The organism is Desulfosarcina sp. (genome assembly GCF_055467485.1).
The window spans coordinates 1-57,671 of the sequence record NZ_JBUOIV010000027.1 but is presented as its reverse complement, the minus strand read 5'-3'; the positions used below and the strand labels follow the sequence as shown (position 1 = coordinate 57,671).

Genomic DNA, 57,671 nt, shown 5'->3' with positions numbered 1-57,671 from the left:
GCTGTCCCGTTCGGTGAGCAGCCCTTCCTGAAAGAAGGCGGGAATGTCGTTGAACAGCTCATCGTCCCGGGCATTCCACACATTGTAGGAAACGTCCTTGCGGATACCCCGCACCAGCCGGCGCAGGTACTCCAGTTTGGCGTCAAGGCTGGGAAAGGTGGTGTGGAAGTCCCGATCGTGCATCTTGTTGTAGTTGCCGATGATCGTGTTGAGTTTGATGATGAACACCTGGATTTCGTTGATGAATTCCAGCACGCCCTCGGGGAGCACCAGCACGCCGTAGTTCTTGCCAACGGCGGCTCTTTCCATGATGGCGTCGCAGGTCACCCGGGAGAGGTGCCGCAGGGTCATGCCGTAGGCGGTGTAGTCGACCACCCCCTCTTTTTGGGCTTTCTCGAGTCGCGCGTAGTCTACGTAGTCGGCCAGATCTTCGCCGATCAGGGTCATGTTGGCGTGGGTCTGAAGGGCCACCTCCAGGGCCAAGTGGCTGGCCACACGGCCCATAACCTTGCACATGTGCCAGTACTTTACGTCCGAACTGGCGTCGGTGCACAGGTTGGCGATGGCTTGGGAGAAGGCGCGGGCTGCGGTGTGGAACCCGAAGGACATGGCGCACAGCACCTTGCCCTGGGCGTCACGGACCTGGATGTCGCCGTCGATGGTTTTGGGGACGCCGATTACCTGGACGCCGTCCTCGAACATATTCTGGGCGAGAAAGGCGGCGTTGGTGTTGGAGTCGTCGCCGCCCACGACCACCAGGGCGTCCAGACCCAGCTGCTTGCAGGTTCCCCGGGACAGGTCCATTTTCTTCCGGTCATCGATTTTGGTGCGCCCGGTCTTGATCATGGTGAACCCGCCCACATTCCTGTATCTGTCCACCTGTTCGCGGGTCAGTTCCATGTAGTCGCCGTCGATGATGCCGTCGGGCCCCATGAGAAAACCGAAGACCCGCGTCTGCGGGTTGATTTTCTTGGCGGCGTCGAACAGCCCGGCAATCACGTTGTGGCCGCCCGGTGAAGGTCCGCCGGAGAAGACGATGCCGATGTTGCGCGCCTTTCTATAATTCTCCTTGACCTCATCCGTGGCGTCGTCGCTGCCTTCAACTCTCTGGACGGTGTTGGCGATGATGTGCGCCAGTTGCCGGTGGGCTTCTTTGTCGATCTCGAATCGATACTGCGGGTCGGTCACCAGGGTGGTGAATTCGCTCTTGAACACATCGCACACGGGGGGCTGGTAGGCGATTCTGTCCTTCAGTTCCAGGTTTACATCGGCAATGGCGTCCATAACTGCCGGATGGTCGAGCAGCTTGTCGATTCGGATGGTGGATGATTCCGGCATTCAGCCCTCCTGAATAGGTGATTGATCGTGTTGGTTGATTGCGCTTCCCGCCGAGGGAACCGTCTGGCCCGCTGAGTCAAATCTATTATCCTCCGGCAGCGGTCCAAGTCAAGGCAATTGTCCCTTCCGGCGGGCATTCAGTCCGATATAACCCCTTGAGAGCAAAGCGTAAGCCCGTATCCCGGCCGATAACCGACAGGCCGACAGGTGCATCTTGACAACACCCTTGCGAGCCGGTACTGAGAGTTTTTCCGCTTAACCCTGTTTGCCAAAGGATCCCAATTGTCCAAAAAACCCATCCTAATCGTTAAGGCAGGGGGCACCTACCCGGACATGGCAGCCCGATACGGTGACTTCGAAGACTGGTTCATCGAACGTTTGGACCAGTCGACAGCCACCATCCAAACCGTCAGCCCGTTTACCGGAGAGGCGCTACCGCCAGTGGCACCGTTGGGCGGCATTATCATCACCGGGTCCCACGACATGGTTACCGATAAACCGTTTTGGAGCGAGAAGACTGCCGGCTGGATCAAAGCAGCCGTTGAAGCCGAGATACCGCTGTTGGGGGTCTGCTACGGCCATCAGCTTTTGGCTCACGCCATGGGCGGCGTAGTGGGGGACAACCCCAGGGGGAAGGAGTTCGGCACGGTGTCGATCCGGCTCAACCCGGAGGGGCGGCGGGATCGTTTGTTCGACGCGATCCCGGAGACCTTCGCCGCCCAGGCCTGTCACAGCCAGAGTGTATTGCAGTTGCCGGCCGGCGCCACCCTGCTGGCATCGTCGGAGATGGAGCCCCACCACGCCTTTAAGATCGGCAGTCGGGCCTGGGGTGTCCAGTTTCACCCTGAATTCAACGGGCAGATCCTCCGGCTTTACATCCAGCGGTTTAGCGATGACCTAACGACCCAGGGTCGTGATGTGGACCGGCTGCTCGGTGATATCAGGGAGACCCCGCAAAGTGAAACGCTGTTGCACCGGTTCCAGCGATTATGCATCTGAACCGTGCGGCGAATGCCTAACAGTTACCAATCAGGGCTTTACTTTGCTTGTATCTTATTATAAAAGTTAATTGTATTTTTGATACACTTTTTTTAATGAATAGCCTTTATCCCGATACCGCGTGATGCTTCGGGACACCCCAAGAGACGCTTTTTCTTCAGCTATGCTGTGTGGATCCAGCCGCAGGGTTGCGGCTTTGCTTTGTTCTAATCATCTAAGGAGGAGGAGCACGTATGAAAAGAGGTTTATTTACCACATTGGCGATTGTTGCCGCAGTGACTTTTTGCATGGGAACGGCCTTTGGCGCGGATATCGAGCTTGCCAAGAAATCCCACATCCAGAAGATCCTCGAGCGCGGCGAATTGCGCGTGGGTTTCGAGTCCGGCTACATGCCATTTGAGATGACCAACAAGAAAGGCGACTTCATCGGATTCGACATGGATTTCGGGCGGCATATGGCCAAGGCCATGGGCGTGAAGTTCGTTCCCGTCAACACTGCCTGGGACGGCATCATTCCCGCCCTTGTCACCGATAAGTTCGACATCATCATGGGCGGCATGACCATCACCCAGGAGAGAAACCTGAAAGTCGCTTTCGCGGATCCCTACATCGTCGTTGGCCAGGCCATTCTTCTCAACAAGAAAAACGAAGGAACCATCAAATCCTACAAAGATCTCAACGACCCCAAATATATCCTCACTTCCCGCATGGGCACCACCGGTGAACAGTCCATCAAACGAATGATCCCCAAGGCTACCTACAAAGGATTCGAGTCCGAAGCCGAAGCCGGCATGGAAGTGATCAACGGCAAGGCCGATGCGCTGGTCTACGATCTCCCCTTCATCGGCATTCTCTACTCCAGCCAGGGCAAGGACAAAACCGTGTTTCTGGACCAGCCGTTCACCTATGAGCCCCTGGCTTGGGCCATCAACCAGGGTGACCCGGACTTCCTGAATTTTCTGAACAACTTCCTCAGGCAGTGCAAGGGCGACGGGTTCTACGAAAGAACTTACAACAAATGGATCTTGAGTTCGGACTGGAAAAAAGAGCTCGAGTAACCGTTTTAACCGAAACAGATCGGTGATCATGATCCTTACACAGGCCGGCCGGACCTTTCTCGGCCGGCCTGTGTCATCATGGCGCCTGATCTTCCACCTTTTCCAGGACAATCCATTTGTCACGGATCGAGGGAAAAAGCCGTATGGCAATACGGCAGCGACCGCAAACCCGGTGCAAAGGTATTCTGCTGAAGAATAAGACCCATTGCCCCACGCTGTTACCTTAGCAGGAAGAAGATGCGATCATGAGCGATGAAAACAATCGACGGATAACCGGACGACCCGCCGGTTACAGCAAGTGGGTCATGATTTTCTGCCTGGGAGTACTGATATTTCTGGGCCTGTTCTACTACGCCACCCAGGCGATCAAATACAACTGGCGATGGAACCGCACGCCCATTTACTTTGCCTACCAGGACGACATCAACGTGACCACCAACATTGACGGCGAAGTGTCATCCATTCGTACCGAAGGGGACCAGGTTATCGTCACGGTAAAAGGCATCGATGAAACGGCAACCTACAAGGCACCCTCCAAGAGCCTGCGGGTGTCGGAAGGTGAATCCGTCTACTATGGCGACACCCTGGCCAGCTATAAAAAATGGAAAGCCGGCCTGTTGGTCATCGGTCTATGGATTACCCTCAAGGTCAGCGTGGTGTCCACGATTTTGGGAGTGATTATCGGGATCATCAGCGGGTTGATGCGCATTTCCGACAACCCGGCCCTGCGGTGGACCTCCATCGTCTATGTGGAACTGATCCGGGGCTCTCCCCTGATGGTCCAGATTCTGATCTGGTACTTCGTGCTGGGAACGCTGATCAACGACCTGCTCTACGCATACGGGTTCGGGCAGATACCGGCGTTCTGGTACGGCGTCGCTTCCCTGGCCTGCTTCGCCGGCGCCTACGTCTCGGAAATCGTCCGGGCCGGCATCCAGTCCATCCATCGCGGGCAGACCGAAGCGGCCCGCTCTTTAGGCATGACCTATGCCCAGTCCATGCGCTACATCATTCTTCCCCAGGCGCTTCGCCGGATCCTTCCCCCCCTGGCCGGGCAGTTCATCAGCCTGATCAAGGATTCTTCCCTGTTGGGGATCATTGCCATCCGCGAGTTGACCAAGGCAGCCCGGGAGGCGGTTACGGCAACGCTTCAGCCCTTCGAAGTCTACATTCTGCTGGGGCTGTTGTACCTGGTGCTTACCTTTTCCCTTTCCATGTATGTGCAACACCTTGAGAGGAGGATGGCGACATCGTGATACAGGCAAAAAATGTATACAAAACCTTTTATGCGCCCCATGAGATCCCGGCCCTGGTGGATGTGACGGCCGACATCAAGGCCGGCGAGGTGGTCGTCGTGATCGGCCCCTCGGGTTCAGGCAAGAGCACTTTTCTTAGATGCCTCAACCGCCTGGAACATGCCACCAGCGGACACATCTTTATCGACGGCACCGACATCCTGGCCGAGAAGACCGACATCAACAAAATCCGGGCCGAGGTAGGCATGGTCTTCCAGTCCTTCAACCTGTTTCCCCACAAGACGGTGCTGGAAAACGTGACCCTGGCCCAGAAAGTGGTGCGCAAGCGTTCGGGGGAAGACAGCCTGAAGAAAGCCATGGCCCTTCTGGAAAAGGTCGGCATCGTCGACAAGAAAAATGTCTATCCGGATCAACTCTCCGGCGGCCAGCAGCAGCGGGTGGCCATTGCCCGGGCCCTGGCCATGGACCCCAAAATCATGCTCTTCGACGAACCCACGTCGGCGCTGGATCCGGAGATGATCGGTGAAGTGCTCGACGTCATGAAGACCCTGGCCAAAGAGGGAATGACCATGGTGGTGGTCACCCACGAAATGGGCTTTGCCCGGGAAGTGGCCGACCGCGTGATCTTCATGGATGCCGGTGCCATCGTGGAAGAGGGCACCCCGGAACATTTCTTCGTCAACCCCACCCACGACCGTACCAAACTGTTCCTCAGCCAGATTCTCTGAGCATTTGCCACCGAAATGAAATTGAAACGGCCTGGATATATCGAAATCCAGGCCGTTTGTCGTTTTTTTGGAAGCAATCGGATCGGTTTTATTGCCGGTGGGGGATAGATAAAGCGAGCAAAGCCATTCTTAGCTTTGATATCTGCGGGATCATCGCTGGTATATGAAAAATATGCATACTGCAGGTTTGTTATGAAAAGCAAAATAAAGACATTGCTGTCCAGCCTTTCAGAAAAAACCATGCCTGTGTTGACACCTATTTTTCAGCGGCCTATAGTTTCGCTTCCAGCTAATCAAGGTTCGCTCGCTGTTTCCATCCACAAAGTAAAGGCGCGTAATATCCGAAATAGGCCTCAAGGGGAGAAACCGTATGCAAGACCCAATGCGCAGAGCCTCTTTTTTATGGATGGCGATTACCGCCATTTCGTTGGTTGCCGTCATCTGCGGCGGCTATTGGCTTTTTAAAGGCCATGGCAAGGAGGCGCTGCCGCCCGCGCCTGCCCCATCACTGCCCAAAATGGCTAACCTGCCGCGGAAGCAACCGGAGATAAAACCTCCGCCCAAACCCACCTATGCGCCGGATGCCCCGGTACTCGAGCAGGCCAGACAGGCCCTGCGTGAGGGAATCACACCGGCCGACGCCTTTGCCATGGCCGCAACCCTGCCTGAAAAACCCGAGCGGGCGGATGCGGCTTTTCTGCTTCTGGAATATGCCGCGGAGAGTGGAAATGCCGAGGCGGCAATGGCCGTGGGAGAGTACTATGACCCCAGCCTCGATCTACCCAGCGGCAGTATTCGCAAAAATCCTGCCTATGCTTTGGAATGGTACCAAATCGCCCTTGAGGGTGGCCATCCTGAATCCCGGAATCGGCTGACAAACCTTCGCCGATGGGTGGTCGCCAGTGCCGAAAACGGGGCTGCCGACGCGCAGGCACTTTTAAATACCTGGCCTTGAGGGAAACCGCCGATACCCTCAATAATACCTGGGCATGGATGCCCTTTTGACCTGCGAGGATAAACCATGGGAAAACGATTTTGGGGAGGTCCCCGTCCAAAGAGCGTATTTCGGAACGTCACCCCCATGTTGATTTTGTTCTATTTGGCCGCTATCGTGGCGGGTGATCATGAACCAGCCCGGGCAGATTCTCGGCGGGCGCTGTTAATGCCGGGGAAAAAAACACTCTACCAGCGGGTGATCACCCATCCTGGTGCCCGCCTCTATGCCGGGGCATCATCGGCTTCTGCCATTCACAAGGCGTGGGTGCGCCCCTTTACCGTCTACTATATTTTCGGCACGGCACAAACGGACGCAACCCAATGGCTCGAGGTGGGGCTGGCCTCCAGCGGCCCGCCCGATGGCTGGATCGAGGCCGGCAAAACGTCGCCCTGGCTTCAGGCCCTGACCCTGAAGTTTACCGAGCGAACCGGCCGCCAGCCGGTATTGTTTTTCAAGGAGATGGCGGATCTGGAAGCGGTGGCGGCCGACCGGGACCCCGCCGGCCGCTACCTTGACCTGATGACCCGGTTTTCCGATTTTCAATCCGGGGACGCCCAGGATGTGTCCGCGTTTCCCCTTATCGCCATGGAACCCAAGTGGGAGGCCGTGTCCAGGGATCAATTCTACCTCATGCCGATCTTTCAGTCAGCGGAGCTGTTCGAAGGTGTGAAATTTCTCCAGGTCGCCTCCATCGACCCGGGGTCGGGTGAACTGCCCTTGGACGTGGACCTCAAAACGGCCATCGCTTTCGTGATTGACACCACGATCTCGATGAAACCCTATATCGAGCGCACCCGCGAAGCCGTCCGCCGGATATATGCCACCATCGAGAAGCGGGGCCTGACCGACATGGTAGCCTTCGGGCTGGTTGGGTATCGCAACAGCATGGCCAATGCCCCCGAATTGGAATATGTCAGCCGGGTTTACTCGGATCTCCGGAAGGCAACCGACCGTGACGCTTTCGAACGTGCCCTGGCCTCCATGGAGGAGGCCAAGGTCTCCACCCATTCCTTCAATGAAGATGCTTTTGCCGGTCTCAAAACAGCCCTGGAGCGCCTGGACTGGGGTCCATATCACTCACGCCTGATATTTCTGATCACCGATGCCGGAGCCATCCGCAACGATGATCCGTATTCCTCGACCGGGATGAACGCCAATGCCATGGCGGACATGGCCGCCGCCGCCGGGGTCAAGATCTTCGCCCTGCACCTGAAAACGCCTCCGGGTGCCCAGGAAACACCGAACAACCACAACTATGCGCGCCAGCAGTACCAAACCCTGACGCGGCAATCCGATCCAACCATCGGCGACCTCTACGTGCCCATCGATGCCGAAGATGCCGCCGCCGGCGTACTCGGATTCGGCCAAGTGGTAGAGGATGTGGCCGGACAGATGGTCGCTCTGGTGCAGGCCACCGCCAGTGGCCAGCGGCTGGCGCTAGACGATGTGGATATGTCCAAACCGGGGGATGCGGCTGCCCAGGCGGCCAAGAAGGCGGCCATTTTGGGGTATGCGCTGCAATTGGATTTTCTCGGGCGCCAAGGGGCGGGCCGGGTCCCGCGGGTCGTGACGTCATGGGTGTCGGACATGGATATCACCAGGCCCGACATTCCGACCTTCGAAGTCGCCATCCTGCTTTCCAAGAACCAGCTCAGCGATCTTCACCATCGATTGAAGATCATCCTCGACAATGCCCAGCGGACCAAGCGCACCGGCGCCCGGGATTTTTTTCAGAGCATCCTTTCGGCGGCCGCCCAGACCTCCCGGGATCCCACCCGCTTCAGCCAACGCCCCAACCAGAACCTCGGGCAATTGGGTTTTCTGGCCGAGTTCCTGGATGACCTGCCGTATCGCAGCAATATCATGCGGCTCACCGAAGAGGACTGGTACCGGTTGAGTGTCGGTGAACAGCAGGCCATCGTGGATGACATCAAATCCAAGATTCGGCGCTACGAGGCTTACCACAACGATGTATCCAACTGGGTCAGCTTCGGCCCCGGCGAACCCGGCGAATCCGTGTACCGGGTTCCCTTGGGCATGATGCCCTGACGCATAGGATCGTAAACGCGTCAACGCCTAAACGCAAAGGCAGCGAATAACGATATGTCCAGCAACGCGAGCAACGGCCAGCGGTTGGTCGAAAAGATCAAAACCCCGGTATTTCGGCTTCGCGGAATCCGCAAGCATTGGACCGGTGCGCCGGGATTTTTTCTGGAGGTGCCCGATTTGACCATCCACAGGGGCGAAAAAGTGGCCTTGGTGGGTTATAGCGGTTGCGGCAAGAGCACACTTCTGGACATGCTGGCCATGATCCTGAAGCCTACCGAGGCCAGCTGTTTCGAGTTTTTTTGGGAACACGACGAAAAGGGTTCATCCCGGTCGGTGGACGTCATGGCCGCCTGGCAGGCCAACGACCTGAACGCCCTGTCCCGATTGCGCATGCGCCACATGGGCTATGTGCTGCAAACCGGGGGGCTTTTTCCCTTCCTCTCGGTGCGGGACAATATCGGCATCAGCCGCAAGGGATTGGGACTGCCAACCGGTCGGGCCGTCGAAAAAGTGGCGGCCAAACTGAACATCGACTCCCATCTGGATCGGCTCCCTGGCCAGCTGTCGGTGGGTGAACGCCAGCGGGTAGCCATTGCCCGGGCCATGGCCCATAAACCGGCGGTGGTGATTGCCGACGAGCCCACCGCGTCTTTGGATCCCATCAATGCCGCGAAGATCATGGCCCTGTTCAGCCGCTTGGCCGATGATTTTCAAGTCACCTTGGTGGTGGCGACTCACGATTGGGAACGAGTGGCCAAAAGCGGCTTCCGGCAAATCACCTTCGATTTGAAGCAGACGGAACCCAGCGGCGCGGTTCAGGTGACGGCATGCGCATGAAACGCCGCCAACCGCTGGCCGGGTTCAAGACCGTGATCCGCATGTCCTTGCGTGACTACCTCCATGAGCGGCTGCTGTCGGCCTGTGCCATCCTGGGCCTGGCCGCGGTTCTGGCCCCCCTGCTGGTGCTTTTCGGCGTTAAAAGCGGCATCATCAGCACCATGGCGGATCGTCTCATTGAGAACCCCAAGAACCGGGAAATTGCCCCCGTGGGCAGCGGGCGCTTTGACGATGCGTGGTTCCAGGCTGTTTCCGATCTTTCCACTGTGGCCTTCGTTATCCCCCAAACCCGTTCCATTGCGGCCAGCATGGTTTTGGTGAATCGGGAAGGGGCGGATCCCCGATCGGTAGGTGTGGATTTGATCCCAACCGGTAAGGGGGATCCACTACTGGGAAAATGGGCGATTGTTCCGGACAGCAGCCTGGCCATCGTGCTCTCCGCCCCGGCGGCTCGTAAGCTGGGGGTTTCCCAGGGGTCAACCGTCTCCGGCAGGATCGGTCGCTCTATGGCGGGGCGCAAGGAGCAGGTGATGGTCCAGCTTACGGTGGATGCGGTCCTTCCCCTGGCCGCCTATCAATTGGACGCGGCATTCGTAAGCCTCGACCTGTTGACCGCCACCGAAGATTACCGGGACGGCTTCGGGTCCCAATCCTTCGGTTGGCCCGGTAAGGTGAGGCCGGCCGGGGTCCGGAACTACCCCGGCTTCAGGCTTTATGCGCGCTCCATTTATGATGTGCCCGATCTTCGGGACCAGTTCGCCGATCAGGGGATGGAGGTCTACACCAAGGCCGAGGAAATCGAGGTGGTAAAGAGTCTGGACCGCGCATTTACCCTGATTTTCAGGCTTATCGCCGTGGTGGCGGTGCTGGGCTACTTCGCTTCCATGACCAGCAGCGTTCTGGCCAACGTCAACCGCAAGAGCCGTCACCTGGGCGTCATCCGGTTGATCGGATTTTCCACCGGCAGTATCATCTGGTTTCCGATTTTCCAGGCTCTGATGACTGCCGTTTTCGGCAACCTGACGGCCTTGGTCCTATACCAGGTGGTCGAAAAGAGCATCAACCGGCTCTTCGGCGCTTATCTTGCCACAGGGGAATATGTGTGTCGTCTCACCGTGCCCCACATGATCTTCTCCCTGCTTTTGACCGTGGGCATAGCCATGCTGGCCTCGGCCTATGCCGCCTATCGCACGGCCTCCATCGAGCCGTCCGAGGTGATCCGCGATGTCTGAGAAGAGGGCGCACCCGAAAACGCAGGTGTGGTCGACGGCGGCGATTCTGCTTGTCCTGCTGGCCACGCCAATAGCGGCGGTGGACTGCCCGGAACCCCAACGCACTTTGCAGCGGCTGACACCGACACTGGCCCGGGCTGTCAATCCCAATCCCGATGAAATGGATATTACCTTGCCGATGCCCTGCGGGGCGAGGCTGGTGCTGCGGCATGTCTGTGTGGCGGCGCAAGGGTTTTTCGGGGATCTGCAATTAGACCTGGGATGCAGCGATTGTGGCCGGGAAGGCCTCGGTTTTATGGAGGGGCGGCGAAAGGCCTCGGTATCCGGCCCCTTCACCATCGAGGATCTGCCGGAACAGTGGCAGCTTGGGCTCTATAAAGCGGCGCGCGATGGCGATGGCACCTGTCCCGATCCCATTCAAGCGGAGCAGACCGGGTTTTACTATTTCATCGCCAAGTACGAGATCTCCAACCTCCAATGGGATGTGGTCATGGATGCGGCGTGTCCCGATACGACTGCAGGACTGACCGCCGCGGATCCCCGCCCCAAGACCGATATCTCCTGGTTCGATGCCGTGACGTTCACCAGGAGGTATACCGAGTGGTTGTTGGAAAATGCCCCGGCAGCCTTGCCCCATTTTGCCGGTGGCCGCTTCGGATATATCCGTCTGCCCACCGAGGCGGAGTGGGAGTATGCCGCCCGTGGTGGCCACAGGGTCACCTTGCAGCAGCTCAACCGCGAGGAGTTTTTCCCCCTGGGAAACCGTTCCTTCAGTGATTTCGCCGTTTTTACGGATCCCATGGCGGCCAAACAAACGGAAAAACTGGCCTGGATTGGAAGCCGATGTGCCAACCCGCTGGGATTGTACGATACGGCTGGAAACGCCGCCGAAATGCTGCTGGATCCCTTTCGTTTTTCATTGGGGTTCCGTCTCCACGGCGCCACCGGAGGCTTCATCGCCAAGGGGGGCAGCTACCGCAAGCGCCTTGCCGAGATCATGCCGGGACGTCGCGAAGAGATCCCCTTTTTTCTTGATAATGGGGCCTATCGCGCCACCGACCTCGGGTTCCGGGTGGTCCTCTCCGCGATTGTCACCTCTCGCAACCGGTTCGATATGCTGGATCAGGAGTGGCGTGCCAAAGCGCCGAAGATGATGCAAGATGAGGAAACAACGCCTGGATCGGGGCTGATGACAGCGCCGATGGCCAGTCCATCGACGCCGGCGGAAGCGACTGCGTTGGCCACGATTCAAAGCGCACTGTTCACCGCCGAATCCATGATCAGCTATGCCCGGCGCCGGCAGGTGATGATCTTTGAACTGGAACGGCTCCAACTATTGACACGCAAGAGCCTGCCGGAACCCGTCCTCGTATCTATCCAGAGTGATGTGGATCGCGCCGCGGGAGAGGTGCAACAGGTCGACGCGGCCATTTCCCGCTTCGGGGATTTTTACCTCGATCGATTGTCCCAGGGGGTGACTGTCCCGGAAGCACAGATGAATGCGCAACTGCTGCGCATGGAACAGGAACTTAGCCTGGAAGAGGGCTTCAACGAGAGCCAGAGGAGCCGGTTGGAGTTGTTCGTGCTTTTCAAGGACCACCTGGATCGGATGAGAAACGACCCGGAAAAGGTGACCAGAGAAGTAATTCTTGAGGATATCATTCCTTGACTCAACGGACAATTCACGGGATGAACTTTTCAGCGGTGACGGTTTCCCGTTTTTTTGTGAAATGGTGACCCTAAGAGGAAGAATCCGCCATGAATCTGGGATTGGATGTCTGGGATACGCCAGAATTACAGGGAACGTATAAGTGGTTGATTTCCAAGTGGCGGCATAGATGGCACGAATGGTCTCGTCCTATTCGGATTCTGAGGTGACAACAGAGGGTTCCTGATAGAAGGAAACACAAGCTCAATTGAAATATTCAGCGGCTACGTACATAGACATAGTGTTTGAAAATCCAGCCCCTTGCGACGTGGGTTAAGATGTGTGAACCATTTTGGTCATGCCGGCTCAGAGCCACAAGCAAGCAGGCAAGCTATGAAGAAAATGATAGTATACTTTCAAGTTGAAAGGAATTGAAGACCACTACAGATAGCCACTTTGATATGAGGGTTTCAGACAGAGTGAAAGCCAACCGCTTTCGGTTGAAGGGGCAGTTTGTTGGCATGGTTCGGGGAAGGCCTGTGATGTCCTTATCTTGAGACAGCCATGCCATCCAGTTCAGTGGTTGGCTGGGTGACAATTCAGATTCCGACAAGGTCTCCCCCCAATCCTCTCTGCAGGTATTCACGACCCCGATCAATACATGGGTTGGCTTCACTTGCCGATGGCGTAAGCCTGCCTGCGCGGGTCCGCACCAGCCTTGAGCACGCCCGTTTCCCGGTCTATCATGATCACCTGGGAAGAGCCCATGACTTCGGTGTAGCCTTCAACGACCCGGACATGATGGCCTTTCGCCTTGAGGGCATCGATGGTCTTTTCCGGAAAGCGGTTTTCCATCAGCAGCGAACCGTCGGGATTGGAACGCCAGCGCGGCGCCTCATTGGCCTGTTGCGGATCGGCCTTAAAGTCGATCAAATCCATGATAAGCTGAATGTTTGTCTGAGTCTGACCATCGGCCCCCGGGGTCCCCAGCAAGATGGCGGGGCGACCGTCTTTGAGAATCATTGCCGGGTGCAGGGTATGGTAGGGTCGTTTGTCGGGTGCCAACACGTTGGGATGAGAGGGGTCGAGGGTAAATCCACGTGCACGGTTATGTAGCACCATTCCCGTTTCCGGCACCATTACGCAGGAACCGAAGGCCTCGTACAGGGACTGGATCAATACTACGGCGTTGCCGTCGGCGTCCACCACGGTCAGGTAAACCGTGTCGTCGCCGCCTCTGGTGAAATCCCTGGCTGCATAGCCTGCGGCCGCGCGATCGGGATCGATCAACCGGACACAATCCTTGGCCAGGGTTTTGGAAAGCATCCTTGCCAGCGGAACCGGGTGGACGGCCGGATCGCAGACATAGGCGTCCCGATGCACAAACGCCAGCTTCTTGGCTTCGACCAACAGGTGGATCAACTCGGCCGAATCCACCTCCATGGCGACCGGATCATGAATTTCCAGCATGTTGGCCTGCATGAGCAGGGCGATACCCTGGGAGTTCGGGGGATGGGTGGCAAGGGTGTATCCGCGGTAATCGGTGGTGGTCGGCGTTACCCATTCCACCGTGTGTCCCCTGAGATCGGTTTCGCTGAAAAAACCTCCGATGGCTTCGGAATGAGCGACCAGGCTCTCGCCCAACCGTCCGCGGTAGAACGCGTCCGGTCCGTTTTCCATGAAAGCCTCGTAAGACCGGGCCAGCTTGGGCTGAACCATTAACTGACCCACCTGGGGAACTTTCCCCCCAGGTAAGAAAGTCTCTCCGGCGGCCCCGTCGGCCAGCAGAAGCGCCTGCCGTTCCTTGAGGGCGTTGACCAGATCCGGGTATACGGGAAAACCCTTTTCCGCGTAGGGGATGGCCCTTGTCAGCAGGGTATCCAACCCCATGGATCCGTGTTTCTCCAAGGCTGCCTGCCAGCCGGCCAGGGCACCCGGGACGGTACACGCGTGGATGCCGGTCTCAGGAACGCTTTTGTAACCGAGTTCCCGGTAGGCATCCAGGGAGGCTTTCGCCGGAGCCCGACCCGACGCGTTGAGGGCGTCGAGCGTTCCCTTGGCGGCCATGTGGATCAGCATGAACAGGTCGCCGCCGATCCCGCACATATGCGGCCTGACGACGGTCAACACCAGGTTGGCCGCGATGGCCGCATCCACGGCATTGCCGCCGGATTCCAACACGGCGGCGCCGGCCTGGACGGCTAAGGGATGATCGGCGGTGATCATCCAGCGGGTACTCATCAGGGTCGGACGATGGGTGGCAAAATGGTGCGACATGGTTGTGTGGCTCCTGTGTATCAGCGATTTAAACCTCCTACTGGGATACAACATATCTCTCCTTAAACAAAACGATATCTATGGCAGGCTGCAATTCGCCTGACTGGACATGGTCCGTCGGCCATCGTTTCCCCGCGTTTGACAGATAATCCCGTCTAAGCGACTTCCCATGGACATCCATCGGTTTGATGCCGCTGGTTGATATCGGATCATGGAACAACTTCGGGAACGGCAGACCGGGACGCGCCTTGATGGCGCTGGGCGAATGGGTTGTGGAGGGATGACGAAAAGTTGTGGTTGACCGTTTACTCACGTTGAATAAATCAATGAGAAATTATACAGCGATCATATCGGTAAGCCTGCCCCTGGTTCTCTCCATGGCGGCGACCACCGTCATGGAGTTCACGGACCGGGTGTTTTTCGCCAATTACTCCATCGATGCCATCGCCGCGGCCATGCCTGCCGGGATTGCCTGGTTTCTCGTGCTGACCCTTCATACGGGGGTCAGCACCTACCTGAATGTTTTAATCGCCCAGTTTGCGGGTGCGGGTTCCTTGCTGCGAATCGGCCCCTGCGTGTGGCAGGGGATATACTTCTCAGCAGCCGCTGCACTGCTGCTGGTTGGCCTGTCGTTTGTTGTTGACCCGCTTTTTCAACTGGCCGGGCATCCGGCAACGGTTCGGCACTTGGAGGGCGCCTACTTTCGGATCCTGTGCATGGGCGGCGGCTTCAACGTGCTGGGCGGTGGATTGACCTGTTTCTTCACCGGAAGGGGAAAGACGCGACCGGTCATGGTGATCAGCCTGATTGGCATGGCATTCAATATTCCGTTGGACTATGCCCTGGCCAACGGGGTGTGGGGACTGCCGGAGATGGGCATCCGCGGTGCCGGCCTCGCCACGGTGTGCCCCTGGGCGCTGATTGCCATTTTGTATGTGGGGTTGATTTTCAACCCGGGCAATGAACGCACCTACGGTGTTTTCTCCCGGCGTGCCGTGGACCTGGAATTGATCTGGCAAATCCTCAAAAAGGGTGTGCCTGCCGCGCTGCAGTTCACCATGGATGTGCCGGCCTTCACCGTCTTCATCTTTCTCATCGGACGATTGGCAAGGTCGAGTTGGCCGTCAGCAGCATTGCCTTCTCGATACAGTCGATTGCCTTCATGCCGGCAATCGGATTCTCCATGGGGCTGACCACCCTGGTGGGGCAATCGCTGGGAGGAAACGATGTGGCTGCTGCGCTGAGGTTCATCAGGCAGACCACCCTTATTCTGATGGCCTATACGCTGCTGCTGGACCTGCTGCTTCTTCTCGCTCCGCACTGGCTGATCGAACTATCTCTCACTGCCGAGGGCGGTGCCGACTGCCAACTCTTGCCGGAGCAGGGCGTCGTAGCCATACGGATCATGGCCCTGCTCATCGCATTCGATGCCTTGTATTTTACGTTCGTCGGTGTGCTCAAGGGTGCCGGCGACACCCGTTTCATCATGGGTAGCATCGGGCTGGCCACCCTTTTGGTGATGGTGCTACCCATGACCGTCATCGTTGAATATACGGGATGCGGCCTTTATGCCTGCTGGCTGAACCTGACCGTGTATGTGATTACGCTTTTTGGTGCGACCGTGTGGCGATTTCGGCAGGGGAAATGGAAAACGATCCGCGTCATTTAAATGGCCATCAATGCGACAATTGCAGGGCCAATGACCTTCAGGTGCTTACTTCACCAAACCTCGAAGGTTGAGAGGATAAATCCACTCCTGATGGTCGTCGCTGTGTTTACGGGCAATTGGCACCTCGAAAATGATAAGCGCCGCATACGGATGTTGGATGCGGCGCTTATGGTCTCCATGTCCGGCAAAACGACGATACGACTCAGGCCCAACGATGAAACGGGCCGGGCCAATCGTCGATCGATAATACCGTCAGGCCTTGATCCGTTCCATGCCCGGATCGTACAGGGGCCTCAAGGACACCGTCGCCGGGTACGTTTTACCGGCGATGTCGATCTCCCACTTCCCCGCGTCGACGTAGGCCTGATCCGTGGGCTGGTCGGCCTCGATCATGAACAGACCCACGGCTCCGCCCAGGGTGTAGCCGTAGGAGCCGGAGCGGACATAGCCCGCCGGTATGCCGTCGCGCAGGACCACTTCGGCGTGGAACAGCAGCGGCTCCGGGTCCTTGACCATCACCTGCGCCAGCCGCCTGTTGGGAAGGCCCTGGGCCTTTTTCGCGGCACAGGCGGCCTTGCCGATGAAGTCGGCGGGCTTGTCCAGTTTCACGGTGAAGCCCAACCCAACCTCGTAGGGATCGTCGGTGTTGTCCATGTCGTGGCCGTAGTCGCGGTAGCCCTTTTCCATCCTCAGGCTGGCCAGGGCCTTGAGGCCGGCGTGGCGCAGTCCGAAGTTTTTACCGGCTTCCACGATCAGGTCGTAGACATGGGTGGCCTGCTCGGTGGGTATGAGCAGCTCGTAGCCCAGTTCCCCCAGGTAGGTGATGCGGGCGCAAAGCATGCGGGCGTAGCCGATGGCGATCTCCTCCACGTGCCGGTAAGGAAAGGCCGCATTGGAGAGGTCCGCGGCGGTGAGCGACTGCAGCAGGTCGCGGGAGCGGGGGCCCTGGATGTTGAGCTGGGCGTAGGCCGAGGTCATGTCGGTGACAAAGGCATGAGCGTCGGCGGGAATGTTGCGCTTCAGCCAGTTCTCGGCGTGGCGGTGCATGGTGTCGGTCACCACGACCATGAACTTCTCGTCTTCGAGTTTGGCCACGGTCAGGTCGATTTCCAGCTTGCCGTCGGCGTTCAGCCAGGGGGTGTAGGTGATCCGGCTGGATGCCAGGTTCACGTCGTTGGTCGACAGGGTGTCGAGCACCTTGCCGGCGTCGCGCCCCTGGACCAGGAATTTGGGCATGAAAGACATGTCCATGAGGATCACGTTCTCGCGGGCCGCCTTGTGCTCGGCCTCCCAATGGGCGAACCAGCTCTCCCGTCCCCAGGAGTGCCTGTCGATCCTGGCTTCCTGGCCCTCGGGTGCATACCAGTCCGCGCACTCCCAGCCGCTCACGTCCCTGAAAAAGGCTCCCTGAGCCTTCAGGCGGTCATAGAAGGGAGACGTCTTGGCACCCCTGGCCGTCTGCATCGATTTGAAGGGGTAGTGGCACTGGTAGACCATGCCCAGGGATTCGACCGTTCGGTGGGCCCGGTAGTCGGGGGTGTTCTGGTAGCGGTGCAGCCGGCTGATGTTGAACCCGGTGATGTCGAAACCGGGCTTGCCGTTGACGATCCAGTGGGCCATGGCGCGACCCAGGCCCGGGCCCATGATGATGCCTATGGAGTTGAGCCCGGCGGTGACGAAGTAGTTCTTCACCTCGGGCGCTTCGCCGACGATGGGGGCCAGGTCGGCCGTGAAGCTCTCCGGGCCGCAGAAAAAGGTCTTGATGCCCAGGTCCTGGATCACCGGCACCCGCGATATGGCCTTTTCCACGAACGGTCCCATGCGGTCCCAATCCGGCTCGATCTCGCCGAAGGAGAAGTCCTCGGGGATGCGCTTGATGTTCCAGGGGGCGCATACCGGCTCGAACAGGCCCACCATGAGCCCGCCGACCTCTTCGCGGTAGTAGCCGTAGTGCGAGGGGTCTTCCAGCACCGGCATGTTCTGGGGCATGCCGTCCATCTCCTCGGTGATCAGGTAGTAGTGCTCGGCGGCCTGGTTGGGGATGTTCACGCCGCAGACATCGCCGATCTGCCGCGCCCACATGCCGGCGCAGTTGACCACCACCTCGGCACGGATGTCTCCATGGGCGGTGCGGACGCCGGCCACCCGGCCGTTTTTCTTGATGATGCCGGTGGCGGAAACACCCTGAATGATCTGGACACCCTGGTTGCGGGCGCCTTTGGCCAGGGCCAGGGTGGCATCCACCGGGTTCACCCGGCCGTCCTCCCTGACGTAGAATCCGGCCAGCAGGTCGTCCACCTTGGCCAGGGGGAAGAGGTTCTTGATTTCCGCAGGAGAGATTTCATGCACGTCAATCCCGCAATAGCGGTTGAAGGCGGCCACCCGGCGATATTCTTCCAGGCGGTCGCGGTCGCTGGCGACCTCGATGAACCCGACCGGGGTGAAGCCGGTGGAGAGCCCGGTTTCAGCTTCCAGGCGGTTGTAGAGGTCGCGGCCGTAAAGACGCATCTGGGTCGATGTTTCCGACAGGGACCCGAAGGTCACCATCAGGCCGGCAGCATGCCAGGTGGTCCCGGACGTCAGTTCGTCCCGTTCTAAAAGGACCACATCTTTGCAGCCCATGTGGCCCAGGTGGTAGGCGATGGAGCATCCGATGATGCCGCCGCCGATGATGACCACCTGGGCCTGTTCGGGCAGTTGTACGTTTTTCATTGCCGTTCTCCCGTTCTGGTTGTCAATTCCGCTTCCGCTTTTGCGATGATGTCTTTGATCGTTTTCAGCACGTCCTCGGGCAGTGGCTCCGGTCGATGGTTGGCCAGGATCCAGCGCGCCTTTTCCAGGGCCCGGTCGTAGGCGCTCGTGGCGCCCGCCGCTTCCCAGACCCCGCGTATGCGGCGGTCGATGATCTCCGGCCGCGATTGCTCGCGCATGTGTTTGATGGTCGTCGGGTGCATGAGAAAGTCCCGGCCCGGACCGATCTCCTTGATCGCGTCCACGGCGAGGGTATCGTCATTCACCGGGATTCCCTGGACGGTGAATTTGATCATGCGGGCGAATTCGCAGTCGAGTACCAGCTGGCCGTAATCGAACGTGATGCCGCTTTCGAGCATTCCCAGACCGTAGATCATATTGGCACCTGCCAATGCGGGTAACAGTCCGGTCAACGTTTTCTCGTGGCCTGTCTGGGTGTCGGATATCTTGGCGTCGCCCTAGCCACCGGCGACGTAGCTCGGCAGGGCGTAGTAGCGCGCCAAGCGTGCCACCGCACCGCTGATCAGGGCGCACTCCGGCGTGCCCACGGTGGCCGCTGCCATTTTCAGGTCCATGGCCGTCGTGGAGCTGCCGTAGACGACCGGCGCACCCCGGCGGGTCAGCTGGCTCAAGGTGATGCCGCTCAAAATCTCCGCGTTGTGGGTCACCAGGGTGCCGGCCAGGGTCACCGGTGCGGTGCCGCCGGCCATGGCCATGGAGAGGATGTTGCACACCACGTTGTTGCGCGCCGATTCCATGATGATTTGGCAGCAGTCGGTGATCAGCTTCAGCGGGCTTACCGGGCAGGTGGTGAAGGAGACGATGGGGCGCTCCCGGAGCTTTTTCATGCCGCCGACGATGGCCGCGGCCATCTGCAGAATCGTGTTCAGCAGGCGGCCGTTGCCCGGGCCGAAGGCGCAGTGCTTGGTCGTGTTGGTCAGGTAGGCCTCGGCATTGTGCAGGGGTACGGCGTCCTGGTTGACATCGTGGGCCCCCAGGGCTTTTTCGCAGAAGTCCACTTCATCGAGAAAATCGATCACCCGGGCCGTGTCGACCAGGTCCTGCTTGACCGGCGTACGGTTCTCGCCGGTGTGGAGGTCGTTGATCTTGACCCCTTCGCTGAAGTTGGTGAAGTGCACCCGGTTGCTTTCCAGCACCAGGTCGTGACGGGGATCCCGTCCGGCCAGAATGACCTTGGACGGTGCCGAGCGGATGGCGTCTTCGACGAGATAGGGCGGGATCCGAACGATGTGACTGTCGCGGTCCACCCGAGCCCCGCCGCGTTCAAAGCGGTCCAGGGCTGCCGGGTCTTCGACAAAGACGCCGGTCGTGTCGAGCACTTCGAGGGTGCCGAGGTGAATCTCCTCGAGTTCTTCCTCGGTGAGGATCTCGAGGCGCAAGCCGCCGTTGCGCTGCTTGCCGGCGTGGAGGTTTCGTTTCATAGGCAGATTCCTTTATGCATGCCAGCCAGGAAAATGCATCTTGCGCCCCAGGCCGGCGTTCTCGCGCGGCAGAAATTCTCGACGATAGGCTACGCTTGCGGTTTCAGCGTCGTTGCGGCTTTGGCCTGAGACTCAACCTGCCATTTCCAGACAGGCATTGGTTAATAATTGAGTATTACGCTAATGGTCATCATTATTTTCCAAGGTGGTCTTTCAGGTATTCATAATCCGGGGTCAGCTTTCCGTTGTAAACGATAACCGCCTTTTGGATCTCCGGTGGCAGCCCTGAATCGGCCAGGCTGCTGCCGTAGTCGGCCTTCAGCAGGGCCGGCACGAAGGGGGTGAGCTGGTTGCTGAAAAAGGTGGAGGCGTCGTTGGGCAGTTCGCAGGGCAGGTTGTCCACGGCCAGCAGGACAATGCCGTCGCCCAGGTGCCCGTCACTGGTGGTCCCGGTAGCGGGGTCGACGCGGTAGGCCGGCATGTCGCTGTCGGTGGACTTGACGTTGCACTCGACCGACCCGTGGGTGTCGCAGGTAATGTCGGCGATGCCGGCCAGTTTGATCGCCGGCGAAGCCTGGGCCAGGCGTTTGAGCCCCGCCCAGGTGACGAACTTGGGGTAGCGCTTCTCCCAGTACACGGCGTTGACCAGCAGGGTGAAGCTGGGCAGGAACGGCTCGAAGCGGCTCTCGTAGCGCTCGGGGTGGTCGACGTACTCCTGCAGGTCGAAGGCCGACCCGGGGGCCACCGGCCCGACCAGGTCCTGCTCCTTGAACACCGTCACGTAGACCGTGCGGTTGTCCCCGCGGCCTTCGGCGACGAAGCCAGTGATCTCCTCGGCGGCGATGCGCCGGGTGGGCAGGCAGTCGAAGACCTGCTGGGCGCCGCCCGAAACATTGCCGTAGCCCAGGATGCCGATGGTGAAGGGGCACAGATGCGGGGGCAGGCCGTCCTTTTGGATGGCCCGGCCGATCTCGGCCAGATGCCCATGCGCCGCCTTGACCGAGTCGTATTGATGCGCCCGGCACACGTCGGCGAACGGGGTTCGGATACCCTTGGCGGCCCAGTGCTCGCCCATGAGCGAGAGAATGTCGATGGCCCCGGCATCGCCGGCAAAGGGGCCGAAATAGATCAGCCGGCGGCCCTTATCGTCGGTGATCTTCTCGTAGTCGATGAGGGTCGACCCGCTGTCCAGGATGCGCTGCAGCAGCGGCATGTTGGCCTTCTGCCCCTTGATGGTGTGGGAGAAGAAGAGATAGGTCCGGTTGTCCAGGATCTTGTCGACCGGAATCTCCTTGACCCCCAGGATGACATCGCCGGCGGCCATGTCCGTGCAGCTGGCAGCACCGGCGGATGCATACTGCGCCATGTCGAAAAAGCGTTTGTCAGAGGCCTCCACGAAGGCCTGCGCCCCCGATGCCTCCAGGATGAGGGCCAGGTCGCGGGGCACCAGCGGCGTGCGGCGCTCCCAGCGGTTCTTGTCTTCCGCCCGGATCAGCAGTTTTTTCATGATCGTCAATCTCCCCAGTAGCTGCGTTCGTCGGCATCCAGGTCGGATCGCCGTTCCTTGAAACAGATGTCCATGCGCCGGCATTCCGCCAGGATGGGTTCGTAGATATGCGGATGGACAGGCCTCAGCACGCCGGTCAGGCTGATCTTCCCCTGGGCCAGCAGGCTGGCGGCGATGCCGACCGGGTATCCCACGGTGCGCGACATGGAGCTGTCCTCCCCGGGAATGCCGCAGTCAATGAGGGTGGACTGGATACGCTGGCGGGGCAGGCCGGGATAGATGGCCTCGAATTCGTGGTGCATTACCAGCAGGTCCATTTCGCCCTCGTCGTACACCAGGCGGTTTTTCAGCGTATGGGCGAACATCTCGAAGACCGATGCCGTGCCGATTTTCAACTTGCGGTCCGAGAGCAGGCCCAGCCACTCCAGTTTCTTCAGGGTCAGGGAGTGTTCAGGAATGTTGAGGTAGTCGGACACGCCCTTGCGGAGATCTTTTTCGCTGCAGTTGACGATGTTGGCCAATACCTCGCGGGGGCTGACTTCATCGAAGTCGAACTTCATCTTCTGGTTTAGCAGCCCCAGCTGTTTGATGAAGTCCCAGGTCTCGCAGTAGCCGACGTTACGCAGGGTTCCGCGATATATGCCGGCGGCGTCCTCGATGCCGTAGATTTTCAGGTAAGGCATGGCGTCGCGGTTGACGTAGGCTTCGAATACGCCGGCGCCGGGAACGCTTTTCAACCAGTAGTGCTTGAACAGCTGGTCTCCGGGCACGTCGATGACTTTGCCGTGCTCCATGTAGCGCCCGTCGTTGGTTGCGGCCAGCATGGCGCCTTCGGGACTCCAGGAGAATTTGTAGCCCAGCGGGTTGTTGTTGCTCTCCAGCGCCGGTAACCCGCCACAATAGGAGAAGAAGCTGTCGATGCGTCCGCCGTCCCGCTTGACCGTGTCGATTATCTGCATGGCCGACATGTGATCCAGTCCCGGGTCCACACCCACCTCGTTGAGAAAGATCAACCCTTTTTCCTTGGCCGCTGAATCCAGGGCCTGTATCTCGTCTTTTACATAGGAGGCGGTGACCATGTGTTTGCCGTGGCTCAGGCACAGGCGGGCAATGACCGGATGCAGGGTCCACGGCAGCAGGCTGACGACAATGTCGGCCTTCGACACCTGCCGTGCCATCAGGTCCCCGTCTTTTACGTCCATGCGAACGGCCATACCGTTGGGGTGTCCCGCGATGATGGCCTCGGCCTTGTCCGCCTTCTGGTCGGCCAGGACCACCTGCAGCCCGTTGTTTTCGAGCAGGTAGCGAACCGCCGGCCGTGCCACCAGGCCCGCACCCAATATCAATATCCGCTTCATGATCGGATCTCCTTCACGGTCCTGTTTGCCCCGGTCGGCAGACCGGACGAAAAGAATTGAATTTAAAAAATAGGGACTTATATTGTATCGCAACAATGTCGCCATAAACAGGACAACATTTATCAGCCCGCTGATACGGTGTCAAGGGATTTCAGCCCGCCGACCCCTCGATTCATATGGCTTGAAAAACGGTTAAAGGTGTGAAACGGTACCGCCGTTTGCGGGGGGTGGATCGACAGGTGATCGCGTGGACTCTAAATCCACGTAGCTCGGTGCGACTCCGGGACTCCCCGCCACATTTATAATAATGTCCATTCATTTTTCGGATGAAACTGCCGATGCATGCAAGCAGGGTGATGCAAGACCGATGAACCTCAACTGGACGGATATCCAACGCAGGCGCCTGGTGGAACTGGATGCGGATGCCGCGACCCTGGCGCGCACATTCGACGATGCCGGCCAGCGCAACCGGGCTTTCCAGTCGCTGGAAAAAGAGCGGGTCGCGGCGCATCGCCGTCACCTTGACGCCCTGCGCAGCGGAACCCGGCGTCCCCGGTTGTGCCGGTTGGAAACCGTGCTGGTGGAAATGCTGGTGGCCCATGGTTTTGTCCAGGTGGCCACCCCGGTGCTAATGTCCAAAGGATTGCTGGCCCGGATGTCGATCACCGCCGACCACCCCTTGTTCGAACAGGTCTATTGGGTGGAAAGGGACAAATGCCTGCGCCCCATGCTGGCCCCCCACCTGTACTATGTGATCAAGGACCTGCTTCGGCTATGGGAAAAGCCGGTCCGGATCTTCGAGGTGGGGCCCTGCTTTCGCAAAGAGACGGAGGGGGCCAGGCATGCGGCCGAGTTTACCATGCTGAACCTGTGCGAGTTCGGTCTGCCTGAAGATCAGCGCCGGCAGCGCCTAGAGAGCCTCGCCGCCCTGATCATGGACAGCGCCGGCATCCGCCGCTATCGATTGGAATCGGCGACGTCGGCGGTATATGGCTACACCGTGGACGTGGTCGCCGAGGCCGACGGGCTGGAACTGGGATCCGGGGCCATGGGCCCCCATCCCCTCGATCGGGCCTGGCGCATTGCCGATACCTGGGTGGGCATCGGTTTCGGGCTGGAGCGTCTGCTCATGACCGCCGAAGGGGGCTCCCACCTGTCCCGTTTCGGCAGGAGCATCGCCTACCTGGACGGCATCCGCCTGAACATTTGAAAAGATAGGGGCCAACCAACGTGAACAACAATCATTCGGCCACGGGCATCCACGCCTATCGTCAAGGACGAAGCAAACTTGCGGCGGTTCTTGAAAAAGCGGCGGACAACGCCGGTATATCCCGGGCGGCCATGATCCGCCTGCTGGATTCCCCCGCGCCCAGCCTTCTGGACAAGCTGTTCGCCGCTGCCAGGCGACAGCGCGACCGCCATTTCGGCAACCGCGTGTTTCTTTATGGGTTTTTGTACATCAGCACCCATTGTCGTAATCGCTGCAGCTTCTGTTTCTACCGCAAGAGCAACACCCGGGCGATCCGTTACCGCCAGACACCGGCCGAAATTGCCGAATCCGCCCGTCAGCTGGCCCGATCAGGCGTCCACCTCATCGACCTGACCGCCGGCGAAGATCCCTGTTTTTCCACGGATGCAGCGAACGGCTTTGCCCCCGTGATCGACGCGGTGCGGTCCATCAGGGAGGAGACCGACCTGCCGGTGATGGCCTCGGTGGGCGTGGTTCCGGACACGGTTCTGGAAAAGCTTGCCGCAGCCGGTGCCGATTGGTACGCCTGCTACCAGGAGACCTACAACCGGCAACTGTTCGATCAGCTTCGTGTGGGGCAAAGCTTCGAAGCCCGTTGCCGGAGCAAGATGGCGGCCAAAGCCAGAGGCATGCTGGTCGAAGAGGGGCTGCTTTGCGGGGTGGGTGAAACCTCGCGCGACCTGGTAAAATCCTTTGATGCCATGTCACGTCTGGGCGCCGATCAGGTGCGGGCGATGACCTTCGTTCCCCAGGCAGGAACCCCCATGAAGGACCAGCCGGCACCTTCCCACTTGCGGGAAATCATTGCCATCGCCCTGATGCGCATTGCTTTTCCCGGTCTGCTCATCCCGGCGTCGCTGGATGTGGGTGGCCTTGACGGCCTGAGGATGCGTTTGGAAGCCGGTGCCAATGTGGTGACCTCGCTGATTCCGCCGGGCCGGGGGCTTGCCGGTGTGGCCCAAAGCGAATTGGACATTGAAGATGGCCGGCGCAGCGTGGAAGGAATCGCCCCGATTCTGCATACCTGCAGGCTCCAACCAGCAACAGTCGATCAGTATCGGCACTGGGTCGCCGAGCGCAAACGCAGCGCCTGTTTTCATGATTGCAGGCTGGCCCGGGCATGTTAGCGGCCATCGTCGGCGGACGGCTTCAGGGGGTGGAAGTGGCCTGCCTGGCCCGGCAGGCCGGTTGGCAGACCCTCCTTGTCGACCGCCGAACCCATATCCCGGCCCAGCGACTGTGCGACCGCTTCATCCACATGGATGTCCGGCAGACGCCCGCTTTAGACCATGCCCTGAAAGGCGTGGACCTGGTGGTTCCGGCACTTGAAGATCAGGCGGCCCTGGATAGCCTGGTGGCATGGGGCCGTGACCGTAAGGTGCCGGTTGCCTTCGATCCTGCGGCCTATGCCGTCTCCAGTTGCAAAATCGATTCGGACCGGTTGTTTGCGTCCATCGGCATCCCCACCCCCGAACCATGGCCGCGGTGCGGGTTCCCGGTGGTGGCCAAACCCAGCCGCGCCAGCGGCAGCGACGGGGTGGTGATCCTGAACGGCCCAAATGACGCCGCCGCCGCCTTCCCGCAGGGGTTTCCCGATCAAGGGTGGGTGTTCCAGCAGTATCTCCAGGGGCCGTCTTTTTCCCTGGAATTGATCGGCAGACCCGGCAACTACGTACCGCTTCAGGTCACTCAGCTATTTATGGACGCCGTCTACGACTGTAAGGCGGTGGCCGCACCGTGCCGGTTGACCGATGCGCAGATCGCGGAAATCGAGACGCTGTCCGTTGAGATCGCTCGGGCCATAAGGCTTACGGGACTGATGGATGTGGAAGTGATCCTTCACGAGGGCCGCTTCAAGGTGCTGGAAATCGATGCCCGGTTTCCCAGCCAGACGCCCCTGTGCGTCCATGCGTCAACCGGGTACAACATGTTCGAAATGCTGGCCGACCTTTTCCTGTCCGCAAAGGCCCCCCCCTTGGGGGCGTCCGTATCCGCCCGGGGTGCCATTCTCGAGCATATCCGTGTTACCGACCGGGCGATAATCGTCGAGGGCGAGCATATCATGGCCGGTGCCGGTCCCCTTGAACGGTTACCCGGGTTCTTCGGGGCCGATGAGGCCATTACCAGCTACCGGGAAGGGGTTGCCTTCTGGGTAGCCACCCTGATCGTCACCGCTGCAACGCGCCAGCTTGCCGTGGAAAAACGCAACCGGGCGCTGTCTGCGATCCAGCGACGATTCAACCTCGAGAAGGTCGTTGACCGCGGCCGGGAATACACGGCATGACCCGACTGACCACCGACGACATCCAGGATGTCCGTTTCGAACTGAACGCATACGACCGACACCTGGTGTCCGTAACGGGTCAGTCCCTGCTGGGAATCGGTGCGAGTGCGGCAGGGGTACGCGATGTGGGGCAGCTTCGCGATGCCGCCCCATCGATTCCGATGGCCGTCGTGCCCATCCGTAGCGGTCTTGGCGTTATTACCGGTTTTGTCGAGACGGTCTGCGGCATCCTCGTCCACATGGGGTTCGACGCGTCGGTCACCGTGAATTCGGACGTGTCCGGTTTTGCCGAAGCCATCGAGCGGGGAGCCCAGGTGATCCTGGCTGCAGACGACGATCGTTTCGTGGCCTTTTGCCCCCGCCAGGGAAAAACCGTGGACAATTCCCGCGCCACTGCCAGTGGATTTGTGGCCGGCTTGGATCGGATGGCCGGTGGCCTGGCCGGAAAGGACGTGCTGGTGATCGGGTGCGGGCCCGTGGGACGCTGGGCGGTCGAGGCGCTGTTGAAGCGCAAAGCCAGGGTCAGCGTGGTCGATCAGGTGACAGCAAAGGCTGCCGACCTGGCCAGATGGATTCAGCGTGCTTACCATTCGACCATCCGGGTGGCTTCAGATACGGAAACGGCATTGGCGACCCATCAACTTATCGTGGAGGCCACCAACGCGGCGGACGTGGTTCACGCGCGCCACGTCACCGCCGATACCCGTATCGCCGCTCCGGGGATGCCCTGCGGCGTTACCCCGCGTGCCCGGAAAAAACTGGCCGGCAGGATCTTGCACGACCCCTTGCCGATCGGCGTTGCGGCCATGGCCTGCCAGGCGGCGCGCATCATCGCTGAGCAACCGCTGTCTTCGAACCCGACAGCCCATGATGGAGAGTCCGAGTGAACGACAGCCCCTCATCACCCAAACCGCCCCGGCGACGGTTCTACCGCAAACGGGTCGACCTGTTCCGGCTGATCGATAAGATCAAGATCTGGCCGTCTCGCAAAGGGCTGCTGCACGGTATCAAGACCGTTGACATCATGGGTGACCAGGCCCGCATCACCACGCACTGCAAAAAGACCTTCATGGTCAACAATTCCCGCAACAGCCGGGCAGCCCGATGGCTGCGCAACAAATGGTTCAAGGGGGTTTGCCCGGCCTGCGGGGTGCCCGAGTGGAAACTGGAGAAATACGCATCCACGCATTTTCGGCGGCATCACGGGGCATCGCTGCTGTCTGAGGTCTCAGAGGGTGGGTCCGATTAGAGAAGACGCGAGATAGCGGCATGAAGGATGACCATGGACCATCACCATGCAACCATCGAGCGCTTGCGAAGCGCCATGCGGCACCAGTCCGACGCATGCGTACCTGATAGGCGGGATTTCCTGTCGGCGGCACCAATAATGTGTATGACCATTGAGCCTTACATATCATCTTGGATGATTTGATAGAGCCTTTTTTCATGGTCATCCAGCGGCTGCTTCAGGGTGTGGGTCTTGTACAAAAAGTAGTGAAAAAAATCGTGCCGCAGGCTGTCCCGGCCGGCAGTGACGAACCAACGGTTGCGGCCCCAGTTGATGCGGCACTCCTCGGTGTTTTCGGTGGTGAACATGCCGCCGATAAACTCCTCCTTGTCGACCACCAGGTCAAATGAGCGACCGCCCAGATTGCGCTCCACCACCTCATGCTGCGGGTGAACCACCTGGATGGCAAAGGTTCTTGGAAAGGGTTCCATGAAAATGCATTTCACCGGTACCCCTTTCTTTTCAGCTTTTTTCAGAGCCCGGACCAGTGTTTCGACCTCCTGGGGAAACAGACGGATGTAAATCTCTTTGCGGGCGGCGTCGATCATTTCCCTGGCCTTGTCCATGACCCGCTGATAGCCAGTGACGGTCCAGATGAAGTCATGCTCGGCAGGTGTCTGAATTTCCTTTGCCAGGGCTTCCAGGCGATCGAGGTCCGCTTCATAGCTCCGCCGCAACTGTTTGATCAGTTCATCGGGCGGAAGGGGAACGAATATGCCTTTGCTGGATTCGGCGACGAATCCCCGTTTTTTCAACGTTCGCAGGATGTCGTAAATCCTCGCGCGGGGGATTCCCGATTGCTTGCTCAGCTGAGATCCGTTGACGGGATGATGTTGAAGAAGTGACAGGTAGGTGTGAATCGCGTAGTCGGACAGACCGATATTGGCCAGGTTATAGGATTTCTGCATGTCAGGCCCCTTTGTTGTCACAAAACGTACAACTTTTCCGATTAACAGTACCGGCGATTCTTGTCAAGCGGGCAATCGGTATCATGTTTTCCATTGATTTTCCTTATGCTTCCAAATAATCTCATCACACCCAACAGATCAGAAGGGGGACCGCGATGAACACCATACCTTGTTGCATATCTAATCGATTCAGGTTCCTGATTGCCCTGATGGTAGTAACCGCAGCCGTTTGTGGCTGCGCTTCCGGGCCGACTATCGTGGGGAACTGGAAGGCCGTGGATGGAGCCGCCACGGTGAGATTCGCCGCTGATGGCGTGTTCCATGCCGTTGATAACCAGGGTATGCCCGTATCCGGAAATTACCGGCTAGTGGGGGCGGATGGCATCCAGTTCGAGATCCGGCACAGTGGAGAGGAAACCGAGACCATCGATGCAACGGTCATCCGCGAAGGTGAACGGCTGACGCTGGCCTTTCCCGGCGAGCACGCCATCGAAACCTATGAGCGCATTCCCTGACCACGCTACCCCTTCCGCAGACTGTCGTCGTCGGTGACCTGAGCGATCCCGCTTTTTTGACTCTCTTGCCATCCATTTGACACCAGGCAGCCTCGGATCCTGTCCGCTTCCTTCTTTTCAAGTCGAGAAACCGGCCTTTCCCGCCCCCGGGACGATCCATTCCTGTGGCACGGAACTTGTAAACCCCGTATCCCATAGACCATGACGTTAAAACGATGACTCGACCCACGCGGGGCTGCGATGCTGTTTTTTAAAGGAAAGGAAGATATGGGACTGGAAGCGAGCCTGAAGCTGCTGGATTTGCCGCCGGATGCCACCGTCGATGACGCCAACCAGGCATATGGCTATCTGCACCGCATGATCGACCGGTTTCACCAGGATGCCGAAGCGGGAGACCGCGGCGACCGGCAGGAGGACCTGGACCTGCTGGCCTGCGCCTATGAAAAAGCGGTGGCTTATTTGTCTGACCGGGATCCCCACAACATGCCGGCGTTAACCACCCCCGCATCGCGATCACCGGTCGCCGACGGCCCCTCATCCCGGGATCTTCACTTTACGATCAATGTGTCCACCGAAGCGGATAACGATTCATCCTCCGGCGATGCCTCAACTTTGCCAGAACCGAATGCCCAGACCGTGGAAGAAGCCATCTCAATAACTTCCCGGCGGATGCAGCAGACAGAATCGGTGCTTCCAGTCGTCCAGCAGGCCGTGGAATCCGCTGCAGCGGCGTTGGAGGCGGCCAGTCGGCGTTATGAACAATCCAGGCAGGCAAGCCTGACTGCCGCCGTCTCCGCCGCGTCGGCAAAAAATCGGGCGATGCTGTTGGAGATCGAAGCCAAGCGTGCCATGCAGGACGCCATCGCCGTGGCAGAAAAGGCCCGGGATCGGGTCGCTGCTGCAAGGCAGGCGGCCAAGGATGCCGCCGTTGAAGCTGACAAGGCCCGAAAACAGGCTAACCGTGTCAAGAAATCCGAGGAGACTGCTGCGGCGGAAGCGGTATGTGCCGAAGATCGCCTGGAAAAGGAAAAGATCCGGCTGAAAGCGTTGACCTTCACGTTGGTTGAGACCCGCAGCCGCATGAAGATGTTCCAGGACACCACCGCAGCGATTGAAAAGCAGGCTGCCGACGTTGATATCCAGCTGGCCGCAATGCCCGACAAGGGGTCTACCGCACCTCAGGCGGTCGGCGGGGAAACGAACGCCCGGCAGCAGATCATGTCCGACCTGTTGGAAATCGAGGCATCCCTCAACGCCAGGAAGCGGGAATCGATGCCGGTGCAGGTTGACGGGGCAAAACGATCAGGTGCCGCCGTGCCGGATACCGAAAGACGGCAACACCATCGTGTGGTCTATCCCTTGGACCAGCGCCCCCGGTTTTCCGTTGACGGTCGTACGGTTCCCATTCTTGACCTGAGCAGCGCAGGTATGCGGCTGGAAACGGATGTCGCCATGGCCGATTCGCGCATTGTCCGAGGTGTCATCGCTTTTCCGCACCGGTCGCCGGTCAAGATCACCGGCAAAGTGGTTCGACAGGATGACGCCGGTCTGGGATTGAAGTTGGTGACCCGCATCGGGAACCGTATTCTGGACCAGGAGCGACTTCGCCTGCGTGCGTGATGGGTTGAGGACCGGCTGAAGCTGCCGGATGTGAGTGCAAGGGTGATTAGGATTGCTCAGGGTAAGCCTTCTCTGGAAATTCGCACGGACAGGGGGATGGTGATGTGGCCGTTTCCGTGACGAAGCGCAAGGAGGATGCCGTTTTCCCCAATGGGTAGCATCCCGGGTGAAATGCTCCGTGCAGCGGCCGTTTTCTCTTTGATCGGGCTCCAGGCAATCAACCGCATGGGCATGATTTAAAGCGAAAAGCTAGCGCCGGGTGCCACTGTGTCCAGCGGAACCATGGCGTTTTTTACGGCCTCCGGGTCAATGCCCTCGAATACCATCACGCCTTGTGGTTTGCCGTTGAACAGATACTGGCTTGCGTTCCAATCGACAACCAGGTCAACGCTGCTTTTGTTTGTCAGTGTGAGAAGAAAAAAGCTAAAATAAGGGGACTCCCCTTTTTGAGGTGCGATCCTGGCACTGTATAGACGGTTGTCTACTTCAGAAAACTCAGGCTGTGCTATCCAGACCGCATTGGACGTGGGGTGAACCCCACTGCAGCCCCACAAGACCAGCCCAATTAATAACAGAAACCCAATCGTTCGCCGACCATTCATGGCATCAACCTTTCCGGGGGGATCGCCTGTTGTCAGGGGATCGTCTGGCCTTATTTCTATCGATTTTTAGCGCCTTTGACAAGCCTGAAACTTTCTTGATCCGTCAAACCTGGGGAAGGAAATCCACCATTCGGGTGATCGGTTCGCTTTTCACAATCAGGATTACCCCTGTAGCGATGTCATTTTCCGGCCTTTAAATGTAAATTCTCAGGCCTGGGTTTTTTCACAGAGCGATCGGTTCCTTATTTAATTGCCGCACCTTGACACTCGTAGCGGAAAGGTTTATTCGTTTTCTTTCGATCTGTAACCATAACCACGATTGTGAAGGAACGGGACATGACACCAATCCAGGCATCAGGTTCAACTGAAACCAAAGCCATTGAAGAGATGCTCGCCGCATCCGGTTATTCCAAAACGGCCATCGACTATTACATTAACAAGCCGCATATGGGTCAGATTCCCGATGCGGACATCGTCTCGGAGATGACCGGCACTTGCGGTGACACAATGGGGATTTACATCAAGATGGACAATGGCGTGGTGGGTGATGCAAAATACCAGGTTATGGGATGTGCCGGAGCCATATCCGCCGCCATGGCTGTCGTGGACCTGATCAAGGGCAAGGATCTGGAATATGCCCGATCCATCGATGACGGCACCGTCTACAAGGTGTTGCAGGAAATCCCCGTAAAAAAGCACCACTGCATCCAACTGGCCGTAAAAACGCTGCACAAGGCGCTGGACACTCACCGCTTTTAACCATCGGCGTGGTTCCTTGTCCATCCCATGCTGATCGAAGGCCGCCGCCGGCACGGATCCGGTCGCGGCCTTTTTCTATTGTTGGCGGCGCTCACTATATGAGCTGCCGGGCCTCCACAACGGTTCGGTTGAAAGAGAAGTTGCTTACCTTCGGGACCGGATATCCAATCGCGGTGATTTCAAAATACGTCGGATATTTTCCTTCAGATCGATCTGGTCGAAGTTTTCCGGGCTCTGCGCCATGAGTTTTTCATAAAGTGCGTCCTGTTCGACGGGATGGGTGTATTTGGCAGGCGTTCCATCTTTCAACTGGACATGCGCGGCCCATGGCACAAAGTAGTTCATTACCGGAAGCCCTTCATTTTCAGAAATATCGATATTCAAGCCTGCAATATAGAGCAGGGTTCTCCCCTTATATGCATCGCTTCTTCGGATCGATTCAACAACCCTGGCAAATTCGAGCTGGATATTCGTTTTGGCGGCACGCAGGGGGGGAAACCTCGCGCTGACAATGTCGGGCATGAATTCAATGAGATTCCTTTCCAGCAGGATCGAATCATCGGTTTCGTGAAAGTCCTCTCTGAAGTAAAAAAGATCGGCGGTCAGCAGTTTGCCGATGCTCTCCCCCCCGCCCGGCAGCCAGGTATAGCCCTGATCGTCGAGACGCCGCTTGAAAGGGTCGGAAACTTTATACGTCTGGGTCGTGCTGGCTGACGTAAAGGGCCGAATGACGCCCATACTGTCTTCGGCAACGATATTGTTCAGGCGAAGGACCAGCCCCTGTGCTACCGGGTTGGATACAAAATCGATGAATGAATTTTTTACGGTGATCAGGCAGTTGCCATTGTCATCCCTGCGAAGAAAAATGCGTTCTCTGGCAAAGAGGTATTGATCCAGATACGGCGTGATCACATGGATCAATTTTCCGCAGGAGTCGGACAGGCAACGGCCCGTCATCTGGGGACGCTTATACGTTCCATAAGTCCCTGAGGCGGGATCGTAGCCGACATGACTGGCCTGCAGAATCATGAGGTCTTCACCATGCTGGGAGTGAGGTCCATGCCGGTCAATGGCGACGATGCCCCCGACTCGTCCATGATTGAAAGGGAAAGTACCGAAATGTTTGGTCAGCAAAATGATCGGTAAACCCTGGTTCTCATCCGAACAGAATGCTCTCGAGGGCATGATCAACCCTTTGCGAAAACCTAATTCCTTGCATAGGTTATAAAGCCTGGCGATAAACTCCGGGTAGGGGATCGCCAACCCGTCCACCTTAAATGGCGCGACTTCCCTGATCACATTGGCATCTCGGTATTTATTAAGCATATGGCTGCACACTCCTGGACTGGGTACGAATAGGAAAAGAGGCAGTTAGCCAACACCGATGCATGAAGCGCGAAAGAATGAGAAATCTTTTGCTGTGCTTCGAGTAAGGCGAATCAAGCAGTTGACCCGACGATAAACGATCTGAATCGGTGGTGCGACGGATATCAGCCGGCGGCCGCGTCGCAGCAGCCGGCCATATGGATCCAGATAGCGGATGCCGACTCTTTTGTCAAGACGGCAATATCATATAAATGCATGAAAATGTTGAACTTTTATCGTTTACAGCCTGCCGGCTGCAAGCGTGGTGGATAAAAAATGAACGATATGCGCTGTATAACCCGTTGTCCATGCCTGGCTGACAGCGGGTGCAAATGGGGCCGGGATTCTTTCTTTGACGATACCGGAGAGCCAGGCCTTCCTGAAGGCATTCATGACTTCAAGTCAATAACAAACCGGAGGCTGTCTACTACCTGGTTAAAAGCGGGCAGCTCTTTATCAAAATAATAGCGTTGGGCAGCGGTGTAGCGTAAATTGAAAAACTGGTTGGTCAAGATGACGCCGTAGTAAATGGTCTTGGTTGGTACGCCATGTGGATCCTGATAGCTGTAAGTCAGCCGAAAACCGGCATGACCGCCTACCGTGGCCGGCTCGCAGGCCAGCAAACGCAGTTGCCGGATCAGCGGATCGGAACGCATGTTGTCGGCGATTACCTGGGCGGCTTCATGGGGCAGCATGTCGGGACTGAGTTTTTGACTCGTAAAACGAAATCCTTGTGTCAACGGTCTCGATTGAACCAGAATATACTCCAGATAGGGGCCATCCTTGGAAAGCATTTCCGATTCCTGCGTGCTCAGATGCATCCACCCTTCGGGTGATGTGATGGACCATTGAGGCTCGCTGAGCTGATCCGGAGCCGCAGTCCACGGTCCGGCACAGGCGGTCAGCATAAATGCCGCCGCAACCCAGAAGACCGCCACGGATCTATTGATTTTCAATCCTGGCATTGTCGCAGATATCCCTTGATGAATTCTCTGGCACCGTCCTGGGGGGCCAGGCTGAGAAAGGTCTCGAAATAGGGCTTAGCCGTTTGATAGCGGCCTGCCTTAAAATGAAGCTCGCCAAGCGCACGATGGGCCGACGGGAATTCCGGATCGATTTTCAGGGCCTTCAGGTACGATCCAATACACTGACTATTGCCGTTCCCATCGTTTCCTCGGCGCAGGATCTCCCCTTTAAGATAGTGTGCGCGGGCATTATCCGGTTTCAATGCCAAAAATTTGGAGATACTCTGATCCGCCTGGTTCCAGTCGCCGCAAGTCACCGCGGCCTGAGCATTGGCCATTAATGCCGGCGCAAGTTGATTAGGGAAATCACCGGGGGGGGCATGGGTTGCCGACATGCAGGGCACACTGTCCCTGGTTCTGCCGATACGCGCCTTCATCGTTTTGATTCGATCTTCCAGCCGGCCAACGGCTTCTGACGCCTTTTGATTCCGCAGGCTATTCAACAGGTTTGACATGAGGGATAGGACTTCGGTTTCGCAATAGCCGGCGGCTTTGAGTATTGCCAGCCCCTCATCGTCGGCTTGATTTTCAGCGTCATCGATTTTATTTTTCATTGCCGCCCCACCAACCGCCTGGCCCTGATCGGCGTAAGGTAGTCCGGTGCCATGGGAGGTCATTTGATAATGATCGTAAAGCGCGGCAGTGTGCTGGCGAAAATAATGAACCATCTCGTGGGCGAGGATCATGGCCAGTTGATCCTCGTTTTCTATTCGATTGAGGATGCCGGTCGACACAAAACAATACCCATTGGGATAAGCATAGGCCTGCATCCGGGAATCGATGACAACCTTGATGGTGGGTGTATTCATTTCGGTGGGTACCTGTTCCCACAGGCGTTCGGCCACGGTTTGCAGATAGCTCGACAAAGACGTTTCGTGCAGCACGACGCCTCGTTGTTCAAGCGCTGCCTGTTCTTGTGCGGCAAGCCGCCACAAGCGGGTTGTCTGGTCGGGTGTCGCCGCAGTTGCCGAGACTATCGGTACCGCCCATGCCAAAAGCAAAATCATGCATGCCGCCACGTATCGTTGAGGTGTCATGAACCTTGCTCCCAAAAGTTGGCCAACGTGGTCGCCACCAGGGCTGTCAAGCCTTCGGTGGTTTGCAGATCGTATCTTTGGTGGTCGCCCTGCAGGCCGTACCAGATAATACTGCCTTGCGGTTCGACTACGGCGATGCTGAGCCAGTTTTTGAGCGGCTGGCCGGAGGCGGTTTGATGCCCAAGGGCCAGAACCAGGGCGTCGGCCCGGTTGGCCTTCAGAATTTCGTCTACTGACCCCAGATGGTATTCAAAAGCGCTTAACTTGGCCGGATATAGTTGAGGGCCGAACGTGTGCAGTTGGATGGAACGGTTCACGGATCTGAAAAGGGATCTCACGCTGCGAAGTTCGGATGATTGCATCATCCGGGGGTCGGCTTTTTTTACAGTGAAGCGACGCGCTTCGAGTTGCCGGACAATGGATTGTTGTGCGTCGCGTTGCGCTTCCTGGCTCCGGATGTCCTGAAAAAGCCGGCTGCCATCCGGCATTTGTTCAAAAATGCCGATTTCGGGCTCCAGTACCAGCATTACGCCCATGGTATGCCGATAGCTTGGGAATTGGGGATGAAGCCGTTCCGTGGTATACGTGCAGCCGGAAGCAATAAGACCGATCAAGCCCACAATCAGGATGGATCGGTTGAAACGTATCATTTGGGGAAGGTTTTTCATTGGCAGCCCGCGACCAAACTCCTTGTCAGTTTATTCTTTCTCTGGGTAAAGCAAGTTCCAGACCAATCTAAAAAAAATAAATAAATAGTTTTTTCAGCATGTTGAATGGTTGCTGCTTCAGGGAGCAATCGAGCTTGCCATTTATGGGCACGTGTGATGACAAAAAAATGTCAAGCTTGACTTTTTATCGCAACTGCCTAATATTCAACCGATCAGGGGGAGTCGTTGTTCGATTGATACTTGAACTTAAATAAGGAGGATGAGGGAATGAAAAAAATTATTATTCTGATCTTTATGGTTCTTTTCCTGGCGAGTTGCGGTCAACACTTCAGCAAATCCGAATTCCTGCAGCACGACAGCATGTACAAGAATTGGGATCACATGAAATTCAGCTGGTTCGGCCCGGACCAGGCAACTAGCGAGGATCTGGAAAAATCCATGGAACAGGAATGGTGGGGATTTGAAGTGCCCTACGTACCCGGTCAGTAGGTTCTGTCGATGCTGTGTTCGAATCGGTTCACTGTCTGGCCAAGATTATGCCGGCAGGGGGTTCACGCAAAGCCCTGCCGGCTTTTCTATGCGACCAGCCACGCCGGCGGATTCTATCTTTAAATTATTCAGTTCAGCGACAATCGATCCGCTCTCCATCCGGTTCAACCTCCACTCGTTTTCCATCCCATCCCATACCCGATAAGCCCAATGTCCAAGCAATGGTTTGAAATCCCATGCCATTTAGGGTAAACCTAGCATTACCAACCATTCCATATACCCTTACAAGTGGCTTTCACCAGGCCGACGATTATAACGGAGCAAAGCTATCATGCGTGATGACAGAGTGAATCAGTTCGTGGTCGTTCTGCTGGTCGTATTCATTTCGGCCGTATTTCTCTCGATGATACGATCCTTTTTGATGGCAGTTTTTCTGGCCGGCATCTTTTCGGCACTGTCCCGTCCCATATACCATTGGCTTGAAAAATTGCTTAAGGGGCGGCGCAGCCCGGCATCGATTCTGACCCTGCTGCTGATCATCATTGTTGTGGTGCTGCCTCTGGGTGTGCTCACGGGGGTGGTGACCGGCCAGGCCATCAAGGTCAGCCAGACCGCCGTGCCCTGGGTAAAAACACAGCTCAGCCAACCGGGTGCTCTATCTGAATTTCTGGAGACCGTTCCCTACTACGACAAAATTGCACCCCACAGCGAACTGATTCTGCGCAAAGCAGGCGAACTGGTCGGCAGCATCAGCCAGTTTCTGGTCAACAACCTCTCATCGGCAGCGATGGGGGCGGTCAACTTATTGTTCATGCTCTTTGTCTGGCTTTACACCATGTATTTTTTTCTGATGGACGGGGATAAACTGCTGGAAAAAATACTTTATTACCTGCCACTGCAGGATCATGACGAGCAGCAGATGCTCGATCGCTTCACATCGGTGACCCGTGCGACGCTGAAGGGGACCGCGGTTATCGGGATTCTTCAGGGAGGCTTGGCCGGTCTGGCCTTCTGGGCGGTGGGTATTCCCAGCGCTGCGTTCTGGGGGGTGATCATGGTTGTCCTGTCTATCATCCCCAGCGTGGGTACCGCTATCGTCTGGGTGCCGGTAGCGCTCATCCTGGGATTTGGCGGGGCCGTCGGCAAGGCGGTCGGGCTGTTTGTGTTCTGTGGGCTGGTGGTCGGCAGCCTGGACAACCTGCTCAGGCCGATCCTGGTTGGCAAGGATACGCAGATGCACGAACTGATGATCTTCTTCGGCACCATGGGGGGCATCTTCATGTTCGGCATGGTGGGGGTCATCATCGGCCCCATCATCGCCGCGCTATTCGTGACGGTCTGGGAAATTTACGGGCAGGCCTTCCAGGATATTCTGCCGGATACCGGGTATGTGCTGCGGAAAAAAAGGGAACAGGCGGAATTGGAAGGCAAGGGCGGGGAGTGAACCGTCTTGCCCCGAAGTGAAATCAAAGGCTTTTTCCGCCATCGACGTCGGGGTGTTTGTCACACTGACCCTATTCCCGACCTCCGGGATAATTTAGGTCAATGATAAAGCCCGGATGATGACCCTGCGTGGCAGATGCATCTGTTAGGGTCAAATGAATATCGTCTTTATCCGATTCTAATTTCTCCGCCTTGATTACTCCGAGAGACGGGACCGGGAGGAGGAGCCATCCGGCCTCCTCGAGCGCCTTCGCATAAAAGCTGAGCACGCGTTCATAGGTGTCATTGGTGGCGAATTGCACCCTCACGCTGTCCCGCGTGTAGCGGGTTTCAACGGGTTGCGCCGAGGGATAGAGCGGCACCAGGTCCTCGAATTCGTGGGGCAGCTCACTTTTTCCCAGCAATGGCCCGGCGCAGAAGCAGATGATCAGCAGAGCGAGGACAAAAATGGATCGTGCATGCATGACGACCTCCTGCGGCTGTGTCAGTGCGATGATCTTTAAACGCCGGATCACACCCTGTTGACATGACCTGAGCGTCAACCAAAATTAGGCAGTGGGCGTTCGTTTCAATCGTCCCCTGCCTTTTTTTGCGTCAGGCATAACAGACGCATAAATCGTTCCGGCACCGAGCAGGCGAAACCGATTTTCCTGCCGGTACCGGAACACAAGGGCTAATTCATTTCAATCCAGAGGGCAGCCAATCAATTACTCGGCAGATCAATTCTCCAATCCGTCGTAAATGGCATTGCCGATAATCCGGAAGGTGTTCTCCGGGTGTCCGCGGAAGGTGGCATCGATGCCGATCAGGGACACATCGGACTTGCCGGTGGTCTGGTGAACGATGACCGGCATGTCATTCGCACCGCTGGTCTGCCAGTTTTCCCAGAAACCGGAAAGCAGGAAATCACCGGCATCGAGACGTGCAGAAACCGCTATGCCGCTACCCCATCTGGTAAACCAAACCGGAGAATTTACAAAGGCATATCCATTCTCACGAAATCCTGCGCCCACCGAGTCGTTGGGATCGTAATCGACATTTACAATAGCATTCATATATCCAGCATTCGAATAGTCGACATCAATTATTCCGGCATCAATGGCAAAGTCGGTACCGGTGGTGCGAAGCCCGATATAATCCCCGCCGGCCGCAAACCAGGACGCCATTGAGGCCTGACCGTCTGCGCTCAAACCTCCCCACGACCTGCTTCCATTGATAAACACGTCGTAATTAATTATTAGACCTGAATTCAAATCGTTCCTTGAGACCGTGTCGTATTCAAAACCCAGCCTTTTCAGACACTCGGTTACCCCCGTATCTGCGTATACGGCGATGCTCCGTTTTCGCAAGAGGGTTGCATCTTCCGGCATTTTCCTGAGTGCCAAAAGCGCCAGTCCGTATTTTTTTGCCACCTTGAGGGCCTGCCGTTTGCCGGCCTGCATAATGACAGCACCGGCGCCGATTGTCTCACCGCCATCCTCAAAGGTATTTTCGGCGCGGTAAAGGGTAACGCCCTGGGCCAACAGTTCGTTGGTCGCTTTAAATGCCGCCAGGCTGGTGGGCAGGAAGGCATAGGCGCAGGCTTTGCCTTTTTCCACCGAACCCTTGGGCGCTTTTGCCTTTTTGACCTTCTTGGTCTTGATGTCGATCCGATCCTCCATCACCGCCCGGTATGCCCCCCACAGATAGGGGTGGCTCCAGACCGACGGCGGCGAGTAGAAATAGAGGCCCTCGATGTAGGACAAGTCGAGACCGGGATCCAGAATGGTGTTGGCCATCCCGCGTTTGGGCTGGTTCATCCAGACGACGTAGGTGCCTTTGGGATATTTCACCCCGTCCAGCCAGAAGCTTCGTTGGGCCTCTTCCACCTGGACGTCGTTGAACAGCAGAAAGTCAACCAGGCGAGGGGCCTGGTGCTCGCTGAGTTGATACGGCGGGCCGGCGGGGATCACATAGGCCGCCGGAAATTCCTGGATGGTCAGGTCATTGAATTGATCCCAATCGGTTTCCGCCAATAAGTAGTCGGGAATCAGCTGCTGGGGCAGATCCAGAAAACCGCGCCGGAAGACCTCGATCTGGTCCCGGACCATCTCTTTCTTGTTGGCCACCACGTAGTTGAGGGCACCCCAGACAACGGCGTAGTCGGCGTCAACGCCGTGGCTTTCTTCCGACCAGGTCTCGATGGTGTGGCCGTAGGAGCCGTGGTAGATCGGGTACATGGCCGCGTAGATCGGCGGCCAGTCATCCCAGCCCAAGTCCCAGTCGCGGAAGGGGATGATGGCGGTCTCGTAGGGATAATAGAGGTTGCCGAGCGCTTTTTGCAGGAGCAGTTCGTCCTCCATGGCCACGGACAGTTCCCAGGCCCAGGCAAGGTAGAGGTCGTATTCATAGTTGGGATTGTGCGGCGGGGTGCAGGGTTCGATGAGCATGGGCTGTACATCGTCGTGCAGATCCAGAAAGACCATGGGATTCCATTCGGTGATCACGCTTACGGTGGCCCGGGCTTCCGGTTGACTCTGGGTGATCATGTCACGGTTGATGTCGATACCGTTCGCATTTGCGCGGGTGCCCAGCACCCGTCCGTCGGGGTTCTGCACCACGTTGATCAGGAGGATGATGTTGTCGAGGATGGCCTGCACCGCTTCGGAATTATCGTAAGCCAGGTATTCGATCAGGCGCATGCAGGCGTCGGTGCCCGGGTATTCGTTGCCGTGTATGCTGCCGTTGATGAAGACCGGCACATTGAAATCATCATAGTTTTCGATCAGTGCCAGGGCTTTTTCTGGGTCACTGATCATCAACTTGCGCAGGTCTTTGTGATGGCCCTTGTCCTTGTGTCTTTTTCTCTTTTTGTCCATGGGATTGGTGATCGTGACCAGAAACAGGTTGCGCCCGCCGGCGGACTGGCCGATAACCTCGACACTGACCCGGTCGCTGGTCCGTTGGATCTCACACAAACGCGGTGCGATTTCCGAATAGAGGATCGAATCATATTTGCTGGAGGGAACCTCTTCTTCCGGATCGACAAAACACCAGCCGGGTGTTTTGTCCTGGTGTTTGTGCTTGGCCATTGCCGTGGCAGGCATGGCCAGCAGGGTAACGGCCAGCAGACCAAAAAGTAAAAATGGCAGTCTTAATCTTAGATCTTTCATCATCACGCTCCTCCTTTTCCATGGTCGCCTTATGATGCAAGGCAGATTAAACACCGCGGCAGCGAATTGCGATCGCCGCCTTACCGGAACCAATCGGTTCGCGTAACCTCCTCACCGCCTGACAGATAGAGGGCTCCAGCCATTGTATTCGTCGGGCGCTGTTGTCGAATGCCGATCCGACAAATAGGCCGTACCCACCATGAGCATCAATTTGAGTACAAAAATGTTTCGCATCCATCTTTAATTTTCAGAATGGCGAAACAGGTCGAAACAGATTATGGGGGAATAAAAAAAGGCGTGAGACAGTGCTCTAAGTTGAGAAACATCCGCTGTTGGGAAGTGGATTCAAAAAAATATCGAACGGTCCAGAATGGTCGAATGCACAACCCAAGATGCGAAGATGCCGACCCAACTCGAACGATCCGTAATTATCTATCCAAGGTAGGTTTTGTTGTCAAGGCAGGATTTTTCCGATTTACCCCTTGATGAGTGTTTTCAGTTTCTTCAACCGTTTTCCGGTTTCAGCCAGAATTTCCTCGGAACGTGAAAAGTGAAGCCGGATCAGGTGGTTGACCGGTTCGCGGAAGAAACTGGAGCCGGGCACGGCGGCTACCCCCACCTCCCTGGCCATCCAGCGGCAGAATTCGCTATCGTCGGTCACGCCGAACTCAGAACAATCCACCATCACGTAATAGGCTCCCTGGGGTTTGGTATACGAGAGCCCGGCATCGTCCAGATAGCTCAGGAACAGGTCTCTCTTGCGCGTGTAGTCGGCCGTGAGTTGTTCATAGTAGCTCATTGGCAGCTCAAGCGCGGTGACGGCGGCTTCCTGCAACGGGGCGGCGGCACCCACGGTGAGAAAATCATGCACCTTGCGCGCGCCGGCGATGACCGATTCCGGCCCGATTACATAGCCCAACCGCCACCCGGTCATGTTGTAGGTCTTGGACAGGGAACTGCAGGATATGGTCCGGTCGAACATCTCCGGCAGGGAAGCCATGTAGCGGTGGCGGTGGGGGGGGTAGACAATGTGTTCATAGACCTCGTCGGTGATCACGAAGGCGTCGAACTCCTTGGCCAGATCGGCGATGATCTCCAACTCCTCCAGTGAGAAGACTTTCCCGGACGGATTGGACGGATTGCACAAAACGATGGCCTTGGGCCTTTGCATAAAGGCGGCGCGGAGTTCGTTCAGATCGAAATTGAAATCCGGGGGGTGCAGGGGAACATATATGGGTTGGGCGCCGCTGAGGATGGTATCCGCCCCGTAGTTCTCATAATAGGGAGAGAAGATAATGACCTTTTCACCGGGATTGCAGGCGGTCATCATGGCACTCATCATGGCTTCGGTGCTGCCACAGGTCACCACCACGTTGACGTCGGGATCGAGGTCGAGCTCCATCCAGTGGCGTTGCTTATTTACCAGGGCCTGTCTGAAACGCGGCGCCCCCCAGGTAACCGCATACTGGTGGGGACCTTCGGCCATGGCCTTTTTTCCGGCGGCCAGGACTTCCGGCGGCGGGTCGGCATCCGGGAACCCCTGGGACAGGTTGATGGCATCGTATTTCTCAGATACGCGAGTCATCTCGCGGATGACGGACTCGGTGAACAAGGTCAGGCGATCTGCAGTTTTGGGCATGGGAACTCCAATCAAAAATAAAGTTTTACGTTCCACGTGTTAAGCAAAGGATCGTTATCGGCTAAAGAATAGTGTCTGTAACCGACATTCAACCAGACGGCAACCCTTTTATCAGCCAGTTGATCCCATCCAATGGAACGCATACATTGACTCAACCACTTAAACCTTGGCTGCTTAACCGGTTCGGTGGACGATCTTCCCTTCGAACAGGGTCATATCGACTTTTATCAAGGGCATCCGAGATGGCGGAGATGCCAATAAATTCTCACTGAGCACTGCGAGATCCGCTTTTTTTCCGGGTGCGATCATACCCAGATCAGTGGCTCCATGGACAGCCGCCGGAGTGGCCGTGTAGGCTTGAATCGCTTCGGCGGCCGTTACTCGGTTTTGCGGATGCCAGCCGCCTTGTGGCGTTCCATCTGCGCGCTGGCGTGTCACCGCCGCGTGAATACCCACCAGCGGATCAGGGTCGCACACCGGGCAGTCCGAGCTGAACATGACCGGTGCACCGGTGTCCATCAACCGTCGGAAGGCATAGGTCCACCGGCCCTTTTCCCCCACCGCTGAATCGATGAGGTTTATATCCAGGACCATGTTGGCCGGCGTCACGCAAAGCGCCAGGTGAAGCGTGCGCAGCCGGTCTGCATCCTCCGGCCGGATCATCTGCACATGTTCGATGCGGTGTGGGATCGGGGTGCGTGATCCACCGGACCGTGCCCGGCTGGATTCGAGGGTCTCAAAGATAGTGATCAACTCCCGGTTGGCGCGATCTCCCACCGCATGCACCATCACCGACAGGCCGGCTTCGTCGGCCCGGTGGATGTCATGGGCCAGCGCGGCCATGTCCATGAGCGGCATGCCGCGTTGCGCATCCAGATACGGATCGATCATCCAGGCGGTGCGTGCGCCCATGCCGCCGTCGGAGAAGAATTTGACGTGGCCCACGCGCAGCCGGTTGTTGCCGAACCCTGTGCGCAGGCCCAGTCCGATGATGTCGTCCAGGCGGTCTCCCGGCAGGGTGACCCACGTTCGAAGCGCCAGGCGGCCGTTCCGGTCCAACGCCTGGAACGTCTGAAACGCACCGGCACCGTCCTTGTCGGCCATCAACCGCACATCATGAATGCCGGTGACGCCCCGGCGGTGAAGGGCACGGGTCGCCTCTTCGAAGGCTTGCGTCACCTGATCCGCATCTGGCGGCGCAACCGCCTGGCGTACAAGATTGATGGCCAGTTCCCGCAGAATTCCTGTGGGTTCGCCAGCAGCATCACGTTCGATCCTGCCCTCCGGCGGATCCGGGGTGCCGGCGTCGATATTGGCAAGCTTCAGGGCGGCTGAATTGGCGGCAGCCAGGTGCAGATCGCAGCGCCACAGCAGCACCGGGTGGTTCGGCACCGCCTGGTCCAGCGCTTGGCGGGTGGGCATGCGCGGTTCTCGCCAATCGGTTTCGTTCCATCCCTGACCCATGATCCATTGGCTCGGTGGCCGGTCAACGGTTTCCTGACGAACGCGTTCCAGCAGTTCCTCGAGGCTTGTCAGGTCATCGAGGCGCACACCCTGACGCTTGAGGGCATATTCATAAAAATGGATGTGCGTATCGATGAATCCCGGCACCACCAGGCGGCCGTCTAAATCGATGGTTTGGGTGTCTGCAACGGCCAGATGCAGGATGTCGCCGTTGGTGCCCGCAGCCAGAATCCGGCCCTGCCCGATGGCAAGGGCCTGGGCAATCGGCTGCCGGGGATTCTGGGTGGCAATGACGGCGTTGGACAGGATGACGTCGGGAACGGGTGTTGATGCGTGCACGAGCGGTTTCTCCGGAAAAAGGTGTGAAAAGGGGTTGAGGTTTAGTGACGCCTGGGTTCAATCCTCACAGTAAAAAACCTTCGGGGAAGGGGTCGCTGGCGTCCACGACAAACTGATGATAACCGGTTATCTGGGCGTTTCCCCGGACCTGGCCCACGATGGCGGCAAATTCACCGACGGACATGGTCTCGACGATCCGTCCTTCGAACACCGTGCCCAGGGGGCTGGCATTTTTGTAGACCTGGCCTGGACCGAGTTTGCCCTGGTGGTGGAGCAGCGTCATCTTGGCCGTGGTGCCGGTGCCGCACGGTGAACGGTCCATGTGGGATTCTCCGTATACCACGACGCTCCTGCCGGTCCCCGAAACCGGATCTTCGTCATAAAATTCGGTAACGTCTACGGTTTTCACCTCCGGTCGCCCGGGATGGTAAACGCTACATGCCTGGTTGGCCGCCTCGATAACGGCCATCCCCAACGGAATCAGGCGATGGCTGTTGGCCGGGACCAGGTCGATGCCCACGGATCGGGCCGAGACCATGGCGAAGAAGCCGCCCACGCAGACCAGATCGACGGGGATCCTGCCAACCCCGGGAATCTCAAGTTCACGGCCGGTATCAAAAACGAACGAGGGCACCATGTCGATGGCTACTGATTCCACACGGCCACCTCGAACCCGGGTGTGGGCATCCAGCGGCCCCGACGGGGTGTCGACCGTGATTACCGTGTCGCCGTTCTCGGCGGCGATCGCCCCGGACTCGATCAGGGTGGCCACGGCACCGATGGTGGCGTGGCCGCACAGGTAGGGATAGCGCCGGGCGTCCATGTAAAACAGCCCGAATGTGCCTTTACGGCTGACCGGTTCGGTCACCACGGCCGCCATGATGCCCCGGTGCCCCCGGGGTTCACGGGTAAGCAGTTTGCGGACATGATCATAGCGGGATTCGAAATGGTCCCGCTTGGCTTTCATCGTGCTGCCCGGCAGACTGCCGACCCCGCCGACCAGCAGGCGGGTGGGTTCACCCTGGGTGTGAGAATCGATGGTGACGATTCGATCCGGATAGCGAAGGAAGAATCCGTTTTCGAGTAGATCCAGTTTGAGCATACACTTACCCCTGTCAATGACATGTTAATCCGAACATGATAATCATCATCCGGTGGACTACCAACCGTAAATACAAAACCTGAAAACGATAATGACAGCTTTCAGGTTTCGGGTTGAACGGACTCGGGTAGAAACATTCTGTCGGGTCATTCAAGTGGAATCAGGTGGCAATGGTGGGGAGATACCTGAACGCTGACCGATTCACCGTTGCTGTAGAGCCTTGTGCGCATCATGCTGATGATGTGAATTTCACGGCCGGTCGCCAGTTCAATGAAGTAGCTGACCTCGCCGCCCATGTAGCTGCGGTCTTTGATGCGGCCCTCGAAGTGGTTCATCCCTTCGACCGGTTTGAATTCATCCTTGGGGAAGGCATCGAACCGCTGGGCGCGGACGATTATCTCCACCGCGTCGCCAGTCGAAAATCCGCCCTTGTTTTTTGCAAAGAGGACGTCGCCGGTTTCGATCCTGACGTTTACATGATCGTTATCGATCCCCACGACTTCACCCTTAATAAAATTGGAATGACCCAAAAAATCGGCCACAAAATGGTTGGTCGGCTCATTGTAGACCGTCTCGGGGTCTCCTTCCTGCTGTTTGCGGCCGGCCTTCATGACCAGGATCTTGTCCGACATGCTCAGCGCTTCCCGCTGGTCATGGGTGACGAAGATGGTGGTGACACCGAGCATCCGCTGGAGGTTGTCCACCTCACGGCGCATCTCTTCCCTCAAATTTTCATCCAGGGCGGAAAGGGGCTCGTCCATCAGCAATACGTCCGGTTCAATTACAATGGCTCGCGCCATGGCGATGCGCTGCTGCTGCCCGCCGGAGAGCTGGCTGGGCATGCGGTTCTCCACACCGGGCAGGCGGACCATTTCCAGCGCACGGGTCACTTTTTTCTGGATGTCCGCCTTTGACACGTCACGGTATTTCAGCCCGAAGGCCACGTTTTCATATATGTTCTTGTGGGGAAACAGGGCATAGTTCTGAAAAATCATCCCCAGGTTGCGCTTGTGGATCGGCGTGTCGTTGATGCGGACCCCTTTGATGAAAATATCACCCTCGGTGGGCTCCTCCAGCCCGGCCACCATGCGCAGCAGCGTCGTCTTGCCGCACCCTGATGGGCCCAGTAGGGTTACCAGGCTGCCCTCTTCGATATCAAAATCCATTTTTTCGACGGCGACGACGTCACCGAACCGTTTTAAAATGCCTTTGAACTGCACTATGGGCCGCTTTTTGCCGGTTGCCACGCTATTCTGTCTCCCTCTTCTGATTTTGCTATCTGGTCCGGGCCGCTGCGCAGCAACGCTAAGGACCGGATTGATTCCACGATTGATGTGCGCCATCATGGCACCAGTTGCGAATCCTAAACGGTAGGTCGGGGTTCAGGCGAAGGCCGCAACGATATTGAAACCGGAGGCGTAGCAGCGCTACGTCGAGGATAGCGCTGAAGCTTCACTACGTGTTCAATATCGCGAGAACGCCGGCCTGGGCCGCAAGATGCCGTTTAGGATTCGTAACGAACTAACTGCCAGCTTTTATCCTGTCCCACTTCTCCGTCCATTCCACCTGGTGCGCATTCCAGTAGGCCGGATTGGCAAACAGATACCCGTCCAACTTGCCGGTGGGGTCGAAGGCCGGCATCTTTTTGATTTTATCGGTCAACTCGACTTTGGACGGATCCAGACTGGGCGGATAATTCTGCCCCTCGGCCACGGCGATGGCAGCGGCCGGTTCGAGCATGAAATTGAGCAGCTGCTGGGCGATGTCCAGATCGGTGCCTTTCAGGACGAAGAGATATTCCATCCATGAATAGGTGCCTTTGGGAGAGAGGTAGCCGATGGGGTTGCCTTCCTGCTGAAGCGCGGCCACCCGTCCGGACCAGGCCACTGTGGCGTAGATTTCCTCATTGGCCAGCAGACTCATCAACTCGGCGCCGGAGGCCCAGTATTTTTTCATCAGGTCGCGCTGCTCACGCAGGGCCGCCCAGATGGCCTTAAGGTCGGTCATGTTGTTGGGGCTCTGTCCGGTGTGCAGCGCCGCGTACCACATGTTGGTCCTGAAGTCGCCTTCCCAGCTTCCCAGCTTGCCCTTCAAACTTTTGTCCCACAGCAGTGAGGCACCGAGCTTTTCCGCCTTCTCCTTGCTGATGTGCTTGGTGTTATAGGCGATGCCGGTCTGGCCCAGGTCGTAGGGCACGGCCGAGAGGGTGCCCTTGGTGATCTCCCGCAACGGTTTGATCATGGATTCCATGACATTTTTAAGATTGGGGATCTTGGCTTCGTCCAGCACCGACGCAAACCCCAATTCGGCATAGCGGGCATAATCGAAAACAGCGCTCAGATGGGCGATGTTGAATTCTCCGCCCGGCGGATAGGAAGCCTTAACGCGCGTCAGGTAGGAGTTCATGTCACCGAATTCACCATCGATGACCTCGATGCCCGTGGCGTTGGTAAAGGGCTTGAAGGCGTGTTCCCTGAACGCTTCGGAAACCGAGCCGCCCCAGCCATCGAAGCGGATGGATTTGGCCGCCCAGGCATCCTTGACGGCGTTTCCGAAGGGCGAACCGATCAGCCCGATGGAGGCGCCGGCAAGGCCTAAATACTTGAGAAAGTGACGGCGGCTGAGTTTGCCGGTTTTATACGCGTCATACACCCGATCCAGTTTTTCTTTCGTTACGATAGCCATGGGTACTCCTTTCAGATGATGGTTGTCAGATCTGGGCCCTAATCCTTTATTTTTGAGAACTTGCGTGACAGATAGCCCGCAAGCAGAGGGGTGGCAACGGTCAGTACGATCATGACGGCCCCCAGGGCATTGATTTCCGGGCTGATCGAATTCCTGAGCATGCTGAAGATCTTCACCGGAACGGTCTGGTTCTGGGCGGTGGCCCAGAAAAGTGTTGCCGTGATGTCGTCGAAAGAGATGGTAAAGGCAAACAGCGCTCCGGCCAGAATGGCTGGCAGCAAAAGCGGGAAGGTGATCTCCCTGAACGTTTGAAATGCGTTGGCTCCCAGGGATTTGGCCGCCTCTTCGTACTCTTTTCGTATGCCCACCAGCCGGGCCTGGACGATCAGCAGCACATAGGGCAGGGTCAACACGACGTGCCCGATCAGCAGCAGTGCGAAGCTCTTGGGCTGTTGGAGAAACCGTAAGAACAGCAGCAGGGCCACACCCAGAACCACTTCCGGGATCATGATCGGTGAAAGCAGCAGGGTGTTGAGGGTGTTTTTGCCGGGAAATTCGAAACGGATGAACGCCATGGCAGCCAGGATGCCGATCCCGGTCGATATGATCGCGGTCAACGATCCCAGGACCAGCGAATTTTTAAATGCATCGATGATCGATTCATTCTGGGCCAGCTTGATGAACCACCGGAAGCTGACGCCCTCCATGGGAAAGATGCCGAACTGCTTGGGGTTGAAGGCCAGCACGATGACCACGACGATGGGAGCGAACATGAACACGTAGACGAGGACCGTGTAGATCTGGATCAAAGTCCATCCCGGTGAGAATTTTTTCATCGTCTATTTTCCCTGAAGGCTTTTGAATATCTGGTTGATTCCCAGATATCGGTTGTAGGTCCACACGATCACGAACAGCAGGGAGAGCAGGATCACGCTGATGGCCGAGCCGAAAGGCCAGTCCAGTGTACCGATGACCCGCTTGAAAATCAGGTTGGCGATCATGTCATTTCCCGGGCCGCCCAATATCATGGGAGGCAGATAGGTGCCGGCGGTGAGCACGAAGACCAGCAGGCAGCCTGCGCTCACACCCGGAAGGCTCAAGGGCAGAGTCACCTCCCGGAAAGCCTGCCACTCGGTACAGCCCATGCAGCGGGCGGCCTCGAGAAGGCTTTTGTCGATGCCTTCCAGGCTGACGTAGATGTTGAGCACCATGAACGGCAGCAGATACATGATCAATCCCATCAGAACGGTGAACTCGTTGTACAGCATTGAAATGGGCGAATCGATCAGTCCGATCTTCAACAGGGTATGGTTGATCAACCCCGAATCGCCCATGATGTTGATCCAGCTCATGGTGCGGATGATGAAGCTGACCCAGAACGGCAGCATGATGAGCAAAAGAAAGACTTTTTTATAGCGGCTTTCGCTGCGGTAGAAATAGTAGGCGGGGATATAGCCCATGACCACGCAGAGAAAGACGGTTTCAAAGGAGATGCGAATCGTCCGGATGAGAATCTTCGGATAGAAGAAATCCTCGAAGAATTTGGCGTAATTGCCGAACTGGAAGGCGGGGATGTCCGCTCCGCTGGGGGCGCGCAGCCAGAAACTGTAGACCACGATAAAGCAGACCGGTATCACCAGAAGTAGAAAAACGGCGCTCATGGACGGCGCCAGCAACGCCCATGGTTTCCAACTGTTAGATTTCATGATCGGTGTGCCATGCTTGAAAGGGTTTCTCCATTGTTTTACTGCCTGCGATTTTTGTCTGGCGGGAGCAGTTCGGACAGCTTCCTGGCCGTCTCCCGGATCATGCCCGCATACTTGACCCTGACATCGTCTGCACTGTGCTGGAGGACCGAAAAGTCAAAGCAGACCGCGCCGACACCCTTTCCGGTGAGCGGGTCGAACAGAGGCGCGCTGATGGTGATCAATCCCGGCAGATACTCCTCCTCCGACATGGCAAACTGATTGGCTTTGGCCTTTTTTATCTCCTTAAAAAGAATCGCTTTGTCTACGATCGTATTGGGAGTCTTGGGCAAAAGCGCCATTGACGCGATCTTTTCAGCGATCAGGTCGTCGGGCAGAGCGGACAGGTATGCCTTGCCCAATGCCGTGTTATGCAGGCTGTTTTTCGAAAAATCGGGCAGGCTGTAAGTCAACGTCTCATCGGCTCCGCGGTAGTAGATGCGCACCAGCGTGTCATCCACCGCAAAGGCCACATCGATGCTTATATTTTTCTCCCGGTGAATCCGGTCCACGACTTCCTTGATCAGCCTCAGGTGATCCGTGGCCCGCATCAGATTGGCGCAGAACAGGAGACACAGGATCGCGGGGCGGATCTCCTTGGTTTTGGTGTCCTTTTCCAGGTATCCCAACTCCACCAACGTGTTGATGTAGCGGTAGGTGGAGGTCATGTTCAGATCCAGCGTTTTGGCGATTTGACTCTGGGTCATGACCGGGCTGTCACGGTTGAAAAGAGAAAGGATTTTCAATCCCTTTTCCAAGGACTTTGAAAAATAATATTTTCCTTTTGACATACCGATTGGGGATGATTTACTATCACACTATAATAGAAATGATATTACTATAATAGTTAAAATGACAAATTTCTAAACGAATGTCAATCACTATTTTAAATTCAGCCTTCGGGGAGGGAGCGGCATGCCGAAAGATGATAAATTAATGCGGATCGTTTACGCGCACTCGGGTGAAGAAAACGAGGTGCCGCTGTCCAGCCTGGTTGCCGCGCTTGTCGATTTTCTGGATCATTTCGGCGTCAAATCGCTCGTTGGCCGTTCGTTTTGTCAGATCGTCCAGACGGGTGACGGCACCACAAAATTTAACCGGTTGCTCGACGCGTGCGGGCGTGGCGGCGATCCCGAGGGATTTTTTTCCGAATTGCTGTCACGGTTGGCCGGCGCCGACGGTACCCGAAAAATCACCGTCAACGGTATCGAGCTGCCCCATCTGATGCTAATGGCGATTATGGAAGTCGTCCTGCCCGGCAATGCATTCATATCCATCAAAAAGGCCGATCAACTGGAAAAGGTCGCCAATATCCGTATCCCGGAGGCCGACCGGGCGGATATCCAGTCGGTCATCGATACTTACCCGGTCAGGCTGTCCATGCACACGATCCGCCAGATGCGGGTATCCGGCGACGTGGCCTATCAGTATCTGCCTTTTGTCCAGGAACTGGACAACACCGGGCACACAAACACCTGGATCGGCCAGTTTCACCAGGGACTGCTCGAGCAGATGTACCAGAACCGGGTCATTTTCCTGCTGAACATGAGCTGCCCGGTATACTGCCGGTTCTGTTTCCGCAAACACAAGGATTCCCGCAACGAAGCCAACCCCACACCGGCGGATGTCGACAAGGCAGTCGCGCATGTGGCTGCGTCGCCATCCATCAAGGAAATTGTGATCACCGGCGGGGACCCCTTCATGAACCGGGCGAACATGGCCCATGCCATCGACGGCCTCATGAAGATCGACCATGTCCAGACCCTTCGCCTGGCCACGCGTTCCATTGCCTATTACCCCCATCTGTTCCTGTCTGACGATGCCGCCCTGCTGGACTACCTGAAGAGAAAAAACCTCGAGCTTCAGCATCACGGCAAGCGCATGGAAGTCGCCACCCACTTCATTCATCCCGATGAAATCTCCCCGCAGAGCCTGATGATCATCGCCGACCTGGTCAAAAACGGGATCGCGGTATACGTTCAGACGCCGTTTTTAAACAACTGCAACGATGAGGGCCCCGAACTGGTCCGCCTGTTCAGCCTGCTGCGCGGGGCGGGTGCGGAACTTCACTATATTTACATTCCCTGCAGTCCTATCCACGGAAACAACGTATACTGGGCGCCGATTTCAAAGGGACTGGCCGTCGGCAACTACCTGCGGGCCCATCTGTCCGATCGCGTGATCCCGCGGATCTGCACGGCTACCCCCATCGGCAAGATGGACTGGCACACCAGCGGCTGGGCCGTGGAGCCGGTGGCGGAAAACGAAAACTTCATGTGGATTCGAACGCCCTACACGCCTGCGTATTTCAAGCGTTTTGCACCCATTGCCAACGACCTGGATAATATACGGATCAACGACGAGGGCACCATCGACATCCAGTACATGGCGCAAATCGGCGACGAATCGCTATTTCTGGGGGCGCGGCCGCCCCGACCGGACGGCAGTGCGCCGGCCGTGCGGCAAAGCACCGAGGCGATACTGCCGATGGTGCGCAGGGGGGAGAAAATGGCGCCATCGATTGTCGAAACCGGGTCTTCAACGATTTCCCGCGTCCATGAGACCCGGGTGGAGATGGATGCCGAGGCCGTCGATGAGGATTATAGCTATATCCGCGGCGATGACCGGATTACCGACGTGGTGATCGTTTCAGCAACGGATGCCGTCGACTGCCTGTTCCGGATCCGCCGCATCGTTCGCGCACTCGAAGCGATCCCCCACGTCAATGCGGTGCGGCTGCGCAGCCTGAAGTTCAACTATGAACCGGAGAGCTACACCCCGGTGGTGATCGACGAACTGGCCGATCTTAACAAACTGACCATGGTGTCTCCGCTGCGGTTGGAAATCGAGACGCAGTTCCTGATCGCCGATGAATTGCAGCCGGAACACACGCGATTGACCCGACTTCTCAACAACAAAGGCATCACGGTCTACTGCAACACACCGCTGCTGGGCGGAATCAACGATACGCCGGAAGCCATCCATCAATTGGCCTATGCCTGCCGTCGGGCCAGCATCGAGTTCCACCATCTGTATGTCGCCGGTCTGGCGGTCCAGAACCGCTGGAACCTGGACCATCCGGTGGCCCTTTACGATGTCGTCGACATCGCCACGCGGGTGCGGCGTGAGGGCAGCGGGCGGGAGGTGCCCCGCTATATCATCCGCACCGCGCTTGGTGAGGTGGATTTCGGCCTGTCATCCACGATCCTTGGTCGGGACGGTGAGCTTTCCGTCAAACTGCGGCCCTACGATCTGTCCTATTTTACCGCCTTGCAGCCCGATTTTTCCTGGCCGGTGGATGTGTCGGAAGATGTCGACGGCAACCCGGTCGTGCCGGTGACCGGCCTGCTGAAAACCACGGATTTCGCCTTGTCGTAGACAGGAGGCCCGATGTACTATCCATTTTTGCTTTTCAACGAAAAAATCGACCACCGGCCGATCTTCACCGGTCTGCAGGGCGATCCTTATGTCGCGGATCTGTCACCGGCCAGCCCGCTGCTGCACGGGCTGGATGTAAGGGATCAGAAAGGGTTCCAGCGGATCCTGGACGAGAAGATGGGACCTGTCTACCGCTGGGGCTTTTCCCCCTACCTGGAGCGGCGCGACAGCCTGCTCGGCGACTGCCCGCAGATGGTGGCCGACCAGCGATTCATCCATCTGGGCCTGGATGTGATCGTGGACCTGGGTACGCCGCTGCATGCGCCGCTGGACGCCACCGTGGCCGACAGCGGCTATGAGGCAGGGGAGGGCAACTACGGCGGCTGGGTGCTGTTGAAACACGCCAATCCCCATTTCGAAACGTTTTACAGCCTTTACGGCCACTTGTGTAAATCACGTCTGCCGGCTGCCGGTCAGGATTTCGCGGCCGGTGCGGTCTTCGCCGCGATCGGTGATTTCCATGAAAACGGCAACTGGTTTTACCACACCCACATTCAGGTCATCACCCAGAAGGGGCTGGACCGGGGCTATCTGTCCAAGGGGTATTGCACGCAGGCAGACCTGGCTGAGATGAATGATCTGTGCCCGTCGTCTGTCCCTCTTTTTAAACGGTGAGACGTTATCGCGTGTGAGCCGTTGACGTTCCATCCTTTCCAGGATTGAACAGACAATTCGCACCCTGTCTTCAGGTCCCCCGAGATGGGGACCTCCATTGAAAACCCACACGATCGTTCATTGATCTTGGCGGTCTATCCGCTTGATAGGGACGTGTCGGACCATCCGATCATCAGGATCCATTGCCTTTTGGGTATCAGCACTGTCCTTTGCAGGGCTGGATTCAAGACCGATCACCGTGCTATCGAAATCGGTAGCCGGATCATGGGGGTGAAAGAGATTGTCTGACCATTGATCAATCCCCACGGAAAGAAAAAGGCATCGGCTTACCGCCATTTACAGGTTTCGGTTGTGACTTTCATGGTCGCTCGCACAGCGCGCCGACGATCTCGATCCCTCTGTTGCATTCAAGTTCAAATCGGCATCCGTTCCTTTTAAGCGTTGGATGATCTTAACGCCCCCCAGCATTGATTTTTGAAATTTTATCACTAATTTTTAGATCAAATTATCAACAGAGGGGGCCGAGGGATTACCGATCAGGCACTCTCTCTACTTACAGGGCATTATAATGAAAAAGCGGTTTCGTGTTTTTATGCTTCTGGCCATTCTGATGGTCTCCTGCGCGACCAGTCCCACAGGAAGGCGTCAACTCATCATCGTCTCGGAAGACGCTGCCATCGCCGCTTCCAAACAGGCATATACGGAGATGCTTCAACCCTATGCCCAGAAAGGAAAAATCGATAACGATTCGGCATTGAAGGATCGTGTTTACAGGATTACCGGACGCCTGATCGCCCAGGCCGTGAAGATGCGCCCGGAAACCGAGGATTGGTCATGGAGCATTAAAATTATCGATGACCCGGAAACGGTCAACGCGTGGGCGATGGCAGGGGGAAAAATGGCCCTTTATACGGGTCTCGTGGAAAAGCTTCAGGCAACCGATGACGAACTGGCGCAAGTCCTTGGTCATGAGATCAGCCATGCCCTGGCCAAACATTCGGCCGAAAAAATGTCAGTGGCCATGGCCAGTTCGATCGGGGTTGCCGCGGTAGGTGTCCTGTCGGATAATAATAAATTGGCCTTGCCTGGAGCGGCCCTCGCTGCAGCCTATGCAGTGCAAATGCCAAACAGTCGTGCAGCAGAATCCGAAGCGGACCGGATTGGCATCGAACTGGCGGCAAAGGCTGGTTATGATCCCCGGGCTGCGATCACCCTCTGGCAGAAAATGGCCAAAGCGGGTGGTAAAGGCCCCCCTGAATTTCTCAGCACCCATCCGGCTCCGGAAAATCGCGAGAAAAAGCTCGCGGCGTTGGTGCCTGAGATGATGCCATATTACGAACAGAAAGGTGAACGCCCTTTTTACAAACTGTAAAAGGGTTGTTTCTGTCATTTTTTCAGTGTCCTGAATAAACCAATAATTTCAATATGCTAATTGGGGAATTGATGGTGATTTGGATGTTTAATTTATGGCAAGCTCTATGGAATTTATGCAATGCTGCTTTTCATGTGATAGACGAATCTATATTTCAATATGACTCCGGTACAATTTCTCCTCCAATACCGGCAAAAAAAGGCATCATTTATTTGCCCTGTCTTTCCCTAAAAAGAGTATTTTAATATCCCCATTTGCTTTGAAACTCGCAATAAGGAGATAGGGGGCGAGAAACATTATCCCGCCAAAAAGCCCCAGCACACCTAAGACAATTCCACCTGCGGAGAAATGGTGACGCCAAGCCAGCCATAGCCCTGAAAGTATAAGGAAACAGAAAAAATCGAAATTGAACTGCCCAGGCCATGTCATGGCTGCCATATCACCAAAAAAGATGGGAAGTAGGTTCCAACCATGATTTGATATCACAACTCCCGTGAAACTGATGATGGCAACTATAAAAACAATCAACAATGTTCGAAACGCACCCATCGGTTTCCTCCTTCTTTGTTTGATTCGAACACACTTTCCGCATACAGTAAACGCAAAAGGTTTATAAGTCGATTACCTCAGAGGTAATATTTATGCAGAATTTTATAGAAATTCAAAGAAAGCATGAATCGGCTGGCAGCTTTTTACGTTTCTGGCGTAAACATAACAGGATGAGCCAGATGGATCTGGCACTGGAAGGCGCATTTCCACCAAGCATTTAAGTTTTTTGGAAACAGGCAGGTACACACCCAGTCGCAGTCTGGTCCTTGACATGGCTCAATCGTTAAAACTGCCTCTTAGGTACCGCAATTCGTTTCTCAAAGCCGCCGGATATGCTTCCGAGTTTGGTGAAGAACCGTTTAACGGGAAAAAGATGGAAATCGTCCGACAGGCCTTGCAACCGGATGGAATGTTAAAAGTCACCTGGAACCTTTGCGGCGGGATGATGGATAAAACACTTATCAGCTATCTGCTGATTCCTGACCCTTATTAATCGTGCGATCGAAGAATGTAACACCAATGGAAAATCGAATTTATCGGTAAAAGCATCATGGTGTTTTGCCATCTCACTCTTTTTTAAGTTTTCGAAAAGGAATGCCCAGTTTTTTCATCTTAGAACGCAGCGTGCCAGGGTTCACCCCGAGAACATCACCCGCACCACCGGGGCCGTGAATCTTGCCACCTGTGAGTTGGAGAACGTGTTGGATATGGTCCTTTATCAGCGCATCGAGTTCCAGCGTTTCGTCTGCAGGCATACCGGTCGCTGCTTTGTCAGGTTTAACGGGGGAGAGCCCCAAGTCGTCGAATCTTAGCGGTTTGCCCCTGTGGAGTATCATGGCGCGTTCGATGACATTTTCAAGCTCCCGCACATTGCCAGGCCAATCGTAAGCCATCAAGGAGTCGATGGCACCGCCTGCCAATGTCGGCGTGACGGCGATCTTGAGTTCTTTTGCTTTGCGGTCGATAAAGTGCTGGATGAGGGAAGGGATATCGCTGCGGCGATGGCGCAGCGGCGGGACCAATATTGGGAACACATTCAGCCGAAACCATAAATCCTCGCGAAATTTTCTATTCTTGACCATCTCTTCCAGGTTTCGATTGGTGGCCGCGATAACGCGTATATCCAAGGAGATGGTTTCCACCCCACCCACCCGCTCTATTTCCCGGCTCTGC

Annotated in this window: 48 protein-coding genes and 1 pseudogene (1 of these 49 running past the window's edge); 25 read left to right on the top strand and 24 right to left on the bottom strand. The window is 57.0% G+C overall.

The genetic code is table 11. The features are described from left to right. Positions 1-1,338, bottom strand: partial view of a 6-phosphofructokinase gene (locus ACZCED_RS14025; RefSeq protein ID WP_464861049.1) — the 5' portion only. The gene continues 789 nt to the left of window position 1, outside the view; only the first 1,338 of its 2,127 coding nucleotides appear in the window; it begins with the start codon at positions 1,336-1,338; the stop codon falls past the left edge of the window. Positions 1,339-1,620: 282 nt separating this feature from the next. Here ACZCED_RS14025 and ACZCED_RS14020 point away from each other — a divergent pair, with 282 nt between their 5' ends. From ACZCED_RS14020 to ACZCED_RS13980, 9 genes are all read left to right on the top strand, one after another. Continuing rightward, entirely contained in the window at positions 1,621-2,337 is a 717-nt protein-coding gene (locus ACZCED_RS14020; protein WP_462971868.1) for a glutamine amidotransferase, read from the top strand. Between the two features lie 233 nt (positions 2,338-2,570). After that, positions 2,571-3,395, top strand: a complete 825-nt coding sequence (locus tag ACZCED_RS14015) for a transporter substrate-binding domain-containing protein (RefSeq protein WP_462971869.1) — start codon at positions 2,571-2,573, stop codon at positions 3,393-3,395. Positions 3,396-3,640: 245 nt separating this feature from the next. Further along, positions 3,641-4,651, top strand: a complete 1,011-nt coding sequence (locus tag ACZCED_RS14010) for an amino acid ABC transporter permease (RefSeq protein WP_464861048.1) — start codon at positions 3,641-3,643, stop codon at positions 4,649-4,651. Continuing rightward, a complete protein-coding gene (locus ACZCED_RS14005) occupies positions 4,648-5,379 on the top strand; it encodes an amino acid ABC transporter ATP-binding protein (protein ID WP_462971871.1) in 732 nt (243 codons plus the stop codon). The genes ACZCED_RS14010 and ACZCED_RS14005 overlap by 4 nt, the downstream gene beginning before the upstream one ends. 370 nt (positions 5,380-5,749) lie before the next feature. Then, a complete protein-coding gene (locus ACZCED_RS14000; protein ID WP_462971872.1) occupies positions 5,750-6,334 on the top strand; it encodes a hypothetical protein in 585 nt (194 codons plus the stop codon). Between the two features lie 207 nt (positions 6,335-6,541). Beyond that, positions 6,542-8,425, top strand: coding sequence for a vWA domain-containing protein (locus ACZCED_RS13995; protein WP_462971873.1), 1,884 nt, complete (start codon positions 6,542-6,544; stop codon positions 8,423-8,425). A gap of 54 nt (positions 8,426-8,479) precedes the next feature. Beyond that, positions 8,480-9,262 (top strand): ABC transporter ATP-binding protein, encoded by a 783-nt coding sequence (locus ACZCED_RS13990; protein ID WP_464861047.1) that lies wholly within the window; start codon positions 8,480-8,482, stop codon positions 9,260-9,262. Further along, the gene (locus ACZCED_RS13985; RefSeq protein ID WP_464861046.1) at positions 9,259-10,494 is read left to right on the top strand and encodes an ABC transporter permease; all 1,236 of its coding nucleotides are present in this window, start codon (positions 9,259-9,261) and stop codon (positions 10,492-10,494) included. The genes ACZCED_RS13990 and ACZCED_RS13985 overlap by 4 nt, the downstream gene beginning before the upstream one ends. Continuing rightward, positions 10,487-12,163: a formylglycine-generating enzyme family protein gene (locus tag ACZCED_RS13980; protein ID WP_462971876.1), complete on the top strand. Its 1,677-nt coding sequence runs from the start codon at positions 10,487-10,489 to the stop codon at positions 12,161-12,163. The genes ACZCED_RS13985 and ACZCED_RS13980 overlap by 8 nt, the downstream gene beginning before the upstream one ends. A gap of 651 nt (positions 12,164-12,814) precedes the next feature. Here ACZCED_RS13980 and ggt read toward each other — a convergent pair. Beyond that, positions 12,815-14,419, bottom strand: coding sequence for a gamma-glutamyltransferase (gene ggt, locus ACZCED_RS13975; protein WP_464861045.1), 1,605 nt, complete (start codon positions 14,417-14,419; stop codon positions 12,815-12,817). A gap of 326 nt (positions 14,420-14,745) precedes the next feature. On the opposite strand from ggt, the gene ACZCED_RS13970 reads away from it, so the two are divergent. Together ACZCED_RS13970 and ACZCED_RS13965 are read left to right on the top strand one after the other, a co-directional pair. Continuing rightward, complete coding sequence (locus ACZCED_RS13970; RefSeq protein WP_464861044.1) at positions 14,746-15,612, top strand: MATE family efflux transporter; 867 nt, start codon at positions 14,746-14,748, stop codon at positions 15,610-15,612. Then, complete coding sequence (locus ACZCED_RS13965) at positions 15,582-16,088, top strand: MATE family efflux transporter (RefSeq protein ID WP_462971879.1); 507 nt, start codon at positions 15,582-15,584, stop codon at positions 16,086-16,088. Before ACZCED_RS13970 ends, ACZCED_RS13965 begins: the two co-directional genes overlap by 31 nt. A 252-nt stretch (positions 16,089-16,340) precedes the next feature. Here ACZCED_RS13965 and ACZCED_RS13960 read toward each other — a convergent pair whose 3' ends face one another. The 4 genes and pseudogenes from ACZCED_RS13960 to ACZCED_RS13945 form a co-directional block, all read right to left on the bottom strand. Next, entirely contained in the window at positions 16,341-18,800 is a 2,460-nt protein-coding gene (locus ACZCED_RS13960; protein WP_464861043.1) for a GcvT family protein, read from the bottom strand. Further along, positions 18,797-20,281 (bottom strand): annotated as a pseudogene (gene mttB / locus ACZCED_RS13955) ([trimethylamine--corrinoid protein] Co-methyltransferase). The gene ACZCED_RS13960 and the pseudogene mttB overlap by 4 nt, the downstream one beginning before the upstream one ends. Positions 20,282-20,474: 193 nt before the next feature. Continuing rightward, the gene (locus ACZCED_RS13950; RefSeq protein ID WP_464861042.1) at positions 20,475-21,788 is read right to left on the bottom strand and encodes a bifunctional lysine ketoglutarate reductase /saccharopine dehydrogenase family protein; all 1,314 of its coding nucleotides are present in this window, start codon (positions 21,786-21,788) and stop codon (positions 20,475-20,477) included. A gap of 5 nt (positions 21,789-21,793) precedes the next feature. Continuing rightward, positions 21,794-23,146: a saccharopine dehydrogenase C-terminal domain-containing protein gene (locus tag ACZCED_RS13945; RefSeq protein ID WP_462967671.1), complete on the bottom strand. Its 1,353-nt coding sequence runs from the start codon at positions 23,144-23,146 to the stop codon at positions 21,794-21,796. A 367-nt stretch (positions 23,147-23,513) separates the two neighbouring features. Between ACZCED_RS13945 and pylSc the strand changes: the two genes are divergently transcribed. The 5 genes from pylSc to pylSn are packed head-to-tail and all read left to right on the top strand — an operon-like array spanning position 23,514 to position 27,928. Continuing rightward, the gene (pylSc, locus tag ACZCED_RS13940; protein WP_462967672.1) at positions 23,514-24,356 is read left to right on the top strand and encodes a pyrrolysine--tRNA(Pyl) ligase large subunit; all 843 of its coding nucleotides are present in this window, start codon (positions 23,514-23,516) and stop codon (positions 24,354-24,356) included. 20 nt (positions 24,357-24,376) lie between these two features. Then, a complete protein-coding gene (pylB, locus tag ACZCED_RS13935; protein WP_462967673.1) occupies positions 24,377-25,522 on the top strand; it encodes a methylornithine synthase PylB in 1,146 nt (381 codons plus the stop codon). Further along, positions 25,516-26,679, top strand: coding sequence for a 3-methylornithine--L-lysine ligase PylC (gene pylC / locus ACZCED_RS13930; protein WP_462967674.1), 1,164 nt, complete (start codon positions 25,516-25,518; stop codon positions 26,677-26,679). The genes pylB and pylC overlap by 7 nt, the downstream gene beginning before the upstream one ends. Then, on the top strand, positions 26,676-27,566 hold the full coding sequence (pylD, locus tag ACZCED_RS13925) for a 3-methylornithyl-N6-L-lysine dehydrogenase PylD (RefSeq protein ID WP_462967675.1): 891 nt from the start codon (positions 26,676-26,678) through the stop codon (positions 27,564-27,566). Before pylC ends, pylD begins: the two co-directional genes overlap by 4 nt. Continuing rightward, positions 27,563-27,928, top strand: a complete 366-nt coding sequence (pylSn, locus tag ACZCED_RS13920) for a pyrrolysine--tRNA(Pyl) ligase small subunit (RefSeq protein WP_462967676.1) — start codon at positions 27,563-27,565, stop codon at positions 27,926-27,928. Before pylD ends, pylSn begins: the two co-directional genes overlap by 4 nt. Positions 27,929-28,086: 158 nt before the next feature. On the opposite strand, the gene ACZCED_RS13915 is transcribed toward pylSn, so the two are convergent. Then, on the bottom strand, positions 28,087-28,875 hold the full coding sequence (locus ACZCED_RS13915) for a TrmB family transcriptional regulator (protein WP_462967677.1): 789 nt from the start codon (positions 28,873-28,875) through the stop codon (positions 28,087-28,089). Between the two features lie 155 nt (positions 28,876-29,030). On the opposite strand from ACZCED_RS13915, the gene ACZCED_RS13910 reads away from it, so the two are divergent. Together ACZCED_RS13910 and ACZCED_RS13905 are read left to right on the top strand one after the other, a co-directional pair. After that, complete coding sequence (locus tag ACZCED_RS13910; RefSeq protein WP_464861041.1) at positions 29,031-29,390, top strand: hypothetical protein; 360 nt, start codon at positions 29,031-29,033, stop codon at positions 29,388-29,390. A gap of 267 nt (positions 29,391-29,657) precedes the next feature. Next, positions 29,658-31,010 (top strand): PilZ domain-containing protein, encoded by a 1,353-nt coding sequence (locus ACZCED_RS13905; RefSeq protein WP_464861040.1) that lies wholly within the window; start codon positions 29,658-29,660, stop codon positions 31,008-31,010. 236 nt (positions 31,011-31,246) lie between these two features. Here ACZCED_RS13905 and ACZCED_RS13900 read toward each other — a convergent pair whose 3' ends face one another. Continuing rightward, a complete protein-coding gene (locus tag ACZCED_RS13900) occupies positions 31,247-31,612 on the bottom strand; it encodes a hypothetical protein (protein ID WP_464861039.1) in 366 nt (121 codons plus the stop codon). Between the two features lie 336 nt (positions 31,613-31,948). Between ACZCED_RS13900 and ACZCED_RS13895 the strand changes: the two genes are divergently transcribed. Then, a complete protein-coding gene (locus ACZCED_RS13895; protein ID WP_462967681.1) occupies positions 31,949-32,371 on the top strand; it encodes an iron-sulfur cluster assembly scaffold protein in 423 nt (140 codons plus the stop codon). A 144-nt stretch (positions 32,372-32,515) separates the two neighbouring features. On the opposite strand, the gene ACZCED_RS13890 is transcribed toward ACZCED_RS13895, so the two are convergent. The 4 genes from ACZCED_RS13890 to ACZCED_RS13875 all read right to left on the bottom strand — a co-directional run bounded on the left by ACZCED_RS13890 (position 32,516) and on the right by ACZCED_RS13875 (position 36,448). Next, positions 32,516-33,697, bottom strand: coding sequence for a hypothetical protein (locus tag ACZCED_RS13890; RefSeq protein WP_462967682.1), 1,182 nt, complete (start codon positions 33,695-33,697; stop codon positions 32,516-32,518). A gap of 428 nt (positions 33,698-34,125) precedes the next feature. Further along, positions 34,126-34,701 carry a hypothetical protein gene (locus tag ACZCED_RS13885; RefSeq protein ID WP_462967683.1) on the bottom strand — a complete coding sequence of 192 codons (576 nt, stop codon included), beginning with the start codon at positions 34,699-34,701 and terminating at the stop codon, positions 34,126-34,128. Further along, entirely contained in the window at positions 34,689-35,798 is a 1,110-nt protein-coding gene (locus tag ACZCED_RS13880) for a M48 family metalloprotease (protein ID WP_464861038.1), read from the bottom strand. The genes ACZCED_RS13885 and ACZCED_RS13880 overlap by 13 nt, the downstream gene beginning before the upstream one ends. Continuing rightward, the gene (locus tag ACZCED_RS13875) at positions 35,795-36,448 is read right to left on the bottom strand and encodes a hypothetical protein (protein WP_464861037.1); all 654 of its coding nucleotides are present in this window, start codon (positions 36,446-36,448) and stop codon (positions 35,795-35,797) included. The genes ACZCED_RS13880 and ACZCED_RS13875 overlap by 4 nt, the downstream gene beginning before the upstream one ends. Positions 36,449-36,733: 285 nt before the next feature. On the opposite strand from ACZCED_RS13875, the gene ACZCED_RS13870 reads away from it, so the two are divergent. Beyond that, the gene (locus tag ACZCED_RS13870) at positions 36,734-36,955 is read left to right on the top strand and encodes a membrane lipoprotein lipid attachment site-containing protein (RefSeq protein ID WP_462967686.1); all 222 of its coding nucleotides are present in this window, start codon (positions 36,734-36,736) and stop codon (positions 36,953-36,955) included. A gap of 331 nt (positions 36,956-37,286) precedes the next feature. Continuing rightward, positions 37,287-38,399, top strand: a complete 1,113-nt coding sequence (locus tag ACZCED_RS13865; protein WP_464861036.1) for an AI-2E family transporter — start codon at positions 37,287-37,289, stop codon at positions 38,397-38,399. A 70-nt stretch (positions 38,400-38,469) separates the two neighbouring features. Here the strand turns inward: ACZCED_RS13865 and ACZCED_RS13860 are convergent, their stop codons facing one another. From ACZCED_RS13860 to ACZCED_RS13815, 10 genes are all read right to left on the bottom strand, one after another. After that, positions 38,470-38,862: a hypothetical protein gene (locus tag ACZCED_RS13860; protein ID WP_462967969.1), complete on the bottom strand. Its 393-nt coding sequence runs from the start codon at positions 38,860-38,862 to the stop codon at positions 38,470-38,472. A 255-nt stretch (positions 38,863-39,117) separates the two neighbouring features. After that, positions 39,118-41,553: a M14 family zinc carboxypeptidase gene (locus ACZCED_RS13855; RefSeq protein ID WP_464861035.1), complete on the bottom strand. Its 2,436-nt coding sequence runs from the start codon at positions 41,551-41,553 to the stop codon at positions 39,118-39,120. A 472-nt stretch (positions 41,554-42,025) separates the two neighbouring features. Next, positions 42,026-43,189, bottom strand: a complete 1,164-nt coding sequence (locus ACZCED_RS13850) for a pyridoxal phosphate-dependent aminotransferase (RefSeq protein WP_464861034.1) — start codon at positions 43,187-43,189, stop codon at positions 42,026-42,028. Between the two features lie 174 nt (positions 43,190-43,363). Continuing rightward, complete coding sequence (locus ACZCED_RS13845; protein ID WP_464861033.1) at positions 43,364-44,992, bottom strand: amidohydrolase; 1,629 nt, start codon at positions 44,990-44,992, stop codon at positions 43,364-43,366. Positions 44,993-45,056: 64 nt separating this feature from the next. Further along, on the bottom strand, positions 45,057-46,094 hold the full coding sequence (locus tag ACZCED_RS13840) for a proline racemase family protein (protein WP_464861032.1): 1,038 nt from the start codon (positions 46,092-46,094) through the stop codon (positions 45,057-45,059). Between the two features lie 146 nt (positions 46,095-46,240). Continuing rightward, on the bottom strand, positions 46,241-47,341 hold the full coding sequence (locus ACZCED_RS13835; RefSeq protein WP_462967964.1) for an ABC transporter ATP-binding protein: 1,101 nt from the start codon (positions 47,339-47,341) through the stop codon (positions 46,241-46,243). A gap of 274 nt (positions 47,342-47,615) precedes the next feature. Then, positions 47,616-48,779 (bottom strand): extracellular solute-binding protein, encoded by a 1,164-nt coding sequence (locus ACZCED_RS13830; protein ID WP_462967963.1) that lies wholly within the window; start codon positions 48,777-48,779, stop codon positions 47,616-47,618. A 38-nt stretch (positions 48,780-48,817) separates the two neighbouring features. Then, entirely contained in the window at positions 48,818-49,615 is a 798-nt protein-coding gene (locus ACZCED_RS13825) for an ABC transporter permease (protein ID WP_462967962.1), read from the bottom strand. Positions 49,616-49,618: 3 nt separating this feature from the next. Next, positions 49,619-50,485, bottom strand: a complete 867-nt coding sequence (locus ACZCED_RS13820) for an ABC transporter permease (protein ID WP_462967961.1) — start codon at positions 50,483-50,485, stop codon at positions 49,619-49,621. A 38-nt stretch (positions 50,486-50,523) separates the two neighbouring features. Next, on the bottom strand, positions 50,524-51,315 hold the full coding sequence (locus tag ACZCED_RS13815; protein ID WP_462967960.1) for an IclR family transcriptional regulator: 792 nt from the start codon (positions 51,313-51,315) through the stop codon (positions 50,524-50,526). Between the two features lie 124 nt (positions 51,316-51,439). On the opposite strand from ACZCED_RS13815, the gene ACZCED_RS13810 reads away from it, so the two are divergent. The 3 genes from ACZCED_RS13810 to ACZCED_RS13800 all read left to right on the top strand — a co-directional run bounded on the left by ACZCED_RS13810 (position 51,440) and on the right by ACZCED_RS13800 (position 55,949). Further along, positions 51,440-53,902 carry a radical SAM protein gene (locus ACZCED_RS13810; protein ID WP_464861031.1) on the top strand — a complete coding sequence of 821 codons (2,463 nt, stop codon included), beginning with the start codon at positions 51,440-51,442 and terminating at the stop codon, positions 53,900-53,902. Between the two features lie 12 nt (positions 53,903-53,914). Next, on the top strand, positions 53,915-54,577 hold the full coding sequence (locus ACZCED_RS13805) for a peptidoglycan DD-metalloendopeptidase family protein (RefSeq protein ID WP_464861030.1): 663 nt from the start codon (positions 53,915-53,917) through the stop codon (positions 54,575-54,577). Positions 54,578-55,145: 568 nt separating this feature from the next. Next, positions 55,146-55,949 (top strand): M48 family metallopeptidase, encoded by an 804-nt coding sequence (locus tag ACZCED_RS13800; RefSeq protein WP_462967957.1) that lies wholly within the window; start codon positions 55,146-55,148, stop codon positions 55,947-55,949. Between the two features lie 204 nt (positions 55,950-56,153). On the opposite strand, the gene ACZCED_RS13795 is transcribed toward ACZCED_RS13800, so the two are convergent. Further along, positions 56,154-56,498 carry a hypothetical protein gene (locus tag ACZCED_RS13795; protein ID WP_464861029.1) on the bottom strand — a complete coding sequence of 115 codons (345 nt, stop codon included), beginning with the start codon at positions 56,496-56,498 and terminating at the stop codon, positions 56,154-56,156. 271 nt (positions 56,499-56,769) lie between these two features. On the opposite strand from ACZCED_RS13795, the gene ACZCED_RS13790 reads away from it, so the two are divergent. Then, entirely contained in the window at positions 56,770-56,991 is a 222-nt protein-coding gene (locus tag ACZCED_RS13790; RefSeq protein WP_464861028.1) for a hypothetical protein, read from the top strand. A gap of 73 nt (positions 56,992-57,064) precedes the next feature. Here the strand turns inward: ACZCED_RS13790 and ACZCED_RS13785 are convergent. Continuing rightward, positions 57,065-57,671: AAA-type ATPase lid domain-containing protein (locus tag ACZCED_RS13785; protein ID WP_464861027.1), on the bottom strand; the 607-nt coding region annotated here is incomplete at its 5' end.

Excerpts from the sequence above, each read along its gene's own strand:
- ACZCED_RS13970 (WP_464861044.1), top strand. The coding sequence starts at position 14,746 with ATGAGAAATTATACAGCGATCATATCGGTAAGCCTGCCCCTGGTTCTC.
- ACZCED_RS13840 (WP_464861032.1), bottom strand. The coding sequence starts at position 46,094 with ATGCTCAAACTGGATCTACTCGAAAACGGATTCTTCCTTCGCTATCCG.
- ACZCED_RS13890 (WP_462967682.1), bottom strand. The coding sequence starts at position 33,697 with ATGCTTAATAAATACCGAGATGCCAATGTGATCAGGGAAGTCGCGCCA.
- ACZCED_RS14010 (WP_464861048.1), top strand. The coding sequence starts at position 3,641 with ATGAGCGATGAAAACAATCGACGGATAACCGGACGACCCGCCGGTTAC.
- pylC (WP_462967674.1), top strand. The coding sequence starts at position 25,516 with ATGTTAGCGGCCATCGTCGGCGGACGGCTTCAGGGGGTGGAAGTGGCC.
- ACZCED_RS13900 (WP_464861039.1), bottom strand. The coding sequence starts at position 31,612 with ATGAATGGTCGGCGAACGATTGGGTTTCTGTTATTAATTGGGCTGGTC.
- ACZCED_RS13790 (WP_464861028.1), top strand. The coding sequence starts at position 56,770 with ATGGCTCAATCGTTAAAACTGCCTCTTAGGTACCGCAATTCGTTTCTC.
- ACZCED_RS13905 (WP_464861040.1), top strand. The coding sequence starts at position 29,658 with ATGGGACTGGAAGCGAGCCTGAAGCTGCTGGATTTGCCGCCGGATGCC.
- ACZCED_RS13875 (WP_464861037.1), bottom strand. The coding sequence starts at position 36,448 with ATGATACGTTTCAACCGATCCATCCTGATTGTGGGCTTGATCGGTCTT.
- ACZCED_RS13880 (WP_464861038.1), bottom strand. The coding sequence starts at position 35,798 with ATGACACCTCAACGATACGTGGCGGCATGCATGATTTTGCTTTTGGCA.
- ACZCED_RS13820 (WP_462967961.1), bottom strand. The coding sequence starts at position 50,485 with ATGAAATCTAACAGTTGGAAACCATGGGCGTTGCTGGCGCCGTCCATG.
- pylD (WP_462967675.1), top strand. The coding sequence starts at position 26,676 with ATGACCCGACTGACCACCGACGACATCCAGGATGTCCGTTTCGAACTG.
- ACZCED_RS13960 (WP_464861043.1), bottom strand. The coding sequence starts at position 18,800 with ATGAAAAACGTACAACTGCCCGAACAGGCCCAGGTGGTCATCATCGGC.
- ACZCED_RS13825 (WP_462967962.1), bottom strand. The coding sequence starts at position 49,615 with ATGAAAAAATTCTCACCGGGATGGACTTTGATCCAGATCTACACGGTC.
- pylSc (WP_462967672.1), top strand. The coding sequence starts at position 23,514 with ATGAACCTCAACTGGACGGATATCCAACGCAGGCGCCTGGTGGAACTG.
- ACZCED_RS13810 (WP_464861031.1), top strand. The coding sequence starts at position 51,440 with ATGCCGAAAGATGATAAATTAATGCGGATCGTTTACGCGCACTCGGGT.
- ACZCED_RS13855 (WP_464861035.1), bottom strand. The coding sequence starts at position 41,553 with ATGATGAAAGATCTAAGATTAAGACTGCCATTTTTACTTTTTGGTCTG.
- ggt (WP_464861045.1), bottom strand. The coding sequence starts at position 14,419 with ATGTCGCACCATTTTGCCACCCATCGTCCGACCCTGATGAGTACCCGC.
- ACZCED_RS13815 (WP_462967960.1), bottom strand. The coding sequence starts at position 51,315 with ATGTCAAAAGGAAAATATTATTTTTCAAAGTCCTTGGAAAAGGGATTG.
- ACZCED_RS13885 (WP_462967683.1), bottom strand. The coding sequence starts at position 34,701 with ATGCCAGGATTGAAAATCAATAGATCCGTGGCGGTCTTCTGGGTTGCG.
- ACZCED_RS13860 (WP_462967969.1), bottom strand. The coding sequence starts at position 38,862 with ATGCATGCACGATCCATTTTTGTCCTCGCTCTGCTGATCATCTGCTTC.
- ACZCED_RS13830 (WP_462967963.1), bottom strand. The coding sequence starts at position 48,779 with ATGGCTATCGTAACGAAAGAAAAACTGGATCGGGTGTATGACGCGTAT.
- ACZCED_RS13995 (WP_462971873.1), top strand. The coding sequence starts at position 6,542 with ATGCCGGGGAAAAAAACACTCTACCAGCGGGTGATCACCCATCCTGGT.
- ACZCED_RS13795 (WP_464861029.1), bottom strand. The coding sequence starts at position 56,498 with ATGGGTGCGTTTCGAACATTGTTGATTGTTTTTATAGTTGCCATCATC.
- ACZCED_RS13985 (WP_464861046.1), top strand. The coding sequence starts at position 9,259 with ATGAAACGCCGCCAACCGCTGGCCGGGTTCAAGACCGTGATCCGCATG.
- ACZCED_RS13870 (WP_462967686.1), top strand. The coding sequence starts at position 36,734 with ATGAAAAAAATTATTATTCTGATCTTTATGGTTCTTTTCCTGGCGAGT.
- ACZCED_RS13950 (WP_464861042.1), bottom strand. The coding sequence starts at position 21,788 with ATGAAAAAACTGCTGATCCGGGCGGAAGACAAGAACCGCTGGGAGCGC.
- ACZCED_RS13800 (WP_462967957.1), top strand. The coding sequence starts at position 55,146 with ATGAAAAAGCGGTTTCGTGTTTTTATGCTTCTGGCCATTCTGATGGTC.
- ACZCED_RS13850 (WP_464861034.1), bottom strand. The coding sequence starts at position 43,189 with ATGCCCAAAACTGCAGATCGCCTGACCTTGTTCACCGAGTCCGTCATC.
- ACZCED_RS13945 (WP_462967671.1), bottom strand. The coding sequence starts at position 23,146 with ATGAAGCGGATATTGATATTGGGTGCGGGCCTGGTGGCACGGCCGGCG.
- ACZCED_RS13910 (WP_464861041.1), top strand. The coding sequence starts at position 29,031 with ATGAACACCATACCTTGTTGCATATCTAATCGATTCAGGTTCCTGATT.
- ACZCED_RS14015 (WP_462971869.1), top strand. The coding sequence starts at position 2,571 with ATGAAAAGAGGTTTATTTACCACATTGGCGATTGTTGCCGCAGTGACT.
- ACZCED_RS14000 (WP_462971872.1), top strand. The coding sequence starts at position 5,750 with ATGCAAGACCCAATGCGCAGAGCCTCTTTTTTATGGATGGCGATTACC.
- ACZCED_RS13980 (WP_462971876.1), top strand. The coding sequence starts at position 10,487 with ATGTCTGAGAAGAGGGCGCACCCGAAAACGCAGGTGTGGTCGACGGCG.
- ACZCED_RS13915 (WP_462967677.1), bottom strand. The coding sequence starts at position 28,875 with ATGCAGAAATCCTATAACCTGGCCAATATCGGTCTGTCCGACTACGCG.
- ACZCED_RS13865 (WP_464861036.1), top strand. The coding sequence starts at position 37,287 with ATGCGTGATGACAGAGTGAATCAGTTCGTGGTCGTTCTGCTGGTCGTA.
- ACZCED_RS13990 (WP_464861047.1), top strand. The coding sequence starts at position 8,480 with ATGTCCAGCAACGCGAGCAACGGCCAGCGGTTGGTCGAAAAGATCAAA.
- ACZCED_RS13965 (WP_462971879.1), top strand. The coding sequence starts at position 15,582 with ATGCCGGCAATCGGATTCTCCATGGGGCTGACCACCCTGGTGGGGCAA.
- ACZCED_RS13805 (WP_464861030.1), top strand. The coding sequence starts at position 53,915 with ATGTACTATCCATTTTTGCTTTTCAACGAAAAAATCGACCACCGGCCG.
- ACZCED_RS13895 (WP_462967681.1), top strand. The coding sequence starts at position 31,949 with ATGACACCAATCCAGGCATCAGGTTCAACTGAAACCAAAGCCATTGAA.